Raw genomic sequence first — 57,671 nt, forward strand, 5'->3', positions numbered from 1 at the left:
ATGGTTTCTGCACGTTCCGACACAGAAACAGGAAGCTCCCACCTCAACAAGTGAGGGCTGGGTAAGCCCGAACGCGGTACGTGGGAGTAGTTCACGAGATGGCCTATAGGAGAAACGTGGGAGAATACGCCACTGGCGGAATAAAAGACAGCAAAACTAACAAAATTGTACAAAATATCCAAATAGGAAAAATATAATAAATAATATCATGTGGTCATTATCTGAATTGCAGGCGCTAAAACCCCGTCGTTTACGGCGGGGATACAGCGCCGTCATCGTCTTGCTTGCACGTGAGACTGCTATCTCGCAGGCCCATGGAATCGATATACTTTAGCCCCTACAACGTCTATACATTGTATGGAACGGTTCGAAATCAATGGCCACGAAGTCGTGGACGGCGATGTGCGTCCGACCGGTAACGGCGCTCACGTCTACGTCCCCCGGCGGTGGCTCGGCGCGGACGTGAAAATCGTTCGTGTTTCTGAACCAGATTCCGATTCCGACGAATAGACCATGCGATACAACTACCGATACAGGCTCACCCCATCCGACACTCTCCGAGAGACGTTGGACACTCACCGCGACCTGTATCGGCAAGTGTACAACCATTTCCTCCACCGACTCAACCGAGAAGACGAGACGACGAAATACGGCGAAATCAACCAGCTTCCGTCGATTAAGAAGTGGTGGAACGACCTCACTGACCTGTATTCTCGCACACTTCAGAATGTCGTTGAGAGATTGTACACCAACCTCTCACGGCTGAAAGACGCGAAAGATGCAGGTCGGAAGGTCGGTCTGCTCAAGTGGAAAGCACCTGCCGAATACCGGTCGTTCACCTATCGACAGTCTGGCTTCGAACTCAAGAACACGAGTGGCCAGCCTGTTCTCCGGCTCTCAAAAATCGGTGAAATACCCGTTCGAATGCACCGGGACATTCTGGATGGTGCAAAACTCAAGCAAGTCACGGTGAAGAAAGAACCAACCGGCGAATGGTTTGCCGTCTTCGGTATTGAGACTCCTGACGACCCACCCGAGAAGCCCGACGAACTCACGGACGTTGTGGGAATCGACGTGGGCATTCTCAAGTACGCTCACGACACCGACGGTACGGCCGTTGAATCGCTCGACCTCTCGAACGAACGTGAACGACTGGAACGCGCACAACGTGACCTTTCGCGCAAACAACACGGGTCGGCGAACTACTGCAAGCAACAGCGTGTCGTTGCACGCCGTCACGCCGAGTTGAAACAGAAGCGTCGTGACTTCTTGCACAAGTTGTCGAACTACTACGCCCGAGAATACGACCTCGTGGCGGTCGAAGACTTGAACGTCGCGGGAATGATGCAGTTCGATTCAAATTCACGCAACCGAGCATCCGCCGCGTGGGGTACTTTTATCCGGATGCTCGAATACAAGTGTGAACGCGAGGGCACGTACTTCGTTGCTGTAGACCCACGGAACACGACGAAGGAATGTGCGTCTTGCGGCGTGAAGACGGACAAACCGCTGTGGGTTCGGGAACATTCGTGCCCGTCGTGTGGGTTCGAAGCGGATAGAGACGCGAACGCGGCGTGGAACATTCTTTCTCGCGGTATCAAGAAAGTAGGGACGGGCTGTCCCGAATCAACGCCTGCGGAGACTGCGCTCCCTACGGACACCGATTCGGTGTCTGCAAAGCGCGTCGTTGAAACAGGAAGCCCCGCCCTTTAGGGCGGGGAGGAGTCACCGTAGCTAATCAAGTACGGCACAAGCGGATACCGCGTCCATCTCGGACGCACGAATACGCCTGATCTTCGTTTCTGGGGCCGACATGTAGTGCACGAACCCGATACACATCCCTCCGCGGATGGGGAAGTTGCCTTTGCGGGCTGACGGAACGACCCGACACCTCACGAAGGAATCCTCGCGCTTTATCATGGAGAGACTGCCAATTAGCAGATTTTTGGTATTTATAACGGATCAAACGGTGAAACCGGTGTTCTTTACTTTCACCACGGATAAGGATTGATATTTTATATGAGACACGCATAGGACGAATATGGATACCCATGATATCGACACCCAAATGGTGAAGTGGCGCTACACGTGTCCCAACGGCCATACCAGCTGGGAACCGACTAATAGCCACTTTTGGTGTCATCAGTGCAGTCGACTTTCCAATATCGATGCGGCATTTTGGAATCTCCGCGATAGAAAGACTGGAAACGAAATTAGTCGCGAAAAGGTGGTTCTTGATAAGTGAATTTCCCACCTCAACGCATAGAGGTGTCAAGTGAGTGGTTAATCATGTTCGTTCACCAAACTGTATTCCCGTAATCTCGAATCGTGCGCCACCCCTTGTTCCTTCCATAACTGCAATATCCCAGCCATGCGCTTCCACAATTTGCTGGGCAATTGAGAGCCCAAGACCAGTTCCGTTGTTTGTCGTATACCCGCTTTCGAAGACTGTGTCATGATATTCCGATGGTATTCCGGGACCATCATCTTCAACGCATACTCCATCAGGAAGTCGTTCGACTCGAACGGTTACATTTTCACCGCCATGCTCAACAGCGTTTCGAAAGAGATTTTCGAATACCTGACTCAACCGGTCAACGTCCGCTGAAATCTCGATATCGACATTCTCCAGCACCAATGTCGCTTCAGGTGGAGCAATTCGTGACCACGCACTTTCAATAATATCGTGAAACCCTGTTCGTTCCTTATCGTCAATTGCTTCAGATCTCCGTGCAAGGTCAAGCATCTCGTTTATCATGCGTTCCATCCGGTTGTGTGCTTCCCGTACCTCGTCGAAGGCATCGTCTGCGTCTTCAAACTCTGCGAGTTGAAGATATCCTTGCGCGATTCCTAGTGGATTTCGAAGTTCATGTGCGAGCATACTTGCGAACTCATCCAATCGCTCGTTTTGGTGTTTGAGTTCTTGCTTTCTATGTTTGTGCTCGGTCATATCTCGAAAAATCCCAATTATTTCTGGGTTCTCAGTATTAAACTGCATTCGCGCCGTGTTGATCTCTGCATAGCGTGTCTCTCCGTCGGGTGCCATATACGTCACCGAGTACGGGGGTAGTTGGTCGTCTTCCTCCGGCTCGTGGATATCTGCGGTGAGCCGCTCCAGTGAGTCATTGGGGAACGCATGAATATCTTCGACATGTTCGCCGAGAACTGTAGAACGGTCAAGACCGGATACTTTACAAAATGCGTCGTTGACAGCCTGAATTCGTCCATCTGCGTTGAGAACGAATACCGGATCCGGTGCAGTTTGAAACAGTGTTTGAAACCGCTTTTCACTTTGTTTTTTCTCGCGTTCGATTTCGACTGAAAGTCGCCGACGTTCTAATAATCCATTGATACGTGCCCGTAACACTGCTTTCTCGATAGGAGTCGTAATGACTTCATCGACCCCTTGCCACACCTTCGGTGTTCGTGCAGGAGATGACGTGGACGTAACAAGCAAGTATGGGAGAAACGTAGGCAGCTCGGACTCTTTCCAAGCTCTCAGTTTGTCACGATATTGGCTGAACAACGTTTCGTCTGCAATGCAAAGGTCAAACGAAGCATCGATATCGTCCTCGGGGAGAACGATATTGTACTCTGACGCTAGCCAGTCTGCTAGCAATCGGCGATTTCGGCGGTGATCGATGAGCAAGAGAATTTTCTCTTTCGAAGTCTGCATGTATCCGTTCATCAGCTATCTTTAGCAATCATTGTTACACTTGGGAGTTATTTCATCTGGCTTCCATATGGTGCCTGATGGGTATCAGCTACTAATTACATCACTCTGCACAGGATACCAGTGAGTTTAGAGAGCGATTTACCAGCTACCCTACCGTGTTCTATGCCATGGACCTTTGGAGAGTTCGATTGAAGTCGCTCATTTGTTTCTTTAGAACCCAAATAGCCTTTTACATCTTCTTTGAACCCTGCATGTGATGGAAACGTGTTTTTCACAGAAAACACAGTGCGGATGCCCCGAGGCTTGACCTCGGGGAGGAAGCGCGTCGATACACGACGCAAACCACGCACATCGGCAGGCCCGCTCCCGCAACTATAAGTAACCGGGGCACCATATGTGAAAAATCGTGGAATACCGTCGTACCGCCGTAATCAAGCTCGACGTGTCTCAAGAGGACGATTCGTCCCTCCGTGAGACAGTCAAGCAATTCAAACACTGCGCGAACACTGCGAGCGAATGGTGTTGGCACGGTGACGACGGATACCACGTTACCTCGAAGGCCAAAGCAGAACGTGCCTTGTACGACAAACTACGCAGCGAAACCGACCTTACCGCGAACCTCGTTCAGAAAGGAGTTCGTCGGGCGGTCGAAGCCGTCAAGAGCGGTGTAGCGAGGCTGAAGCGCGATGAACGAACGTCACAACCCTACTTCTCCGCCGATAGTGCGGTTTACGATAAACGAAGCGCGACGTTCCACCGCGACTACGTGTCGCTTTCGACCGTCAACGGGCGCATTGAGTGCGACTACATCCTTCCTGATGACCCTGAGTGCCACCCACGGACGTACCTCGATGACGAGGACTACGAGTTCCGTATGGCGAACTTACAGCGTCGGGATGGCGAGTGGTTCCTTCATGCCTCGATGCGAAAGGTCGAAGCCGACGACCCTAAACTCAAAACCGAGCACAGAACAGTCCTCGGTGTCGATTTGGGGGTCAACAACATTGCAGTTTCGTCAACCGGCACGTTCTGGTCCGCCGATGAGTTCAACCACTGGCGTCGGGAATACGAGAAGCGTCGTGGCTCGCTCCAACAAACCGGAACAAGAGCGGCACACGAAGCCATCGAAGGCGTAGGTAACAAGGAGTACGGTCGCTTCGAAATATACCTGCATGGCGTAGCGAACGAACTCATTGAGGAAGCCGTCGAATACTGCTGTTCGCACATCGTCTTCGAGGACTTAACGCATATCCGCGAGAACATCCCGCAGGCGACGTGGCAACACGTCTGGGCGTTCCGCCGGTTGTTCCAATACGTCGAATACAAAGCGGCAGAACACGGCGTCGAAGCCGTACAAGTCCCGCCAAACCACACTTCCCAACGCTGTTCGATGTGTGGGTGTACGCACGAGGACAACCGCGACGGTGAGAACTTCGAGTGCTTGAAGTGCGGGTATCAGAACCATGCGGATTACAACGCGGCGAAGAACGTCGGCTTTCGGTATCTCCGGCGGCGGCAAAATGCAGCCGACGGAGGCGCACCTGTAGACGTGCGCTTGAATCGCGGGACGTTGAACGTGAGTGGGGAGTATGTCCCCCCTGCCTCGACGGCATAGAACGGGAGTCCACGCGAAAGCCTCGGGGCTTGACCCCGAGGCAGTTTACAGTGACTGCTCCCCGTACTTTTGGGCGGGGTTTTAGCACCTGCAATTCAGATAACGATTCTTGTTTCGTTTTCTTCTGCTTTTTGATGGTCTTGCGGGCTGATTTCGAGTATCGAAAAACTGAGTAGCTTCTGTCCAACCACAGCCAAAATAAAAATCTTGTCCTCAATGCGTGTTGCATTGAATAGTTCACTTCTGTTATTTCCATTAAAATAATTACCAAGAGTCCCTATCCCATTTTTATCAGATCACATGAAAACATATAGGGTCAAAAATTCTCAGTTTTTGAATTCAGAAGCGTCGTTTTGTTCCGATGACTGCACTAGTTTTGAATTAGCGGTGTTGCGATCTTGGAATTCAGCGCGCAAGTCATCATTGTCCAGCCCCTCCACGGTTTCTGAGAGGTCGTTTCGAAGCGATTCTAATCTTGCTTTGAGATCGGCGTATTCTGAGTGCCTGGTGAGTTCATCAGTTTTCTTTCGTTCCTCTAACGCTGCTTTCTTTGTAGACAACGCCAACATTTCCTGTAATTGTGTATCGTATGTTGAACGAGTTCTAAGCGAAGAGACAACGTTGTGTAGTTGTTCTGGATTAGAAACTGGTTTGCAAATATAATCGTCGAAGCCAAGTTCGAGAATATCGAAATCAGGCTCGACTGCAGTCACCATCGCGACGCGACAATCGATCTCTTGATCGCGGATTTCGTTAAGAACCTCTTGTCCAGAAAGATCGGGCATTCGCCGGTCGAGAAGCACGATATCTACTGATTTGTCTATCTGTTCCAGTGCCTCGGTTCCGTTATACGCCTTTTTTATGTTGTAAGAATTTTCGAGCCACCGAGCATGGAGGTTCGTAATCGCTCGTTCGTCGTCAACGATGAGAACGGTTGGAACGTTAGACATTGATTACATAGGACTCAAGTCGCTTTGCTATATCAATTGCGACGATATGATTCGTGTGTAGGCAGTTTGTTCGAATATTGACCATGAGCGAAGTGCCTCTTATTGCAACTAACGTGTGATTGGATTGTAATTTCATATAGGTTTTTCGATGTTAGATCCGTAAAAATTGACAAAAAACGATTTAATCTGCTATTTTTGAAGATGATGACCAGGGCACACCAATCTCATTGATAGAGACCGATAGCGCATACCTCCGGCTTCAGGCGGAGGTCGAGCGATAGGCATAGCCCGTCCATTCTCCGGTACCGTACACGGCTGGATTTCCAATCGGTAATACTAAGTATATCTAATGTATGTCCATTGTATGGTAAATCGGTTTGAAATAGAGGGTGAGGAAGTCCTCGATGGCGAAGTCAAACCCTTCGGCAATAGCGCCCACGTAACCGTTCCAAAGCGATGGCGTGGAGCGGCTGTGAAAGTGGTACGCACTTCAGAACCAACAGAACAGGACGACTAATATGACCGAGCTCACAGAGACATTGGAACTCAAACTTGTGAACCCGAATACTCACAAGCATCGGAAACTCTGTGAGACGAAACACGCCTACCAACAAGCACTCGAAGCCGCATTCAACGCTGACTGTACGACACAGACGGCGGCGAACGACGTAGTGGTTAACTACGACCTGAGCGGGTACGCGAAGAACGCGCTCAAGCAGTATGTCCCGCAACTCTGTGGGGGAAGCTACGACGCCAAGGAGTTGAAGGACGACCACCCCGTTCGGTTCACGAACGAAGGCCCGAAACTCGACCACAAGCCACAGAACGCCATCGAGTGGTATGTCAAAATCCCGCACCACGACGACTACCACCTCTGGATACCTGCCCAAATCAATCCCGAACAGCGGGAGTGGCTTGAAGCATTGTATGTGGGCGACGCGAAGATGGGCGAGTGTCGGTTGTTCGACCGAGACGGCGAGTGGTACTTTCACATCGTCGCCACGCGAGACGTAGAAGAGCGAGAAACCAGTCCGGCGGAGACGCCGATTGGGGTAGATATCGGGGAAGCCTCTTTGGTAACGGTGTGTCACCGTAACGAGCGCGGCACCCCGACTACACCCAACCTCTGGAACGACGAAGGCAAGCGAGTACGGCAACTCCGTGAGACGTACTTCACAGCTACTCGACGCCTTCAGAAACGTGGTAGTGAACGTATCGCTGAGTCCTACGGTGACGAGTTGTGGCGACAGATCGACCATCTCCTTCACACGGTCACGTCGGAGGTCGTCGCTTACGCCGACCAATTCGAGAATCCCGTGTTGGTTCTGGAAGACTTAACGCACATTCGTGAGAACATGGACTACGGCGCGTTCATGAACCGCCGTCTTCACGGATGGGGCTTTGCGAAGATGCACGCCCAGATTCGCTACAAAGCGGCTGAGAAAGGGATTCGTGTGGAAACGGTGAATCCAGCGTACACCTCGAAGACGTGCCACTGTTGTGGAGAGACGGGCTACCGTCCGAAGCAGGCGACGTTTAAGTGTTCCAATTCGGCGTGTTGGGTATCGAAGTACCAAGCAGACGTTAACGCCGCGCTCAATATTGCAGACCGCTACCTCGGCAGAGAGAGCCATTCAAGAGAACACACGAGTGGCGATGACTCGGCTGAGGAAGGGGGACGTTTGACCGTCCCACAAGACACCCAAGCCGATGCTGAATCCCAGCAATTGACGCTTGGGGCGTATGCGTCTTGAAACCTGAGGGCCACGCTCGGCCTGAAATCCCATGGTGGGATTCCCGCGACTTGAGGCGCGGGAGGAGGTCAAGCGGCTGTACCGATCACAATACTCTACGCATTTGGCAATACAAAGAGAGCTCAAACAAGAGTGTCGCTGTTGAATGCTCTTAGAGCGAGTATTTCAGCCGTTTACGAGAAACCAAATTTAGGCGTCTATATGAGAATTCGCCATGCAAATGAGCCATTCATTTAATATCTGTTATAAAATATTATACTTAAACACGGCGTGTGGAGTTATAAACAACCACTTGCATTTGCAAGGAGATGTTTTTTGATAGGGGAATGGCTAATAAGCAATGTTAATGTCCACGCATCGTCTTTATAATCTGTTGTCACACGGCTCACAACAAACGCGAGTTGTCAGTTACGACTTAGGGCAAGTATGAACAACGAGACGCAGGTTGATGTTTTTGAAGCCGATGCTTGTACAGCTTCACGCTTTTTCAGTAACACTAAATCTAAAATTTACTACTCGTCAAAAATATCTGGAATAAAAAAGAGATTCAAGTTAAAACAGTTGAAGCGAATTTTCGCCACTCAGTTAAATTACTACGAACGGGTAATACCATTAGGGAATAACAAAAAGGAAACAATACATTGATATTCATGAATCTTAAAACGACAATAACCAAGAACCGATGTATTAATGTATTTGAAGTATTAAAAATTATATAAATGAATGTTGGTAAGTTAAAAGATAATCTTCACGATGCGTCAAACGTCCTCGTACTTGCACCTCTGACGCCAGACGGAAACCAGAGGTATATGGAGCTTTTAGCTCTTCCGCCGGAAAAAAATACAGCTATCGCTGCAGTCACATACACACAGTCACCGGATCAGTGGCTCACTGAGTGGCAACGAAATATTGGATCGCTTTCACCGGTAACTCAATTTATTCATGCAAGCGGCATGACTCAGTCTGAAACCTTCGACGAACAAGTATCGGATGACGTGGCTATAGCGATAGCTGATCCAACAGATCCAATGGAGATTATCGTTCCGTTGAGCAAACACTTAAAGAGATGGACGGAAGAAGACAAACAACCGATTGTTTCATTGCAAACGCTGACCGTTCTCCTCGAATACGTGGATTTCGACACTGCTTTCCGATATCTTCACATCCTCACGCACAGAATTCAGGCTGCGCAGGCAGTCGGTTATTTCCAGATAGATCCGGATATTCACGACCCAGAAACTATCAATACGTTGAAAACATTGTTCGATACTGTGATCGAAATTTCTCAAAGTGGTGTCGAGTTGACGACAGCACCCGCTTACACACCGGTTGAAACGACAACTGATCAGTCAGCCAAAGATGACTCAAATTCAAAAATATCGACTGGTGGTGCGCTATCGTCCATACGAGCGATGTTATCTGGCTTGTTCAATCAGAAAACGGACGATGCAACCGTTGAGCAAGAAGTCGAACCGGAAACAAACGTCACGAGTGAAACGACAAGAGTAGAGTCACAAAAACCAGTTAAAGAGTTAGCGGACGAAGAAATGCTGACTGACGAAGAACGAATTCGTTCTCTTCTTATCAAATATGGTGGACGAATGAAACAAGCAGATATTACGTCGGAAACCTCATGGTCAAAATCAACCGTGAGTCGGAAGCTTTCAAAAATGGAAGAAAATAACGAAATAAAACGCGTCCAAATCGGCCGCGGAAATGTTGTTTTCTTGAATGGCTCTGAACCGGAAGCGTCGAAGTCACCTTTTGAGGTCTAAGCTATAGATTAAGCTCGCTGTATTTGTAATCCATCAAAGCACGAGGGGAGTAGAAGTCATGAGCGCTATCTACCCTCGCGGCCGGATTTTCCAACATTGCCTCCGTGCTAGGCATACGTATCGACGTGCGCACTTGTGATTATTATAGGGATGTTAACGTCTTGTGCATTCCGTAGGCTACTACATCCTAAGTCAACAAGCGAAAACATAATTTGTATAGCTTTTAACCCATTATTTAAAAATATAAAAATTAATAATTTATATTAAATAGTATAATTTCTGAGTATTGTGCTATCGAAATGGTGGGGAAAGTCGTGCTAATATTCTTCTCAATAGTCACATCAACTACTTGGAGGAATAAGTACTATGGCCGGTAGAGAGATAAAGGTATCTTCCCTGATCAATTTCTAATACGTCAGTATTGGTAGCGTGACATCCTCCCGCGCCTGAAGACGCGGGCCTTTCACACCCACCAACGAGCGGTTTGTTGGGATGTTTACGGTTCGCACCCCGACGTGGTGCTGTCACTGCCACAGTGTCGGTGCTCCTATTGCATCCGGAAAACGGACAAGACTCGGAGTCTGGGGTATTTTGTGTTGGTCTGTGTGTCCGAGGGCTTACGTATTGGATAAGGCAAAACATCAAGTCAACTGCTAGTTTTCGGACTGTCGGTAACCGAAGGGTGCTACCATTTGGTTCACGCCGAGTGAGACGCAGAAAGAAAACCTAAGGCTTTACCGTACTGCGAAAGTGAACAAAGACGGCGATTCATCCACGCATGCAATTCTATAAACTGCCTCTTATACAGTTCCTAAGCACCTCCGCAACCATTTGCAACAGTCTGAAACAAAATGGGAAAGTTTTATTGGTTTATTAGCCTTTATATCAATAATTAGTTCGTCATGAGTGCTACAGATGCTTCAACAGAAACTACGGAGAAAGACAGTGTTGATGACGCGAATATCACCACTGAATTATCGAGGGATAAAATATTCCACATTCTGCAAACACCACGCCGGCGCTACATCCTCCGATACTTGCAAGATCAAGAAGGTTCTATCCAGATGCGCGACGTTGCTGAACAGGTCGCTGCGTGGGAAAACGATACGACAGTACAAGCTCTCTCGTCGAAAAAGCGCCAGCGTGTCTATATTCCATTATACCAGACGCACCTGCCAAAGCTCGATGAAGAAGGTATCATCAATTATGATCAGAGCCGTGGAACAGTCGAGCGAACCGAGGTAGCAAACCAATTTGATCAATACCTCACTACTGACGATCCAGATACTACAGATGATAATGAGATTGATGATCAAATTCCCTGGGAGTCGTATTATTTTGGAGTTTCACTACTTAGTACACTTCTCCTCGTCGCTTCATTTGTTGGCGTACCCTTGTTTTCTACTCTTCCTTCTGTCGTCATCGGTGGAAGCATCATCACTATGTTTGCGCTCGTAACATTTTCACAATATGTCGTTGAGTGGAGTAAGAAGTAACTCAGTTTTATCTCGTACAGTGATTATCCTATATTAACTATCTTATCTTAGCCATCACTCAACATTTGTTGCAAGTTCTGTCATCTGGTTTGGTATCTTTCCCGTAATTCCATTTGAAAGTAGGAAAACAGCATCCCTGTGAGCGGTTTTTGACCGATGTATGGATGTTGGATAAACCCCCTTGTCTTCGTAGTCTGAAAGAGTGACTCTTTCGCCGGTCCAATCTTCATACTGGTCTCTTACCTCTAGGAGTAACCCATGAAGGTGAATCAGCTCTTGTTTCTTCATATCATAGATGGATAGGTGGTTCAGCCTTAATATCTCCTTAGGCCGATAGCAGACATATTTCGGGGGTATTTCAGAAGAACCAAGAAGATTGATGTACCATGTTTAGAGCCGAGTATTATCAACCATTACACATTATCAAACCTAGTTTATAGTCGAAATAGCCGCATTATCATGTTATTAACTAATATCGTGTAGACATAACACGGTGATGACTATGTACGACTTGACTGGCTTCCAACGAGACCTGTTGTATGTCATCAACGGTCTGTCTGAACCACACGGACTAGCAATTAAAGAAGAACTGGAAGATTACTATGAGAAAGATATTCATCATGGTCGACTCTATCCAAACCTGGATACTCTCGTCGATAAAGGACTAGTCGAGAAAGGTCAGGTTGATCGTCGGACAAACTACTATACTTTGACCCGGCGGGGCCAACGAGAGATTGAAGCACGCAGTGAATGGGAAGCACAATACATTGGCGACGAAGAAGCGGTTGAAGCAGCGGACTGACGCCACCCTTAGTGTGAAGGGGTTTATCGCCATATTTTGCATACTGATAAAAATTAAAATTCTCATTTATTAATATATAATTTTCCACATGAAGTAGAAGTCAAATACTCTTTGTTACTCTCCCCGGCTTCTCAATCCCTATACAGCCTCTTTTCCTTGCTGGTCGCGGATGGCTTTTTGAAGCAATCCGCTTGGAGAGAGATGTGGGAACAGCACAAACCGATGTTAGCGAGAGTGTTCTGGGGCGGCGGTTTCTGGGTACACTCGTTCTATGCGGGGATGACCGGGGAAATGTGCAGTCGGACTGTGGCGCGGTGCGTGACCTCCTCCACGCCGTAAACGGCGTGGCATCCCACCATGGGATATCGGCCAGCTGCCTTCAAGGTTCTAACCCGCACTCTCACAGGAACCGGCGGCACACCGGGGGAACCTCTCGGTTTAACTCCCGTGATAGGGCTATGACCCGGTCACACAGGCCCCATCTCCGACCGAGTCATCGGCATACGTGTATTTTCTGGCATGACTCTCTCCACCGGAGTAGAAGGTTAAAACAAGAGATACAGACCCTTAAACGCATTGGAAACGGATATCCGTCCATCGACGGTAGTGTGTCGTCCCGGCCTACCGTTCGACCCGCGCCTGAAGACGCGCGTATGCACTAAAAACTACTATCAAGCTTATGCGATTCACCCTCGGGGTCAAGCCCCGAGGCATTCTCGCTGTATTTTCTGTAGAACCTGTCAAATAGCCATCTCCAGGCGGCCGAACACCTTGCAGAGTGTCGAGGGTACAAGGATCGAATTGAGATCGAGGGCGCCACAGACGTAGGGCATCTCGATGAGTTCGTCAACGAGATTTGGGTACGTGGCAGTCTTCTTGATCTTCAGACGGGGCAAGACGAATGTACGCAGAGCGTGAACCCCTTCCGCGAATAGCGAGTCGAAAACCATGCCACAGCACGGCGAGCCAGCACCATAACACATTCAGTGAACTGGAGAGGTTGTGACTTCGGGAGCGTTCCATCTCCCCTCGCGCTACTCATGCGTCGTGTTTCTCAGCAAGGGTTTCAATAACGCAAAAATTTCCACTCCAACGTGCCAGGTGCGTCAGGTGGCTAGTTCACCAGAATTTGCCGTATGGTATATATAAAAGATTCTATATTATCTATAAACGACTGCAGTCATCGACTTTTCCCATGATTACACTATTATTTTGTATGTGTGTTACTCACAAAGGCTCATCCGGGGGTTTAAATGTTTGCTGTGATAATAGAATAACGATGAAACGGTCCACTCGCCAACGGGAGCGCGCCGCGCAGCAAACCGAAACCGAGGAGGAGGGGGTTAAAAGCTGTCCCGAATGCGGGTCGGAGAGTCTTGTCAACAGCCCTGATCAGTCCGAAATAGTCTGTGATGACTGTGGGCTGGTCGTTGAAGAAGACCACGTCGACCGCGGGCCAGAATGGCGCGCGTTCAACCACAGCGAGCGACAGAGTAAATCTCGCGTGGGTGCACCGACCACGCAGACGATGCATGATAAAGGATTGACCACAACTATCGACTGGAAAAATCAAGACGCATATGGTCGGTCGTTGTCGTCAGAAAAGCGCAGTCAGATGCATCGTCTGCGAAAATGGCAAGAGCGTATTCGGACGAAAGACGCAGGCGAGCGTAACCTTCAGTTTGCACTTTCCGAGATAGACCGAATGGCTTCCGCGCTTGGTGTACCCCGATCGGTACGTGAAGTCGCCTCAGTTATTTACCGGCGAGCACTCTCCGAAGATCTCATCCGCGGACGTTCTATTGAGGGCGTTGCAACGAGTACGCTATATGCTGCTTGTCGGCAGGAAGGGATCCCACGAAGTCTCGAGGAGGTCGCAGAAGTGTCTCGAGTAGATCAGAAAGAAATTGGGCGAACATACCGCTACATTTCACAGGAACTTGGACTAGAGATGAGGCCAGTTGATCCCAAGCAGTATGTTCCCCGGTTCTGCTCGGATCTCGGTGTCTCTGAAGAAGTTCAGTCAAAGGCAAACGAAATCATCGATACAACTGCAGAGCAAGGACTGCTCTCGGGTAAATCACCGACTGGATACGCTGCCGCTGCCATCTATGCCGCTTCGCTGCTATGTAACGAGAAGAAAACGCAGCGCGAGGTTGCTGACGTTGCGCAGGTGACCGAGGTAACCATCCGAAATCGGTATCAAGAGCAGATCGAGGCACTTGGTATTCACTGAAAATTCTAGCGATTTCTATATGGACTCCACGCATTGTGGGTGGAGCCTCCTGTCTCCACGATGCGTGGTATGAATCGGTAACATCTGCACTAGACTCTTTCTCTCATCATCTACTGCTTAGTTATATATGACTAGCAAAACAGTCCGCTAATTCCAGGATGTTACTAAAATTACAATCAGAAGCGATCCTTTCACCATCATCCGGGACTAGATGATGATGGATATATAATATTCTCAACAAAGGGCCTAAATATTGTCCTGAGTAGGAAGTTTTATATCCTTTGTCAATTAATATCATGATGAGATACCATGTCAGAGGCAAAAACAGTCCCGGACACGTCAACGGTTCGCAGTCTCACAGCATTTCAACAGAACGTTCTGCTAGTTCTGGCTGAGGAGTCCCGATACGGTCTTGCAATCAAGCGTGAACTAGAAAGCTTCTACAACGAGGAAGTAAATCACGGTCGTTTGTACCCCAACCTTGACACGCTTATCGAGCTCGGATTAGCTGAAAAGAGTGAACTCGACAAGCGAACAAACGAGTATTCTATTACCGAAGATGGACATGCCGCCCTGCTTGACTTGTTTGAGTGGCGGTTCCAGAAATTCATAACGAATGACGAGCGCGCAGAGCAAATTCGCGAACTGCTTGAAACACAGCAGTAACCTTTCCTCAAGCTGAACACAGACTACTTTTCGTTCCTAAATTCAAAGGTAAATAGTTGCCATTATGGCGAGAATTAGTTTCCCAAATATTCAACTACAAGTGTGAGCACAAGCTCACGCAGTTCGTTGCTGCCCTAAAGTCGCATCCGAGCTGTCTTAACTTCTTGATAGTTGAGTTGCTACTCTATTTCAAAGAGAAGGTCTCTGATTTCCTCCCCATCCATTCCGTCAAGTGCGTCGAGTCCAGCTTGTACGACTAGTGGGTAAAAGTGTCTATTCTTCTCCAGCTCGTCTCCAAACGAGCGTTCATACGCTAAATTGAGCTCTTTATATCGAAAGTCTAGTTCTGATCGCTGATTCTCTGGGAGATACATATACGTCCCAACCTGCGTATCTTTTACGCTCATTGGTTTTGACGGTTTGGACGAATTTGATCGTTCGTCTGATTCGCCCGTTTCGGACGATTCAACATGTTTGTCAGAGGTAGATGATTCTGTTACTGTATCCGATGCTGATTGTTGTCCTCTGTCAGCGCGGTTCGGCGGTTCGGATTGTTGGTCACGTTGTTTGCGACGTCGTCGACGAAGACGGTCTGCTCTGCTTTCGTCGCTCATGCCGTCACCTCAACAAGGCCGAGACGCCGTTCTAAGTCTTCGGCGATAGCAAGGAATTCTGCGGTCATGTCGCATTCTTCTTCGAATTCAAAAACTGAACAGCCAGCAGAAAACGCTCGCTGGAGCGTGACGCGCTTTCGAATTTTCCACACTGGAATGTCGGAAAACGCCTCCTCAAACCACGCGAGCATCGATTTTGCCTCATTAGTTGTTTCGATGCGGTTAGCTACGACGCCGAGGTCACGAACGTGCGTGTCATACTCTGCTTCGAGTACCTCCATTTGGTCGAACAGGATTTCAAGCGCACGTTTGCTTGTTGATTCGGCCAAGGCGGGAATAAGAACGTTTCCAGCTGTCAATAGTGCGTTGTCAGTAAGATTACCGAGATAGGGTGGGCAATCAATAATGATGACGTCGTACTCGGTGTTGAGGCTATCAATAACCTGTCCTAAACGTTCCCGGCCCCGCATAGCCATTGTGAGCTCGGGCTCGATACTAGTCATATCGATATTACTTGGGAGAACGTCCATTTCTGGGTGGGACGAAATGAGTGCGTCGATATCTTCCCGCGCCTTATGATCGGTTAAGGCGTCAAATAGGGTCGGTGGTTGCGCTTCGTATTCCTCTTCCAATCCTAATCCTTCAGTGGCGTTTCCCTGGGGATCGAGGTCAATGAAGAGAACGTCATGTCCCTGTTGGTTCAACGCCCCCGCGACATTGATCGCGACCGTAGTTTTGCCAACCCCACCCTTCTGGTTCGAGATGGCGATTTTTTCTGTGTCGGACATACGAATCGTCAAAACCGTCCAAATTATATAAAACCGCGTCAGACACTCGGAAAGAACTCTGATGTGATGCCACAGATGCTAATGAGCTAGTGTACGAATAGAATACACTTGGATTATGTATCAAAGCCAAATTTGATACCGTAAGGTTTTGATGAAAAAACTAGCACAAACAGTTTTGCTAGCCAAGATATGATATAGTAGATTGAACACAGGTGCTCCGGCCTCCTCCGCAAAGAGCGAGTGAACAACCCCTCCCTACTCGCGCCCTCCGGGCCCTGTTTAAGTGTGGCATTTCCTACTTCTACGACGCACTTTGTAGGAACCACTATGGCTCCTGTCGGGAGCCCAGTCTCCACAGGTGTTCGCAGTGAACTATTCCCACGTTTAAAGCTCACGAAAAAAGTTGTTCCACGCCGCATCCCGATCCACTTCGAAGTCGCACGCGGGACAAGAATGTTCGCGTATCCACAATGGTTTGGCCGTCTCAACGCTACACGTAGCACATTCCTTGATCGTCCCTCAGGTTCGACCGCCATGAAGCGCGTGCCTTTGCGTTCTCACCTGTAGTCGAGCATCCATCGGACGGTGTGTCATGCCGCAGTCGCCATGCTGCGACTGTTTGGCGGTGATTCGAGCATCCCTCACGTCGAAATCTTCGACCGCTACGAGGTTGTACTCTCGGGCATAGTACGCCGAAAGCCGATGGGGAAAGTCACGTCGCTTACGCTTGATGCGCTGATGGCATTTCGCAATACGACCACATTTTTCTCCCCGTTGTTCGAGCCGTGTTCTTTCCGCGAGAGTTTTCAGTGCTCGAATTCCTGACACTCCTGTTCATCCGAGAGTCGAGCGACCCGACGGCGACCCCGTCTGTGTCGCGAGCTTACTTCAGAATCCCTACGTCGATAACTACCACGTCCGTGGGTCCGGTAGGTTTCCCTAGTGATTCGTGGTCTACTTCGACGCCGAAGGTAGCGAACCACTCGCCAGTTGATTTTTTGAACGTGATTTCTTTGATCGTCGCCTCGTCGGGGAGTGGGTGGAGTCGGTGGGAATGTCTGCGAGTTTCGACTGGGCAACAGGGTCTGACCACTCTTTTTATCGAGTTCGAAGCCAGAACGTGAAACTGTGGAACTCCGTGGTGATTTCCACCGAAGCCCACCGACTTTGTAGCTCTGCTCTTTGAAGGTTTTACTAGGGGTATCCCCGGATTTTTTGGATAAAGAACTGATCTTTTACTAAATAATTTTATTTATAGTCCTTTCTATGAGGTTCTCATTCTGTTGTATATCGAAATTTTAACGATTTATAATCATAGTTTTATAAATTAATTTATTTATTGTAATATAAGTGCTAATAGATACCCTGCGGGTAAAATGACTATTCGTGTGCCAATGAGACTCAAAGTAATACTATAGGGCTCGAGTCAGTAGTTGACTTCGCGATGAAAAAACAAGAGCTCATTCACCTGCACGGACTGCTTTCAGAAGTACGTGACCGATTTGAAAGACAAACCGATTCCCCACTCGACTTCTCAAATTACACCAATCAAACTACACGACCCACTTCTATTCACCACTCGAAAAACGATCACCGTGAGGCAGTGCTCACCTTAGCCAATGGTCTTACTACCGAAATGGAAGACACAGAGTCAGAGACCGTCGTTCCCCACGCTGATTGAATCTTTGAACAAAGTCTCCCAGAAGTCCAGCATTGATGAGCGTTAACTATAATTAGATAGAAATCAGTCATTTGCCACAATAAGAACGTTACCTATCTCCACATTTGAGATTACTCATCTGACTTGCAAACAGTGAACCACCCCGCCCTACGCGCTTCGCGCGTTGAAGACGGGAACTTAGTGCCCGTATCCAGTTGATAGCGATTGACTGCCGAGGGGGCATGTCCGATCGAAACATAACAAGAAACTTGTGGTAACCGATGCGCGTGTCTTTTCAGTAAAGAAGGGGCTCATGCGGAGAGCATCAGAAGACTCCAGCTCCAACAATATTTTGAGTATTCAGTTTAGCAAGGGAATTTGAAAGAGCAAAGTCTGGCGAGACCTCTTATATTCCGCTCAAGAGCAGGTGCTTGTTGATAACGTCTTGATGGATCGTGAGTTCGATAGCCAGCATATCTTGGAGGATATTGACCAGCGGGAACTCCGATACGTTGTGCCAAAACGGATGCGGACAAGCGAGCAAGCCCAAGCACAGCGGTTACTGAGGTGGGATCAAGACCGGTACGTGACTGATCGGAACCACCTGTTGAATGAGGATGAGCGGCACGAAACAACGCTTGTGTACCGACGTAGGGACAACTCCAAGCGCACCGATTATCGTCAGTATTCGGTCTTCATGACGAACGGGGGGGTCCGAGGCTGTTGCGTGAGTATGCGTATCGGTGGGAAATCGAGAGTGGGTACAAGAGCGTCAAACGGTTCATAGCCGCAACGACATCGAAGAATTTTGTGCTACGGTTCTTCTACGTCGCGTTCGCGTGTTTGCTGTACTCGATTTGGCGTGCTGTTGACCTACTGGTGCAGATCGACGTGACCGGGAAGTACGATCGATCACCGATTGTGACAGCAAACACTGTTCTCACGCTGCTGAAACGGACTGGAATCGGCTAGGAACCCTGTTTCAGAACGATGAACACCGGGTGAGCAGCGGCGGCTCTGGTTCGAATCGTCGTTGATTCGTCCAATGGTTAGAAGAGTGATTAGAGACGGCGTCTGTGGTTCAGTTTGAGACGCTTGTAGAGGGATGGATTATCACAAATCGTGCATTCTGGGGTTGCTAATGCCTGCGTAGTCTCATCTTCCGGGTAGCCTGATTTGATATAGCATTATGACATTTATGAAATGGGTTAATCCTCGTTTTCATGGCTTTGAGGCCCTGTATTCCCCAATTTTGTTTTCGATGGCAATTTTCTTTCCACTTCCCCATTTAGCTCTAAGCGGAAGTGGAATCAGGTGGGTCGCCTCCCTCGGGGAAGCACAAAACCTTGCTTACCACAACGAGATTGGTTCGGACGCCGGTTTCGACTGCTCGTAGTATCGGGGGGTAGACGAACGAGAGACAGTTCGTCAGACCAAGATCGTGATTGCGGGCTCGCAATGGTTGCTCACTGGTTAGTGCCTCATACTAACCAATGGTTTTAATACCTAAACCCGTGTACTTGTACATGTACAATGAGTTCGAAGAACATTACCCTCAAAGAAGAGGCCTATGAGTCGTTGAAGGCGCACAAGCGCGACGACGAGAGTTTTAGCGATGTTGTGCTTCGCCTTTCGGGAAAGAACAAAGACATCTGGAAAGGCTTCGGGATGTTGAGCGACGAGGAAGCAGATGCCGTACGCGGGCACGTCGAAGACGTTCGCGATCAGATTGACGAAGATTTCACGGAGCGACGAGATGAATTGTTTAGACAGTAGTTTTCTCATTGACTACCTGAACGGACGTTCGGCGGCACAAACGTTCCTTGACGACCACCCAACAGAAGCGTTCTATACGCCGTCGCTCGTCCTGTTCGAGCTATACGACGGACTAGTTGAACATACCGATCGTATGCTCGATGAGTTCGATGATTCCTTGGACTGGGTGACTCCGATGCCGTTCACGGCGGCAAGTTCCCGAGAAGCAATCAAAATCAAACAAGAATTGAAAGCGAATGGGACGCCAGTGAACCTCAAAGACGTGTTTATTGCGGGGACTGTTCGCGAAGTGGGGGGGACAATAGTCACCCGTGATGGTCATTTTGAGCATATTGAGGGGCTTCCCGTTGAGAACTACTGACGCCTTTGACCACCACGCTTACCGTGGAACACGATATACGAGCTGGTGCCTTGACACGATCATATTTAGCGTGCCAGCTGTCGTTGATTTCGACGATCGAATTCGGCTGTTCCGAGCAATCGAGGGGAAGTAGTCTATTTTCTGGGAACTCGACGCATTTCAAAATGCGCGATTAGTTCTATAGCCAAAGTAGAACGTGCGACGGTAGTGACGTAGATTTCCTGAAATCGGTGGTTTTGGGTAGTTGACTTCCTGTGGGCAGTATAAGTGGCAGTGGAATCAGGTGGGTCGCCGCCCTCGGGCAAGCATAATATCCAATATCACGAACGAGAAGTTCTATGGTTTGTAACGTCACTGTGAGATTAAACGCCAGCGTATCACCGATTGCTACTGAAACCATTGTTGGATAGCACAATTCGAAACACAAGTTGGTGCACGGCGATTTTGTTCGCGTAAGTAGCGCTGGAAGCTGTACATTCGTTGCAGAATGACGTACAACATTTGTATAGGAACTGGGCGATCACCGATGATTAGGAACGCCTCATACATTCACAACATACCGCCAGTCGACCAAGACGCTCAACGACCAACTCGGAGAGGAAGACCCCGAAGAATGGGAACCCCACGCAGCGGACGACTATCCCACCGAGAAGCGTGAGGACGAGAAATGAAATATGACCCAGGCGACGTCATCTTCGGTGACGATGAAGCTTGTACTGAAGGACACACTCTATTTCTCGTTAAAATATCCGCTCGCACAGGAAATGGGGCTTGTGCTGGGTCATAATCACTCTAACAATTCGTCCTGAAGACAACGAAGACACCACGAGCAAGAACCAATCGGACGGCACTATGGAGAATACCAGAGATGAACTGAGTGATCCAACTTCTATAACAGCGAATACCAGAGATGAAATGAGTGATCCAACTCCTATAACAGCGAATACCGATGAGAGTCTGGATAGAATCCAAGCTTAACACGATCGATAATGGGAGACTCACTCATGCTTAGAAATACCACTTCTGGATTACGCCAGTTCACGAACAACGCAAACTCAAAAACGGTTCTCGGGGTCTAAATAGCACTCCCTCAATGGTGGGGATGAGCACTGACGCCACCAGACTCCAGTTGACGTTGGAGTGGAATGGGGGGTCGTGCTCAGGAGATCCAAACTATGAGAAAAGTACTCAGCCTGTTCATGGTTGTTGCGCTCGTCGGCACGCTGTTCGCCGGTGGCGCCGCCGCAGCACCGTGGGATGACTATAAGAAAGACGACAAAAAACACGACGACGCAGTCAAACAAAGCATTGACCAGAAAGCGAACTCACAGGTCTGGCAGAGCCAGAAAGTGAACCAGCAGAACTTCAACAAGCAGAGTGGTGCAGCCGTCTCGTACGCAGACGACTACAGCAAGTCTGGTGACGCAACGGTCAAGCAGTCGAACTACCAGAGCAACACTAACGTCCAATACGCAGACTCCGAGGCAGAGAACGAAGCTTCGCAAGAAGCCTAAAGCAACATTCGCCGCTGGCGGTTACAATTTTTCACACTATACTGATTCTTGCGACACAGAAGAGCCTATGTGTCCTGTATTCAGATACCAACAAACTTAGCGCCTTATTTAGCTGAAATGCAGGCGGGTAAGCCCCCTTCCTCAAGGAGCGAGCAACGCGAGCGAGTAGGGAGGGGATACGCCCGCCGTCTTTGGTTACTTTTACTGTACGCCAGAGCCTTACTACCCTCGCGGTTGAATAGGGTAGTAAGACACTCACTGCAATGCGTCCGGTGTTCAAACGCGACAAGAAGCGTGCATCGGACGTGGTGGTTGAGTGTCCATCCGGTAGGAGTGGGACACTCCGAACCACCTGTAAAGGGAAGTCGCCTGCGGAGTCTGGAACCGTCCTCAGAACCAACGGTTCTGATGGGCCGCACGAGAACTCCGTTCTCGTGGACGCTGTGGAAATGGTTTCTGCACGTTCCGACACAGAAACAGGAAGCTCCCACCTCAACAAGTGAGGGCTGGGTAAGCCCGAACGCGGTACGTGGGAGTAGTTCACAATTAAAATTCTATGACTTGACTGGGTGATATGCTCACCCCAATGGTTAATGTTCTGAGTCTCGTATCGTTTCCGGGGGATCACCCCCCGAAGTGCAAACTTCATTGTTGGCCTCTCCAGGTGGGAGATCAACAACGATCAAGAGGTATTCTCACCTCTTGATCGCTCTCCAAGAGATAACACGCTAGCTTGATTTCACCGGATTTATGAACGTTAGATGAATGCATGCCGTTTTTCGCTGGATTTTCACTACTGATTTCGAACTTCTTCGGCATCCCATCTCGGACGTCGGTGACTGCCGTTGGCGCGAGAGTATCGTGTCGTGAGGTGTCTACTATACGTATTACCGACTCTGGTTCCACTCCGATGTTATATTGTTCGCTATTGAATGAACAAAATCCGTCGCTAAGTACGCCCAGACTACGAACGCGTAGCTTCGTCAACGGTGATCCACAGCTGAAGTAACGTAGCCTCAAAAAGATCGAAGAGAAGAGATGGATTGGTTAGCGGTCTTTCTTGATGGCTGCATCGGCGAGCCGTACTTTGGTGGCGAATGACCCCTTCCCGTGAGCGATTTGGGAACGGGGGATTACATATCGCGTCGACTCCGACTCGACGACGACGGCGGTTGAGCCATTATGGTTGGTGATCTTGACGGTCTTGCCTGCCCGATCGCCGGCCTTCGACCCAACAAACTTGACGTCAGCGCCGGTCAGATCCGTGATCTGCTCGGACTTGACTGGGTTGGTGAACAGGTAGGCCGCCCCCGCTTCGGTGGCTTCGTGGGCACTCCATGGCACGCCGATCAGAATGTCGCGCGTGCCGTCGCCCGTGAAGTCGCCACGCGCGACCCGCCAGCCTGGACGGTCGTCAATGAGCGTCTTGCAACGATCCGGGAGTGGCTGAACGGGCTTGCAGAAATCCGTTTGCTTATCGCCGACTCGGAGGAAGCCCCATTCGCCGCCTTCAAGCTTGAACTTCTCTCTTGTCTCTTGGTAGATGAAGTCGCCGGTGCTTTCGGCCAGACCGCCGGCGCCGCCCTTGGGCTCGACGACGTCATTCTTGGTGACGCTGGTCCGGTCGTCGACACCGACGTCTTTGGATGCCTCAACGTTCCTGAGACGGTCCCACTGGTGGGCCGCGAGGTGGAATACGAGTCCGTCGGCCTTGTCCGCGGTCTTGTGGACGTTCATCCTGATCGGATCGCCGAGCAGTGCCCGGGGAATCGGCGTCACGGGATCGCCGTGGATGTCCGAGTCGTATACGTTCCAGGGGTCGGGATCCTCGTCGAACCGCCTGGAGAACGGCTCCGACCGGTAGTTGACAGCCGGGAAGCCTTGATCTTCTGGATCCCCAAGCTGGTTGCATGGCGCATCGGGATCCTCGAGGTCGTCGCCCGGTGGGACGACGCAATTGTCCGGATCAAATTTGTTGATTATGTACTGTCCGTCGGCGAATGCCAGCGCGAAGCTACGGTAATCGGGGCCGTCGGGAACTTTCGCGATCACCGAATCGCTGCGGCCTTGTGGCGCGGGTTCGCCCGTCACTGGGTCGAGGTACGTGACGCCTTCCTCTCCAATTATGATCCGACCATAGGCGCCGTGGTGACGGTTGCTCCGGATATCCGCGTGGTCGTGGAGGACACCGGCACCGACGTCGCCGTTGTTGTACCATCGGTAAGTGATACTCTCGCCGGGTCCAATTGTCTGGTCCCAATTGAATCCGACGGTCGCTCCGTCCGACGCGAGTACGTTGTACTGAACCTGTTCAGGATGAATTGAAATACGCTTCGAGCGCTTCCATTCCTGATCTGGACCCTGCATTTCAGGGTGTGCGTGGTCCTCGTCGATTGCGTCGAAATCGATTTCGTTGGTCAGCGTAACCTCGATACAGTTACCGACGTTCGCACGCAGAGCCAACGGCGTCAGTGGCAAGTCGCCGTTCTTGATGGCGTCAACGTCGTCGTCCAATGCGTACGCGATGCCGAACGGGTCATGGTCACCGTACTCGTTGTATTCGATCTCCGTGTCAAACGCTGAGACATCGAATTGCTTGAGTGTGGCGTCGTCGGGACACGGATCGCCCGGCGTTGGCGCTATTGGCGGCGGGCTGCAGTTGATGGCATCGTTCTGGCGAGCATCTTTGTCCGATGGGAATTTCCTGGAGTCGTTCTTGCTGTAGAGGAGCCGGGCGAGCTGGCCGCGCTTACTCCAGTCGAAGTCGCTGTACGGCGCGGGATGACCCATTTTCTTCAATTCCCTCTGGGAGATCGATCCCTTAGGTGCCCCCCTGTCCGGCAGCGGTTCGAGGTGGTTCACCTCCTTCCCGATTTCGCGGAACAGGCCCCACATGCCGTCCCAGAGGTCGTCGACCACTTCCGACCCATACATGTAGTCCTTGATGGGGAGGCCGGACGGGTTCTCCTCTAACGCCTGGAACATATCGCCGTTGTCGGCGAACTCCTCCTCGGGATCAAGGTCCATCGTGAACGCCTCGGACGTACCGATTATCTGTGTGGTGGCGTCCTGCGGGTCGATCCCGACAGTCGGGAACTGCCGACCGTGGATATTGAAGTTGTGCTGTTCTTCATAGGTTGCCTGCCAGAGTCTAAACCGGACCGGGTCGTCCTCGTACGCTTCGAATACGGGTGTTGCAGGATCGCCATGGACGTATGAGGAGTGGACATAGGCGGGGTCGGCGTCGTCGCGGTGGTAGTACGGCTCATTACGATAGTTGAGTGCCATCACCCCCGCGTTCTCGTTGTGTTCTTGTTCTGGATTGACGAGTTCGCCGTCGCGGTCGATGAGTTGGGCGAAGTCCTGGTAGGCGACGCAGAACTCGCGGTAGTCAGTGCCGTTGGGGTCCTCGATGATGGCCTGGGTCCCGCTCCGGATAGGGTCGCCGCTGTAGGGGTCGAGCCACTTCGAGTTCGGCGGTTCGACGACGAGCGAACAGAACGAGCCGTGCATCACGTCGTCGATGCCGGTGATGTGGTCGTGGAAGAAGATGGTCCCCTCCTCGTCGGCGTACCACCGGTAGTGGCCCGTCTCGTCGGGCTGGGTATCCTGGCGGTAGTTGAACCCGGTCGCCAGCGAGTCCGACCCGAGCACGTCGTAAGAGACGAAGTGGATGTGGGTAGACTTTCCGCCCGCCTCGATAGGGACGTTCTCCGCGCCGATGTCTTCTCCCTCCGGATTCTCGGGGAACCGGTCGCCGGGGATGGCGGCGATGTTCTCCTCGGTGACCTCGTTCTTGAAGGTGATATCGATGCAGTCGCCGACGTTCGCGCGGATGACCAGCGGCTCGGGGTTCATCTTCCCCTCTTTCACCAGGTCGGCGTGCTCCTCGAGGACGTAGACGAGGCCATTGGGGTCGTGGTCGCCGGCGTCGTTGTAGACGATGTTCGCCGGAAGGGCGACAATGGTATACTCGCGTTTTTCGCCCTCGAACGCCGGCTCGTACTCGTCGATATCCGGGTCGCAGGGGTCAGTGTAGGGCGCGCCGGGCTTGATTTCGCCCTTCCGGGTGAGCGCCTTTTCCTCCCCCGGTTCCGGATCGCGGAAGTCGTCGAGTCCGGCGGCTCCGTACGGCGGGAACGGCGGTGCTTCGCCAAACTCGCCAGGGATGAACTCAGGGTAGCCTGGTATCTTGCTGTCCTTGGGGAGTGGCGGCTCGTTGTTCGGGAGTTTCTTGAGTCCCTTCCGCTCTTTGTCAAGGACGCGCATCATTCCCCACATCCCCTCGCCGTAGTGAGGGAAGAGGTGGCAGTGGAATAAGAAGTCGCCAGTGGACTCGTGTGCGCCGCCAGCACCGACCTCGAATGCCTCTTCGAACGTCATATTCGGGCGTATCGAGGTGAAGTCGTTGATAGCGGCGTCGGGCGTTCCGAACGCGGTGGTGAACGGGGATTCGTACGACGCGCCGAGACCGATGGTCTGGGAATCGATGGTGTCCGAATTGCCAAGGGCGGGCGTCTCCTTCCAGCGGTGACCGTGGAGGTGATGGACGTGATTCTCCTCAACCGAAGCACCGACTGGAATGGCCATCACGGGGTCGCCGACGTACATCGGGTAGACGTTGTCGCCGCCGCCGGGGTCGCCGTGGAGCCAGGAGTTGTAAAATGTCTCACGTAGCTCTTCGATGTCGGGGTCGTCGATGTCCAGCGTGGGGATGCGGTTCCCGGTCGGGTCGGCCCGGTAGTTAATGGCGTGAACCATCTGCGGTTCATCGCTGTCCGGGTAGGTGAGCTGGCCGCCGTCCGCGGTCTCGATCCCCTCCGGCGTGTGGTAGTGGATGAGGAACTGTCGGTAGCTCATATCGGCCGACAGACCGGCGTTCTTCGCCTCTTGGGAGATGGTTTTGGGATGGTGGATGTCAGCCTGAATCCGACCTTGCACTTCCTCGCCTGTATAGGGATCGGTCCACGTCGTTCCCTTCGGATGGACGACGACAGAGCCGAACAGGCCGCGAGCGAACAGGTTCACCTCCTGGGGGTCTTCCTCACTGCTGAAGTACGACTGGTTTGCCCCGTCGAGGAAGAAATGACCGCCGAACTCGCTTGCGTACCACCGGTAGGTGCTGCTTTCGCCGGGCGGCACGACCGTATCCTCGTTCTGGCCGACCTCCATTCCATCGCTTGTATCGACCTCGTACGGCAGGTCCGTCTGGTGCATCGACGCACAGCGATCGAGGTCATTATGGAACTCGATCTCAATAATGTCTCCCTTGTTCGCGCGGAGCGTGAGCGGTTGGATGAGCCGCGTGTCACACTCTGTGCGCTTCTCCTTTGGCACATCGTCGCAGAAGAACTCCTCGTCTTTGTCATCGAAGACGACATTGTTCTCGCAGGGGATCTTGCCTGAAACCTCACGGATTTCGTCGAGGTCTTCTTCCAAGGCGTACATTACACCGACGGGCTGGTGGAGGCCGTAACGATTGTAGACGATGTCTACGTCGATCGCGTGCACATCGAAATGTCGCACTTGACTGTCATCGTCAGGCTCATCCGGAACCTCGGTAGGCTTGTCTTCTTGTAGCTTCGCTTCGGTTAAGTCATTTCTACTGAATGCAGCACCCGTTGCGAGCGCGCTACCGCCTGCCATAAACGACCGGCGTGACATCGCGAGATCATCTGCCTGTTGTTTCCCATTCAATTGCTCATTTCTCGCTGTTGTATTTTTCTTCGACATCTACGGTCAAACTAATTTCGGCATACCCCATTGTTATGAATAATCTGAAACACGACAAGGAGAGCCTAATACACGGTGAACTCACCCAAAACAGTCATCAGATTTAACCTATTTATCAGATATGTGATGATACATTAAAAAACGAAATCCATGGAGTGAGATAAGTAAACCATAGTAATCATTACTTACTGAATTAATATTGATACAAGTAGTAGATCACTCGACACGAGATAGAAGATCAACGGCGACCCACATGACGCTCACTGAACAGTGAATCTCGCCAAAACGCAACGATCTACAGACGGGTGAGTATCGCTTTATAATTGCAGGCCAAATTGTGAGACATTCGGGCCGTATTGGTTATGAGAACCAAGCAAGCAAGAATGTAGACCAGACTGTCTATGGCTGGAAACACACAAGTGTAGTGTGCAAATGGTAATCTTAATTTTGTAGAAATAGTTATAATTTAGACACGCTCTCCGATAGCAATCCGAGCAGGCAAGTAATAACTATGTGTGATACTGGTGTACTGAAGATGCTCACCATTGGTGAGCCCTCATACGGAGATGAGATGTGGCGATGCAGCGAGACTAAGAGCCCTGGGTTCGGTTGGTTCCCGAGCATCGTTGTACCACGCTCTTCGCGAAAGACATGTTCTGCATCGCCACCCTCTCCGTTCACGGAGTGACTGACAACCCCATCCAGACAACGAATTATCTGAATTTTAGGTGCCAATACCATATCGCTTACAAAGAGAGACAGCACTGTCTGTGATTTACGTTTAGTGAACTACCCTACCCTACTCGCTCACGGCTGACGCCGTTCGCTCCTTGAGGGTAGGGCTTCCTGTTTCCACGATGCGCTTTGCAGATACAGGCGTATCCACAGGGAGCGCAGTCTCCACAGGCGTTGATTCGGAGTGTCCCACTCCTACATCTTCGAGGCCGCGAGAAAGAATGTTCCACGCCGCGTTCGCGTCTCTATCCGCCTCGAACCCGCAGGCGGGACAGGCGTGTTCACGGACCCACAACGGCTTCTCCGTCGAAACGCCACAGGACGCACACTCTTTGGTCGTCCCTCTCGGGTTGACCGCGATGAAGTGCGTCCCCTCCCGCTCGCACTTGTATTCGAGCAACGAGAGGAACGTCCCCCACGCCGCTGATGCGGTGTTGCGGCTGTTCGACGGTGACTCCATCATCCCCTTCACGTTCAGGTCTTCGACCGCCACGAGGTCGTACTCCCGAGCGTAGTACGCCGAGAGCTTGTGCAAGAAGTCGCGGCGCTTCCGTCGGAGGTCAGCGTGACACTCCGCGACTCGTCGCCGTTGCTTCTCGTAGTTGTTCGACCCGTGTTGTTTCCGCGAGAGCGTCCGTTGCTCGCGTTCCAAGCGTTCGCGCTCGTCAGACAGGTCGAGTGACCCGACTGCCGTGCCGTCGGTGTCGTGAGCGTACTTGAGAATCCCCACGTCGATACCGACGCACTTCTCGGGGTTCTCAGGTGGATCAGGAGGTTCACGGTCCATTTGGACGCCGAAGGTGGCGAACCACTCGCCCGTCGGTTCCTTCTTGACCGTGACCTGCTTGAACGTGGCGTCGTCGGGGATGGCGCGGTGGAGGCGAATCGGTATGTCCGCGAGTTTCGAGAGTGACAGCACAGCCTGACCGCCCTTCTTGTCGAGCTTGAAGCCAGACTGACTGTAGGTGAAACTGCGGAACTCCCGTGGTGGCTTCCAATTGAGTTGGCCGACGCCGTAGCCGTTTTGCTTGAGTTTGGAGAGTCCTTTGAGGTTGTCGAACAGGCGTTCTATGACGGTTTGGAGAACCTTCGAGTACACGTCGGAGAGTCCGTCCCACCACTTCTTGAGGTCGGGGAGTTCCGACCGTAGCGTGGTCATGGACGGCAGTTCACCGTGTTCGTCTTGGTACTCGTAGAGGCGGTAGCGCGTGTGGTTGTACAGTTGCCTACAAATGTCTCGATGGCGGTCCAACTCCTCGTAGTGGGCGTCGGACGGCTTGAGACGATATTTGTAGGCGTAGTACATTCTACTCGCGTTGGTCCTCGACGTACTGTTTCAGCACATCTAACGACACCTGCCCCGTCGAGATGAGGCAGTACGAGTCGTTCCAGAACGAGTCGCCCCACAGTTCGGTCTTCAGTTCATCTTCGTACTCGTTGCGGATACGGCGGGCGGTTGCGCCCTTGACCGTGTTGATGAACTTCACGAGGTCCGTGGTTGGTTTCGCTCGGAACAGGATGTGTACGTGGTCGTCCTCGCCGTCGAGGTTCGTCAGTTCGACACCGTAGTTGTCCGTGAACCCGCCGATGACCTCGTGAATGAATTGGGTTCGCTCCTCGGTTAGCACTCCGCGCTGATACTTCGTGGTGAGTATCAGGTGATAGTGCAGGGAATACGTCGAGTGCGCTCCTGAGTCGAGGTCGTATTCCATTGGGTTCGATCAATACTATGCTACCCTACTGCAAAAACGTTGTGACTGCGTGGGCCTGTGGGCCTGCCACCGAATCGTGTATGAGAACTATGCGGCGCTGTATCCCCTCCCTGCTCGCGCCCCGTCCGTTTTCCAGACGGGATTTGAAGATACTTGGAGGTTTAGTGTTGGTACCCAACCTCTTCCGATGGGGTATCAGTAGACTTCGGTTGAGAGGTCCGAGTCTGTTCAATTATTAAATTGCAAGCGTAGACAAATTGTCATCCTTGATTACTTTTACTGTACGGTAATACCTTAGATGTTCTTTCAGCGTCTCCCTCGATGTCAAACCGAATGGTATGTATTTACCCCATAAATCGCGGGGCAGCAAAGGTTTCTGCTAACAAACATACTTATCGCTTAACGACGTAATATCAGCGCCGACGTAGTCTGCCGATTTCTGAATCCACCGTTCACATGTTTATTTATAATTTTAACTTATTACAAATTTCATTATTTTAAAAAAATTGAAAATACTTTCGTAGGGGCAAATAGATACAATTTCTTAAATATAGTAATGCCCGGTTACGGTTCTTTCAATTACTTCAGACAGCATATAACAAAGTTGATTCCTATTATTTTCTCTTTAATGTCGAAAAATCAATTCAGCGGAAAAGAAGGAGCGATAGAAGAAAAAAGCGTAATCAAGAAAATTGCTGAAAATGTGCTCAGTAAATACTCATCAGCAAAGACCACATCTTCTGAAAACATTATCGCCAAGTCTTGTCCGGAATGTGGTGATGTAGCAGTGAAAATCAGCGAGCACTCTGATTGGAATACGACTGGTGAGACGGTTTGGGGTTGTGTTAGATGTATGAGGGTTTTGTCGACTGTCGATTCGTAGTCACTCTTTTCTATCATGATATTATAATTAGATTATTTATACTTACCGCATCAACGAACGGAACGTTGCACGTCACAGTTGACGTGTAGGAAAGAATTCTGCCAATATCTTCTGGGTTCATAGAACGGCGTACAGACACCAACGCGGGAGGGGCTCCTGTTCGACGACTTAGGCTCATAGGTACCACAGCAGGAAACCCGCGACTTGAGGCGCGGGAGGAATGTGTTCGCTATCTATACAACCGCTGTCTGTTGCTTGCGACGGTTTCGCCACATAATCGCAAGCCTTAGTAGTGTTGTTAACTATTGTCATAGTAGTGCATTGAGACCAAAATGGTCTTTTTGTACGGGTCGCCGTAGGCCGACCCCCGAACGCGGGACGGTGACGGTGTCCCTCCGAGATGGTTTCACCATCCGCGAAATACCCGAGAACACGCTGAATTAAAGCGGTGTGAACCGCCAGCGGTCCCCGGTGGATAAAATCCCCGCTGGGAGTAGCGGACATACGAACGGAATGGTTCGTTCTCCGTGAATCGGCGGTGTGTAACCCGCCACGTCGTTGCCAAGGGTGTGTCTGAAACCTCATTGTAGGGGAATGCCACGCCTTTTAGGGCGTGGTAGCTTACGGTGTCCGAACCAGACATCGGACACGAATACAGCAGGGTGAACAGAACCCACTATAAAACATGCAGCTCATTGTCATCTGTGACTTTACCATGGATGTGAACCAATTCTGGCGTAGAGTACGTGATTGTAGTTTGTATTTGAAGAGAGATGAGGTCCGTTCAGTATCCTCATAACAATAGTCTGTCTCTTTGCATCGTAAACTGGTAACGACCATGGTAAGCAACTCACGCCGGGATGTCCTCAAAGTCGTTGGAACAGGAACAGTAGCTAGCGTTGGTCTTGGTACACAGTCCGCCGGTGCAGATACGAAAGATTGCGCTGACGAAAAACAGACCGTGTTCAGTGCAGGGAAACTTAGTGGTGCTCAGGAAGTTCCGCCCGTTGAGACCAAAGGAGAAGGTGCAGCGGTCTTCAAATTCGCGGATCATGGAGACGGCCCACATATCCACTATGCGCTCCTCGTGGCTAATACCGAAAACGTCACTCAAGCCCATATTCACCTGGGTCAGAAGGGTGAAAACGGGGATGTAGTGACTTTCTTGTTCGGGCTGAAAAACGATGAGGGGGAGTTTGTCGGCGCGCTTGACCAGGGTGTCACCGAAAACGGTGTGCTGGCAACAGGATCCATTACTGCGGCGGACTTGGTTGGCCCGCTCGCTGGGAAGTCTCTGAGCGTGCTCGTCGAGGCGATGCGCGCCGGGAATACGTATGTGAACGTTCACACCGAACAGAATCCGCCGGGCGAAATTCGCGGCCAGATTCGGGCCGTGAATGCTGTTGAGGTCGAACTCGAAGAGGAAGTCGAAGTGGCAGCAAAAAAGAAACTCGATGTTGAAGAGTTAGTTCAGTTGCAGATCGACGAAGATTAACAGTCACTAATACGTTTTCCTCTGATTTTAAAAGATGTGAGTTTCGCACTGGGACATCAGTCAAGGATGAAGATAGAAAATATTCCGTGAGGGGGTTCAGGATCATACACAGCGAAGCGAATGCATCCAAAGTATAGACAAAGAGTGTACTTCGTGTGTAAACGACTTTGATTCACTTATGTTGTTAACTGCTACTGAGAAATACTACAGTAATCACTACTTACTATCTATCTTAGTTCTATCAGGCGCCCCATAACAATAGTATCCGCCAAATTATTCCGAGTCGTAATGCGAGAGATAATCAATCGCAACTCGGAAAACAAAGACGGAATCACACGCCGACAAGTGCTCAAAACTTCTGCGCTAGCCACAACCATCGGCGGAGTAGGCTCGGGCATCGCCCTGGCACAGGATGCTGGGAACGGCGTTACCTTGGAACTCGAGTGTGAAGCGGTCGCGCACATCCAGAACAACACGGACGAAACGGTCACGGTCACCGTGCGAAACCCCGACGGAACTATCGCACAGACCCCAGAAGACGGACCAGCGCAGACCGACATCGCGCCCGGTCAAGAGTTCGAAGGGTTCGAACTCGCACCGGGCGAGTACACCGTCGAGGCAGAGACGAGCGGTGGCGAGTCGGTGCCGATTACGGACATTCTGACAGGCGAATCAGTTTCCAGTGTCACACTCGATCCGTGTCCTTCGAACGCGCGCGTCGACAATGAAGACTGTGGAGCAGTCGAACTTCGCAACGACGACACAGAGTTCGCAATTGAGCTTCAATTCGATGGACCACAATCGCGAACGGTCACCCTTCAGCCGGACGAGCGGCGAGTGATCCGACTCGACCCCGGGACGTATACGGTAACTGGAACCAGCGACAACGAAGCCGGGACAACAGTCAATCGCGAAGCCGAGGCCACCGTTGTGGTCGAAGAATGTGACGAGGACGAAGAGCCACCCGTCGAGGAACCACCCGAAGAACCGGGAGACGGCGACGATGGTGATAACGGCGATGACGGTGGTAATGGTGATGATGGTGGCGACGACGGTGATGGGGATGACGGCAATGGCGGTGATGATGGTGGTGATGGAGACGATGGCGATAACGGCGACGACGGCGATAATGGCGACGACGGCGGTGACGATGGTGGCGATGGAGACGATACTGACGACGATGGACTTACAGACTGTGAAGAGGAGGAAATGGGTACAGATCCTTGCTGTGCAGATACTGATGGAGATGGCGTCTCTGACGGCGATGAGGTCGACAAGGGGACTGATCCGTTAACTCCCAATGACGATTGTTAGCAAAAATTCTACCTCTAGTAGGTAGAGAGCAGACATCAAAAAATCCGGGCTCCTATTTCACAGTCGCTGCGTTTTCAAATTATAACTAATTTAACATCTAATTTCAGCTTAGATATAATTATTGTTGGCAGGTAACTAATAAAAAACCCAATACATATCTATAGTATATTGTAATGCGACAAAGAAAATTCGACACCAGTAACAAGGTAAAGCGAAGAGGCATCTGAAAGGAATCGCGGTTGCTGGGTTTGGTGCAAGTGCCGTCACCACGTTTTCTGGCACATCGGCAGCGGCCGCGGATAACGCCATGAATGTGGGTGGGGAAAATGTCTACCTCATCTTCGGTGCCGACACCTCTTCAACCGATCTCCAATCGTGGCTCAAAAATCACAGGAAAGACGCTCAATCGAGTTCACAACAGTCTTCATCTCAGGTTATTCAGTACCAGGATGTCACGCAGCTGAACGTCAATCAGCAGAAAAACGCCGTTGCCATATCGGTTGATGGTGGGAAAGCAGACGCCATCCAGTGTACTTACCAGGATAACAAAAACACCCAGGAAGATAGTGCACAGTCAACAAATGAAAAAGAATAAAATAAAAAATAAGCATTCAAGAACGTCAAGAACCTATATGTTATCCTCGCAGGTGAAACTGATTCACGCGAATTCTCCGGCTGTCCTCACAATGCCTATATATCCTGAGAAAGCGGAGCAACCATTCTTTATGTCAATCGAAGAATTGCAGGAACGCCAAGACGCTGGCGACCAGGTCATCGCACACGGCAGCACCAATGAACCATTCGCCGAGATACCTACGTCACAGTTGGACTCCCTTCTCATGCGCAACAAACAGTGGTTGCTCGAGAATAAGTTTGAGGGCGCGAACTTCGTCGTATATCCCGGAAACAACTTCGACAAAGCCGCACTTGAGGTGATCAGCAAATATCACTACATGGGTGGAATGAATCAGTCAGGCAATGTCAACACGACAGGCGTGAATGGGTTTAACCCACTCGTCATTCCCCGAACGATCGGTCACGATCTCGAAATCTGCAAACGTGCAGTGAGGCTTGCCGCAGACCACTCTCAATGCACCGTCCTCAACTTCCACAACTTCGACTCTAAGAACACAATAAACGTCAAAAAGTATGGGACGCTTCTATCGTATATCGATCAGACAAGCGGTATCGAAGCAATTGATTTCACAGATCTTTGGGAGATGCGGCGCACAGAACCGTGAACCACTTCCGGAGCAAGCCCTATGTACTCGATCTGCTCTGCCTGTAGGGCGTTTACCACTGTTGGCATTACAGAATCCAATCTAAAGAAAATACAGCGAGAGTTCCACGGGTCAGGTGACCCGTGGGTGAATCGCGTACGCAATCGCCACAACCGGAAGAGTTAGGGCGTCTTCGCACGGTATTCCAATTGGAGGCCATCGTTAACAACTTCTCAAAATCCGACTGCAACAAACTCGGTGAGACAGGTGGTGTCGGGCGGTGAGTGAAGCCGCCGACCTTCACGGTTCGGCGAGGTCGTTGTTGGACGGGAGTGCCGATACGACCGAACACACCGAATCGGGTGTTGTCGCTTCCACGCGACCGAAAGGGAGCGCGAAGGGAATTAAATTCGCCTTCGGTAGTCGAGTCCATTTTGGACTGTCTCCCAAGATGGTGAAGCCACGGGTCACCCGACCCGTGGTACTTCACTCTCATCGAGTATCGAATTGACATCCTCCCCGCCCTGAGGGGCGAGGATTCCTCAAAGAGGATATTCATGTTGCGCTTCAGCCTGTTGGGTACCACCATCAGCGTTAGACGACCAATTGGCCCGGACGTGGCGGACTGGGGTTCGACTTTTTTCTCGGGAGAGTGAGACGGCGAAGCCGTCGAACGGTCGAAGACCGGAACTCGAAACCGGGGACCGTCGGTAGTATAGATACGGCGGGAGGACCGTTAATCTTACCGTTCGTTAAATATCCGGCCCTGCAATCGGCGGCGGTTGACGAATAGGGTATGGGATTAATTCCTGCCTTCAAGGGCGAGACTTTCTCCTCAAATCTACGTAAGGGGATACGGCGCCGTCGTCGTCTTTGATGCACTGTGAGACGGGAACCCCACAGCTCCACAGAAAATACACTAACTACTTAAGTTAAAGGGGAACCCCGGATCCACAATCAATGCTTTCGTTGAAAGTATGGGAAACAACAATTGGTATGCCATTCCAATCCCAGTGCTTTCGGCTCCGGTGGATCACAGGTAACGCTGCGTATCCCACAGTAGACTGTAGCTACTGTGGAACACAATTCGGAGTATGGTTTCCAAACATTTGGTTATACACTACCTGATCTGTTGCAAGCACTTCTTGCTAATAAAACAAATATTTAGGCTTTAACTTGTTGGTCGATCCGATCATTTTGGCGTTTCGGAAGGAGTTCACGCCCGAAGAGTGCATGTTCGAGTGAGAGTGCACCTGGACCGCTAAATACTAAGGAGATCGCAATCAGGGTGAGCGTCAAAGTATATTCATAACCCGTCGGCCCATTGTTAACGACTGCAAATCCATTCGGAAGATGAACGAGCAACGTCGCGACAGCCATGTCGACCGCGATCAGGACTGCGACGTACCGCGTGAATAAGCCTACTAAGAGTAGGATACCGCCCACCAATTCGACAAGCCCGACAACCCACGCAAAGAGTTCTGGCGCTGGCACACCGAGTTGCGCAAGAAATCCTGCAAATCCGGCAATGCTGCCGGTTGATTTCGGACCGATACCGAATTTGCCGGCTCCAGCGACAACAAATACGATTCCCATTGCCAGCCGTATGAAAATTGGACTCCAGACGGCCCACCTCCTGCTTTGTGCTTGTGATTCCATAATGATTCTCCACTTGCTATATCGTCATTCCAAATATTAAATGTTTGTATATTAATGTGTAGTTTGCCAAATATGAATTCTAGCCGTTATTACTAATTTTAAATTAGATAAATAAATTATTGGGAATTTTATGACAAATCTTCATTCTTACTACCATAGGACATTCGTAGATCGTTACTTTGTGCAGTTTAATAATCTACAAGAGATCCTTTGACATCCTTCTGGACCTATCGACGCGGGAATCCACGAAGTTGAGGTTGCGCGTTTTCTCGGTTCTCAGTCGGACTAATTTACTTAATAAAAACGATGGATTAATTGAGAGATACCGAACTAAGGTTGCAGCGTGTATCCCCGCCAAATAGAGCAAGGCTTTGCGTCTAATTAATCCGTTCCTTTATATAGATGTTTCTAATTAACCATTTAAACTGTTTATTACAGTTTTTGCTTTATCATTTTCCGTTCAAATTTGGAGTAGCCGTCATTAGCAGATGAATAGCAATAGTGGATCGCTTGATACGGACAATTGCATGTCCGAACTCAATCGACGAAGGTTTCTTCGAAAAAGTGCAGCAGTAATTGGTAGTAGTACAACAATAGCAACGATTGCGACAAATCAAACAACCGCCCAATCAACTCACGAAGAATATGAGGAATGCGTTGAACGACGGATCCATGAGCAGATTAATAATATTCGAACGGAGCGGGGATTACAATCACTCGGATATAACAACCAACTCGGAGAAGCAGCCGATTATCACAGTCAAGACATGATTGATAAGAGCTATTTTTCCCACACCGCTCCAGATGGAGAAACCGTGGGTGATCGTTATCGAAAATTCGAGATATCATGCCAAGCGTGGGGTGAGAATATTCTCTACAACTACGCAAGCGATGAATCAGCAGCAAGCGCAGCGCAAACGAGTGTTGAGCAGTGGATGCAAAGTGACGGGCACCGACAAAATATCTTATCCGAAACGTGGGCGACCGAAGGAATTGGCGCACAAGTTGCCTTTGACGGTCGTCTGTATGTGACACAAAACTTCGGAGCTGGGTGCCGATAGCAGAAATAACCGGCACCACTGGAAATTGCGTTTCATCGTCCTTCTAAGATAGTTAAATGTAATTCAAACGTAACCTTCTTTTGTTATCTCAATAATATGAATAACTAATTATAAATATTTATTATATAAAACAATAAAAAAGTGTCACACGAGTATGAAACGATTCGATGAGAATAACAAACCTACTATGAATTTATCAATCCAATACCTCAACAAGTCATTTGGAATCATAGGCAGATTCTTGTTTATTAACGGAATTCATGAAGCATTTTTCTCATCAAACCTCCTCTCGAGCTTTAGCTATTACCTCATTATTTTGTTTTTGATCGGATCTGTGATAAACTATATCCGACCTATAGAGACACCATCTGTAACCGATAAAATTCAGGTAATCCGTGAAGTCATTTATAGTACGAAAATTTCAATAATGAATCAAAGACTTTCAGGCGCTCTCGGCGGAGAAACAAGGTCCAAAGACGAATAGTGGTTTCACTATTCATCAGTTCTACCAGACATCTATGGAAAATAGAAACATTAGTGTCGACGGGCCACTCAACTCGTCCGAACGGGTTCCTGCAAAGCGCGTCGTGGAAGCAGGAAGCTCCGCGATAAAGCGCGGCGTAGTTCACCGAACCTCTGCGCGTACTTTGCTCTGTTTTCCTGATTCCGTAGAGTCATGAACATATACGGGGTCAACCGGCACTGAATCCAGTTCCGTCTGTATTTGTGCCTGACCAACCCACTCTTTGAAATCGTTGAACCGTAACTTATGTCGTGTTGGAAGCTTCTCGAACGGCTCCTGACCCGAAAAGAGGCGCTCATCCAAGTCGAATCGTTCATACATCTCGTCTCGATTGGGCCACGCCGGTTCAACCGGGCGACCAAGCGGAATCCGACGGTGAAGGAATTGATCGATATTGTTTACGAATGATGAATCGTATGGTTTATCGGGTGGACGATACCGAAGCAGATCCTCATCAAGCCGTTTGATAGCCTTTAATACGGTCTTCTGGTTGCGAACCGACGGTGGAGTCTGTAAGTGCCATGCCAACAGTTCGATGTCCGCGGCGACGAATGCTTCACAGTATGAATCCGCGAGGTGTGTCCGAAACGGGAGTGTCGGCTGGTTCTTGATTATAAAGAGATCCATTGCATTGTGGATCGAATTTGTCCGCTTCCAACAGGTCTTGAATTCCTTCTGAAGACTCTCTTTAAGCCATATTTCTGGAGCATCCACATACTCACACGGGAATAGCTCAATCATCTGTTTCATCACTTGGTGACGACTATTGGGATAGTAGCCGAGAGTATCGAGCACGAATTCGATAGGCTCAGGGTCAGATTCTAACCACGGAAGTGGCACGTTGACATCGAATAACTCAAACGACTTCTTTTTGAGAAAGTGGCCCTTGAAGAGCGTGTCGAAGAGGAGACCATGATACATCGTTTCAACGTTCATCTCCCCAACGTATCCGGCATGGTGGATATGAAGTGATTCCTTGATCCCTTGAGAATGTCGAACCTTATTTGCGTCGGCGAGCAGGTATCGCTCATCAGGGTCAAAGACGACATGGTCGGCGTCATATTGTTCCGCCAGTTGCTTCGCTACTACAACTTCATGACAACCAGACATACCGATGGTGTAGCACCGATCGATGTCGGGTACCTGTGAGAGAAGTACTCGCGCATCCGAACCGGCTGAGAGCAGTAATCCTTTTTCACCTGGATATTTGGATCGTCGTGCTATCGCTCGCTCCAGCCGTTTAGCGAGTTCATCGACATAATCGAATGACTGCGGATTGTACGTGAACCTGGAAAGCGTTTCGCAGGTTTCGGAGGTAAGATAGCCATCGAATGGAGCCCGGTGTAATTGCTCGAAACACGTTCGATTCCCAAAAACTGTTCCTATTTGGAAAAATTCGTTGAGGGACCGCTGATGAAGCCGTGGCTTCGAAATCGTTTGTGCAACAGATGCTGCGTCAGTTCCGAACACTCGCACACCAGCAGCGTCGGTATAGAAACATTCCCATGACCGAATCGGATCCGTAAGGACGATCGCTTTGCCACCGAATTCGACGACTGCTAGGTACGATCCATTGAGCTTCGAAAACGCTTCGAAGCCATGCGAGACGGAGTTTTCAAAAAGCCAGTGAGCTGTACTCTCGTAGTGGCTGTCTTGGGCAGATGCATAAACCTCACCCCAGATGACACAGAAGCCGCTATCGCACGTGTATGTTGCACTTCGTCCGTGATGCTCTAAATGTGGATCCCTAATACCCACGGTCACCCCATCTCCGCTGTGCACCTCATCAAATTCGTCTTCCGATCGAAGGTTAGCGAACTCCTCCCGCGATCCGAAGATGCCGAATAATTCTTTTTGCATCCGTCAACACCACCAAATACTACTGCGGAAAAGGAATTTGATCGTCGTACGCGTCGTTTTCCGAATAGCAGGTAGCGATTTCCGTGTCGTAATGTGATTATTACTCGGAATCGTGACTCCGTCTGTTTGTTCGTTAGCCATTCTCAGACAAATTTATGTGACAAATGAGTCTTTGTTATATACTTCCTGAATTTGCGTAATCAGGTGTTACTGGGAGCATGTAGTGAGATAAAATCGAGTTATTAGTTGATACGGTTATTTGACATCTTCCCTGCGGTAAACGGCGAGGATTCCTCAAAGAGGATATTCAGGTTGCGCGAAGTTTTCTCGGGAGCGAAGGGCGCTTTCGCGTCCTCCCTCGACGGTTCCCGTCAAATTATGACCAAAGACGTGGGTTTCAGCACGTATAGCCGTGTCAAAGCGGCCTTCTTACCGATGCGCAATCAGCGTTTCACCAGGAGTATCCCATACCTATCTACGAAAAGGTATTTATACCTTTATTTAACTATCTTAAACTAACTAAAATTACCATGGAATACGATATGGCGTGTACTTGGTATTCTTCAGCTTTGTTTCGCAAATCGTCATACAATGAATATTATGCCGCCCATACTTATTATCACTATCGTGTCTGTACATTTATGGCCAAATCGAGTTCGTTCAAGAACAGAGTTCAGAAGAACGCGTTCGGCAACGAGCAAATGTATGTCCATAAGTATCGATTCAAATATGACATCACGGGTGAAACAACACTTGAGCAATGCATCATCGACATCATTGCATTCGTCACTGATTATCCACGGGACGAAGCAAGATTACTAGTTCGTCGACGATGTCAGATCAATATTGACGACCACTTTTCGATGCTTGATCAGCTCGAAAAACCTAAACTCGTCTTCTGGATTGGTTGTCTAAACATTACAGTAAATTACGATGGGAGGATACTGGTTCGAAAAAGTAGAACACAGTGAGAGGGAACCCCACTAATAGATCCTTGAGAACCATTTGAGTATTTGTCGACAAATGTCTGATGTAGAACTCCATTCCATCGATATGATCCAGAGTGGTAGGAATATTTCGAACAGGAGCAAAAGCGAGTGATATTCTCCCGCGCCTACAGACGCAGCCTTACACAAGCCGGTCTTGCCGGGTTGGGATGTTTATGATTTATACCCCGACGAGGCGCTGGCCATGTCACGGTACCGGTACACCTCTCGTCCGGAGAATAAACGGGACTTGGAGGTATTTGATTGTTTTGTGTTGACCTGCCTGTCCGAGGGCTTACGTAATTGATGGGCTAACCACTGAATCACCGACCAGAATTCAGATTGTCGAGAATTGACGGTTCTCCGTCAATCTGACAAGGAGAGATACGCAGAGAGAACACCTACGAGGTTCGAATAGAACGGTTGACAAATAAAAACGGCGATGAAGCCACGTCCTCAAGGACGTGATTTCTCGCCTGAAATCTCTATTATGGGACGGAAAGGTTGTTGGTCTTTAATCGACTGTTGTCTAGCGATTTACTAGTATTAGATAATTAGAGTTATCTTATTGTATATTAGAGAGCGAAGGAGAGCTTCAGATGCTTCTACAGCGGCTATTGAGACTGTTCGGTAGTCACTGAACGTATGAATAGTACGACCGAATGTATCGGTGAGCGAGATATTGATAATCTAAATTCACTACCGGGTGCGTCACAAACGGAAGTACACAAATTCGGTACGCTTGCCAGACTTTCTTAGTTCTGCTTAGTGCAAAATGTGGGAGTATGAGTTACCGTGTCGCGGTGAGCAACTTCGATTGAATATCTGGTGTATAAGCAGAAGTGGAGTACATGGAATCACTGCCGATGGGTGCACATGAAATACATCCTCACTCAATTGGTGCAGGCGAATGGGCGTGCAGAATCAAGCGTCCCCTCAGATGACTCTCCGCCTAGAACCAGTGCTCGGGGAGCTCATCGCGATGCTCATCCATGAGCGTGAGGAGTGGCTGAATCTCATGAAACGCAGGTCCTCGCGTCACGACATCGGTATCGCGATCCCACTCGATGATGCGTGCATCGTCGAGCATCGGCAAGTGAATATGATACAGTCGCGTTTCGAAGCCAGTTACCTCCGCATCATCGGTAGCCATCTTCGCAGGGATGTCGGTTGCATCAAGTGGATTTGACGCAAGCAAGTTCATAAGAAGCCGCCGACGGGACGGGCTCGCGAACAGCTGCAACGACGTATCAAGTTCGACGCACGTTACTTCCATACACAACACCTAGAACCAGATTCCCAAGGCTGTTGGTCTCACTACTACCGGTGGATGATACCCCATGGTTCGCGTTCACATACCACTCCGAATGCCAGCAGATAGAATGCCCATGCTCACGCCGATCACAACCAGCTGCGTTCTCGTCCCGCGGTTCGCCCCGCATTAGTCGGTATCCGCAGTCTCTCGTTTCCGCTTTGCGGCGAGAAACTCCCCAACCAGCGTTTTGAGCGCTCGCCGCAGTCGCTGGGAGCAGGCATTCGAACTAATGCCAATTAAATCGGCTAACTCTCCGAGTGTGACATTCCGCGGAATATCCCAGTAGCCTCGTTGGTAGGCTGTCTCGATCACGTCGAACTGTTGGTCGGTGAGTGTGCCCCCCTTTTCGACTGGCATCACGGGATTGTAGAGCGCGTCCAACTGAATCTGGATATCGTTGTCCTGGCACATCTCCCGAAACTCCGCTAACTGTGGTCGGTCATCGAATTGCAGGCGGAACTCCCACTCATTAACATCGCCTTTCCCGCGCAACACTTCTGCCCGACTCTCGATCATCGGTTGGATGAGCGAATCGACCTCTGGTACCCATCGGATTTCGAAGAGATACCGGTCATCTGCTCGCGTGAGATACTCGGCGCTCTCGGTGAGCGAATCCTCCTGCAGTGTTGCTTTGATGTTCTCACGTTCGCCGCCTTCGACCCAGAACAGCGGGATGATACCTTCCCGGAGCGGAACGATGCGTTCGAGTTCAATCTCAAGACCGCTTCGACACCCCACAACACTTCGATCGATTCACCGCCCCAAAGTGGTGGCTCGTCTGCGAGGACTGCGGCGGTCGGATTGCCCGATATCGTCAGTCGAAGACGGTACGTAACCCCGAACAGTATTGTTGTAGCAAGTGCGGTGGGTCGATTCACGTCGAAGAGGGTGACGGTCGCTTACCAAATTCGGATTAAGTAGCTCTCACCAAGATTGTACGTTATGGGGGATTTGGTTGCTGGAGGCGTGTAAGGTCATCAGCATCCACCGCATCCCGCCAGAGTTGGAGGACAGCGAGAGTGACAAGTCGTACTGCTGTGACCTCAATACAGGATGGAACAGCATTGCCATGGGTTGCATCTGGTGGTTCGTGAAAGTGGTTTGTGGGGAGGTTTCGTCGAGGATGGTAGTCGTAGCGATAGTTGAAGTCGTCTCCTTCGGTGTAATGATAGCGGTAGTAGTGTTTGTCCGTCCACGTGATATCAAACCGTCCTTCATCGGTAGTAATCCCATCTTCGACGTAGAGATGAAGCGTCTCTGGATTCAGAGCGTTATCAAACTCTGAATCGGTAATGAGTGGCTCGTACTCTTCGGCAACTGTTCGTGCTCTCTTCATGAGATCCTGATCCGGAGCGCCAGTATCGACATACGTCCAATCGTCCGTCATGAATCAGGCTTCCGCGAGCCGATGGGCCTCGTCTACTTGCAGCGCAGCTTTTGCAAGAGCGAGATTTTGTCTCGTTGACCGCCATTTCCCAAGATCGCTCCACCCGTCATCACCGGGTTCCAGCTTGATTGCGAGGTCCTCTGGACTCCCGACGTCGTAGGTTTCTCTAAATTCCTGCAGTGTCTCGTTCATCTCTTGGATTCCTGCAATGAGATCTCGATGCGAGTGGGTCCTGCGGAGTTCTTTAATACGGTTGTCGATGCGATGGCCTTCATTACGCCTGTACAGCGTCGTACGCCCATCCTGGTGAGTGCTACCGATACCTTCGTCGACAAGTTCAGTCAGATATTTTCTGGTAGTTGGCTCACTCACTAGGGCCTGCTTCGCGATGTCACTAGCTTTTGTGTACTCCGTGGTTTCGGTGAGTATCTCTTTGACTCGCTCCCTGCCTGTTGTGGTGGCTTTCCATTCCTCTTTGACTCGCTCATCGATATCGGCCATACGTAGTACTGCGCACTGCTATGTAAAATAGTTTTCTCAAAGTCGTATTTCTTTCCACTGGTGTCGGATTTCCTGGATGCTTCTTGACTCTATTGCAGCCCTTGAATCTGACGAGATGGCACAGAACGCGCACAGCACGAATAGTTCGCCTTCGGCGCGGTTTCCCCAGACTCGTTATAGTCACCACCGAGAGCCACGAGAATCCCGCAGCCCACCAGTACACCGTATCCACCAATGACGGGACACTTCCTGTTCTGCCGTTCTTTGAGGAAATTTCCCATCGAGGGATGGTGTCTCATCCATTTACACCTCCTTCACTGTCCAAAAAGCGACCACTGTTCGTCGCATACTATTCTGAGAGTTCGATCGACCCTTCGAGCGTTCGAACCATTTCCAAGAGGTTGATGCCCACTGATGAAATGCAGAAATATACCTTGCAAGCATGTTCTCGTGTGACGGCGTGCTCTGATTGAGGAGAGTGACCAGATCACATCCTGCCCTTGCTATGGCGATTGGTTGATAAAGTCGCGGTAGTCGTTATAGCAATTTTCACAAACCACATGATCATCATCGATGATCTCATATCCCAAATTTACTCCCTGAATTGTCAACCAGGCATGCGGGTCATCGTCTGTAATCTGATTACCACACCGAGCACACGCTTGTTCTGTGGAGGGCATACTGAATCAGTGCATACACACAGCATGTGAATTGCCGTCAATCTTCGGGCGATAGAGATTTCAAGAAAATCTGCCCCATTCGTTCTCGTTTCGTATGTACCGATCAAACAAATCAATCGCTAGTTTCAGGGCAGTATGTGAAACCCGCTACTGCTCAGACGATTCAAACTGTTCAATCTTCTCCTGTAAATACTGGTAATTCAACTGCTGGGAATGCATGTACTCACCTTGAATATAGAGTGCCGCTTCAAGCAGCTCACGAGACCACACCGACAGCTGGTCGTGTTCGGGATGCTCGTCCACCCACCGATTGATACACTGAACAGTATCCATCAACTGAGTCGTTGCGGTTTCCATATCCGAGATTTCCGATGCCGTCATAATTTGTCGCTCGACATCATCTGCATCCCAATCAATTTCAGCCATAATCTTTGCTACAGAATAGTCTTCAATAGAGCTACGGATTCCTCGAAATACTGTCCTCTGTTTATATCGAAGATCTATTCAGATAAGAGAATAGAATACAATCCAGGAATTTTGCCAATATGTGTATTGACCTCAGCATACCATGTAGCTACTACGTAAGAGTGGAAACCGTGAGATCTACGCCCACCACTGATTTTCCCCGGCAGGTAAATCGTTGAGCCAGTGAGCGTAAGCTACTCAGTACCAAACCTCTGTGTGTCGAGCGTAAACAAGTTACTCACAAAAAAGATGCTGTCAGCTCGACAAGCGTGGAGGAATGAATTTCCTGCGGACTGCTGTCCACTCCACGTTTCAGAACAGGACTGCCAACACCCTCATGTGAGTAGGACTCAGAACTAGTATGCCGAATGCTAGCCAGTGGGTAGCGTTTGGCGAAGCGGAGGAAGAACCCGGAACTATGTAACAAGCCATATACTGACTTCCCTCTTCCTGCGTTTCGGATGGATACTAACATCAGCCCAATTTTGACTTCGGATTCCCGTTTCTAAACAGGAGATAGAATGTGCTCACTCCGAGCCTGGTAACTCTTCATACTCAGTAGACTCGGAGACAGTAATCCACCCATCACTCGCAACCTCGACGTGATACTGGTTATACCGGAAGGAAACACTCCCCTCGCTATCACGGGTCTGTCCGGCGGCCTTCGGCCCGAAGAAGCCGTCTTCAATCGCAGCGATATCCACACATTCGTATAGCGGCGGATCTTTGATCTCTGTCGGCACGACATCTGCGGCGTCCGCGATTGCGAAGATGATTTCGGTGGTGAGATCGCGGTGGCTCTCGCGTTCGTAGTGCGCCTGTGTTACAAACGTCATGTCGGGTTCGTCGGGTTTGTTTCCATCCGATGCAAGTTTGGTGCCATCCTCGGTGTGGTCATTACTTGAGGTCATCTGTCGTCCGCCGTGTGAACGTGTCTTAGGGTGGTATCATCCGCAAGGCAGTGATACCTCTTTGGGCAGCCATGGGTTACCGAGAGTCCTCGCGGTCAAACTCGCTGCGAGCGTGTGTTTCTTGCCGATTGTCGAGACTGCCGCCGGCACCCTCCAACGCCGCTAACACTTGCACTGCATGCGGCCCTGGAGTAATCGTCTCTGTGTCGCCATCAAACTCAATCACGTCCAAGTCGACGAGTTTCGGGACGTGGGAGTGATAGAGTGACGTATACATCTCGTGACGCGTGAGCGTCGCGATGTTCGCCTCTTTCGTATCAGTCTCCCACGCAGCGAGTTTGGTCGCAAGGTCATCGAGTGACCATTGGGTCTCTTCGGAGAGCGTGTAGACGAGATAGCGTCGTCGTGGATGCGCAACCGCCTCGAAGACGGGTTGTAACTCGAGGACAACTTCCGAAACATCAATATCGAGATCACGCTCGGCAGCACTCTCCCCGGCGGACTGACTGGAATGGTTCTCCCACTCGTCGGGAGGTGGCTCGTTTCCCGCCATAGTCAATGCTGTGGCGTCAAACGAAAAAAAAAATTCCGGTAGACACTGTTTTCCCGACCATATTCGGCAAATGCGCACTCGGTCTCCATATCTTATTATCTATATTGAATTCCATGTTCCAAGTGCGACTACTTGGAGTTACCTCGGAATGGCCAGCGGTGCTGTCCTTCTGTCGGTAGCAGATGGACCCACACCCGCTTAGTGCAACATGAGGCAGTGAGACAAACGAATCCTAATCTACTCTCCATTTACAGGTGGATCAAGCTTACTACCACCTGATTTCATACGCGGAAGAAACTACCCTCCGGGAGTGCTGCTGTAATCCGTTCGCGTGGCATGCAACAGAAGATGTTCCGCGAGGCGTTCCATGGAAAAGACTCATGAACCTATCCATTGTATACATTACTGTCGACCTCGCTGGTCGGCGTCGCGAAAACAAAATAATATGCGACATTTGGGCGAGTCAGCTTTGGAAGGCGACTCACTCGCCCAGTTTCCTTCGCGCCCACAAGACCCCGACAGCGATGAGTATCCAGCCAGCAGGTTGCTGGTTGGCGATGATCGTCGCTCCGGCGCCAATGAGCGCGACGGAAACACCATTCGGTGGTGTTTCTGTCGTCATTTTTCAGTCCGCGTTTTTAAGCGGACGCCGGGTGTTCTCACGCAGGAAGTATAAAATGGCGGCAGACGAGGATTACATGTTATACTAACTCTCATCAGTACTATTTTCCATATCTCAATGAAGGTTAGTTAGTATCTAATACTAACCCAAGATTCTGCGAAAGGTGAGATCGTGTAAATAGCTTACTTTCGTGTTTTATATAGAAACGTGCATCTCGATCTGAGGTGTATTCGCCAGTTCACAGCGGATGCGTGGGTTGACGTGCTCGGTGTGGTCACGGCGGGGTTCATGCTTATTCTGCCAGCTCCTGCCACCCCCAAGAGGGTGACAACACGACAGAGTGAAGATAGTGAGCGCCGGACGAGACCCAATAGATTGCAGCCTAGAATTTTGCTTACTCTTCATACGATTTCAAGAAGCTGGTGAGCCAGTTTCCGAGGCATCGACACCATTGGCCAGTGACCTGTGTCTAGTTCGCGGAGTTTCCACTCCCGCTGTTTACACAGTTGTCGAATCGTATCGAGAATGGAGTCGTCCATCCCGTTCTGGGTGCAGAGAATGTAGCTGGTGGTTAACGCAGCTGCTGCCGGGTTGTTGATGTTCACCCGCTGTTTGAACGTGTTCAGTGGATGTGGGACAGCTTTTTCCCGCATCCACCGTGTGTCATCGTCTGAGATATCCACCCACCCCGGATGGTTATCTGGGAGCGGCCAGCCGCTAGCATGGTCTTTTGCGGCCGCTTCCATCGTATCCCACTCGTCCGGAGGATAGAACTCAGATGCCGAAACCGGCTCGTCATCCATCGGAACCAGTGCGTCCAAATAAACAACGTGCGCGAGCCGCTCAGGAACTCGTTCTGCCACGCCCGTCACTACAAGCCCTGCATAGCTATGCCCGAGGAGAACAGCGTCCGTGAGATCGTTGTATTCGAGCACATTCACAATGTCTGTAATGTGTGTTTCTAGGCCAATCTCAGGCCGCATAAGGTGTTCTCGTTCACCTAATCCAGTGAGTGTCGGTGCATATACGTCATGTCCCTCATTGCGGAGCATCGGGGTGAGATACTTCCAGCACCAGCCGCCGAGCCATGCTCCGGGGACGAGAACGAATTGTTGCGCCATGTTTTTTAGGACGGTTGTGAGCGTGATATAGCTCCCTCTAGCAGAGCAAAAGTGAATCGGGAATTCAGCTGAGCAGTTATTCCTGTAGTGAAGCATTCTTCCGTTTATACGACAGAACAGGTGACGTTGATCGGTGTTGCGTGTTTATCCAAAAACGTGCAATTCAATCTACCTTCAACTCATGAGACACCCAAAATCACGCGATTCAATTTCTCGATAGCGCCGTCCCCCAACCACTATATTACCGTGAATAACCTCGTAAGTAGTAGTAGGTACCTTGCAGGTATTTTTGAGTTGATCACTGTGCAGTTCGTAGTATATATTAAAACGTCAACGCGGCGTGGAATATTCTTTCTCGCGGTCTTCAAGATGTAGGAGTGGGATACTCCGAATCAACGCCTGTAGAGACTGCGCTCCCTGTGGATACATCTGTATCTGCAAAGCGCGTCGTGGAAGCAGGAAGCCCTACCTGCAAGGAGCGAACGGCGTCAGCCGTGAGCGAGTAGGGTAGTTCACTTAGTTCTCCAGCATGGTACTATTCGGTATCTTTTAATCTTCTCTCAAAAACTCTCATTCCATAAATAGTATGCTGTATATACTTATTACTAAAGACAAAATAGAATATCTATGCTCGATTCAGTCGAATACAAAAGCAGGCTACCGAATGGCACGAGTGAATGCGATAAAATGTATGTCCATGAATATCGATTTGAATATGATGTTAATGGTAAGTCAACACTCAAACAATGTCTGATTGATATTGTTATTTTTATCTCAGGTCATTCACGAGACGAAGCAGCAGCAGCAGTAAATGAGCATTTTCGCTTTCATGCAACTGATCGCTTCTCTATGTTCGAAAAGCTTGGAAAATCAAAATTACGATTTCATATTGATGATTTAGATGTCACGGTAACTAACGATGGAGAGATTCTCGTTCGAACAGAAAAGACACTAGGAGAAAACTTCCAAAATGAATAATATGATTTCAAAATAATGGATATAACCCGTTCACTTCGGTTCTGTGCGCCGCATATCCCAAAGATCTGTAAAATCGATAGCTTCGATACCGTTCGTTCGATCAATATGCGCTAAGAGTTTCTCATACTCTCTAGTATTCATCGTGTTCTTGGAATCGAAGTGATGGAAATTGAGAATGGTGCACTGACGGTGATCCGCGGCAAGATTCACTGCTTGCTTGCAAATATCGAGATCATGGCCTATCGTTCGTGGAAGAACAAGTGGATCGAACCCATACACACCGGTTGTGTTCACGTTGCCTGACTGATTCATACCGCCCATGTAGTGATATTTGCTGATCACCTCAAGTGCGGCTTTGTCGAAATTGTTCCCCGGATAGACTACGAAATCTGCACCTTCAAATCCATTGTCGAGTAACCATTTCTTATTTCGCTTGAGGAGGGCATCCAGCTGCGACGTAGATATTTCGGCGAATGGTTCGTTGGTACTGCCATGTGCGACGACCTCGTCGCCTGCATCCTGTCGCTCCTGCAATTCCTCGATCGACATAAAAAATGAGTCGGCTGCTTTTTTAGGATATATTGGCATTGTGAGGACAGCTGGTAAATCATAGCGATCATGGACTGGTGCTGCTTGTTCGTAGTAACTCCTGTTTCCGTCATCCCAACTTAAAATAACATAGCCTGTGTCAGGTTTTGGATGGTAACGCATGTCGTCTACCCATGATATTACGTCGCCATCCGATGCATTGGTTATTTCAATTTTGATTTGTTCAATATTTGTAAGATCTGGGTCAGCATCACTGGTGGCAAACACACCAGGACACGTTCGAAACCAGCCAATATCTGGGGTACGATACGTTATCGCTCGGAGCTCGAGTACTGCCCAGTTATCATTAGAGTCATACAAATAGACAAGTAGTGCAATCTCGTCGGGATTTTTAGATCGAAATGACAACGACAGATCGCTATTGGAGAGATCTACCGGTGATGACAATGTCCGAACGGCTGCAGCATGTTGGCCCGACTTTCCAACTAGCTGTAGACTTTGTGAGCCAGTTACACACTGTTCGGTGTCCGCTGATATTGAACCCCGGACTTGTTTCCATTGAGACAAATCCTCGAAATTGTCGAACGCTGTCCCGGGTGACTTGAACTGCTCACGGCTGTTGTACTTAGTCTGTAACGCCTGTTTCGAAGTGGTTTCTCTAACCTCGGTGGTTTTGTCCACTGTTGTCGTCTTCGTCGTAGATTGGGTCTGAGTATCTGAAGTTGGTTGTGAGGAAGGCGTGTTCTCGGAACAACCGGCGAGCATTCCCGCAGCTACAGTCCCGGACAGATGAAGAAAGCGACGACGAGTAGTGTTGGTAGGTCGACTATCGGTCATAGTGCTGTTCACCTACCTGACTGGAACTGCCTAGTGGGTGGAAGACAAAACTGGTTGCGAGGAGACTACGTGCTCGACTGGTTAGCTGCGACTGCCATGGGGAGTCTTTTTCACTGGTGGCTTCAATTTCTTGTATTTTGTCACCGATATATGATTTTTCTTTCTCGTTCTTATTTTTCTCTTGAATCATCGCCAATAGGGTGAACCAGCGTTAAAGGATTAGTTATGGTCTGCCTGAATGAATGTAATCCAACGTAATATCCGGTTAATAGTGTAAGAACAATCCCCATATCGACATCATTACATTCAGAGGTGGTTCATATCTCTAAGAGAATCGCTGATCATTGTAGAACTTGACTCAGCTGATTTGTATTGACCAGCTCATACTATGAATCTCAACTTCTGTACTGCTAACGATCCCGTCGCTTCTAGAAGGAGACTGATATTTTAATAAAATTCACAAACAGTACAAACGCTATGCGAGCGTACTAAGGAAAGGGTTAATCGCGTGTTTTTACAGTGACTCTTATACTTGTGTTTTAACCTATTTATCGCGCTCTAGCATTCAACTTTCTTGCCGTTCTCACCCTTCTTTCCGTTTTTCTTGCCGTTTTTCTCACCGTTTTTCTTGCCGTTGCTGTGCTGACTGTCGGTGTTGATGGCAGTTGATTCGGCGGCTTGAATGTTCTCGTTGAGCTGATAGTTAAGCTGCTCTGCCGATGCGTTACCATCGTTTGTTGCGAACGCGATTGCACTGGTCTGCTCGCTCACGTTCAGCTGCTCAATGTATTGTGCTTGCTTAACGACAGCGAGTGCTTTCTGTTTGGTAACTTGTCCGCTTCCGTTATCATAGGACACTGCCCAGGAATTATCGCCTTTTGCGTCCGTACCATCCATCACCGCAAAGACCTTTTTAGTGCCTTCGTCGACATTCACCGCAGTTGCTGAAGCCACCTGTGCATTGAAGTTTGCTTGATAACTTGCTTGTGTAGCTGTCGCTTCGCTACCATCAAGCCCAATAGCGATGGCTGCATTCTGCATGCTAATGTTTTCCTGACTCACGTCCTGGAATTGCTCGATGTTCGCTTTTGCACCCTGTTTGTTCGATTGAGATGTACACTTTTTGGACCGCTTCACATGTGAGTCCGAGTAGTCGCCCTTCATGTTGGCGCTTGCAGTGAACTCTTTGACCGACTTCGGGTCGAAGTTTACTGCAGTCGCGCTTGCAACCTGTTCGTTCCGGTTGAACTGGCAACTAACTTGCCACGCTTTGGCTACACTATCTTTGCCGACAGCAACTGCAATGGCAACGCCTTGTTTGTTGACATTCAGCTGATTAACAATTTGTGCCTGTTTAACCGACGAACTTGCATTCTGCTTGTCTCCCTTACCGACGTTTGCCGCAAGCGCTTCGGCCGTCTGAGCGTTTTCATTTAGCTGGAAGCTTCGCTGATATGATCGAGAATAACTACCGTTCTCTGCAATTGAGATAGCAGTGCTCTGACTGCTATAGTTTACTTGGTCAACCTCTTGTTCTTGCTCAATATCAGCTTCGGCGGTCTGCTCACTTTGGTAAGCGTCATCACTCACGACCCAGCCTGAGAATTCGCGTGAATCAGTTTCGCCCGCGAGGACAACATACACATCATTGAGATTTTCGAATGCCTGTTCTTTAGTCTGTTCTTTGGCATTAATCGATTCTGCACTGCCGGCTTGCGTGTTTTCGTTATTCTGGTAGGTGCGTTGAATTGCGTCTGCTTTTCCACCATCAATTGAGATGGCAACAGCGTTTTTCTGTTGATTGACGTTCAACTGAGTGACATCCTGGTACTGAATGACCTGGGAGGAAGACTGTTGTGAACTCGAATTGAGTTTTTTCTTATGCTTTTTTAGCCATGGGTGAAGATCAGTTGCGGAAGTGTCAGCACCGAAAATGAGGTAGACATTATCCCCATCCGCGTCCATGGCGTTGTCTGTGGCTGCAGCCGATGTGCCAGAAAACGTAGAAACGGCACTTGCACCGATCCCTGCGGCCGCGATTCCTTTCAAATAGCCTCTTCGCTTTACCTTGTTGCTGCTGTCTGATTTTCTTTGTCGCATCGCATTATACTGCAAATGCATATTGGCATTTTGTTATGATTCTCCTGATATCGGTAATTATCGAGTAGGTGCTAGTTATAACCCTCTTCAGTTCAAAATCAGGAACTAGATAGGGCATAACAAAAAACGAATATCTGTGAAACGGAAGTTTGGATTTTCGGTTAGCTGCTCTGTCTCTATCCCTTCTGTGCCTGATTTTTGCGAAACGTTGAGGAGCGGAATGACCTCATGACCTCGTTCTTCATTCGCTTCGATACCCTGATCGCTAAGAATCTGAAGAGCGACCTTGTCACCGTGGTTCGCAACGACCTGTAGGCAGGCACCTTAAAAGTCCTGGCCTTCAAACTCGGAGACATCGAACATCGAGCAAGCGGCCATGCTTGACTATTGCGTTCGAGTAACGCCACTCTACGTCTCATCACGGACGTAGAACCCACCCAACAGAACTCGCTGATACCTAAAGATGGATTCGAGGGCTCTTACAGCAAGTCAAAATATCAAACGAGAATATTATACCCACTCTCTCCCCCCGTCATCGATGTGTAAACGGCTATCCAGGTGGGAGGGGTAGGGCGTGAATTAGCGATGAACAGGAAGATAGCAGCAAATACAATAGAGAAGTACTCAGGCTCCTGAATCATCGCTTGATCAAAGAGATTCTCTATAGGGGAAAGTTTTATGTGATGGCTACTCTAACAAAATCCGTAATGCAATTAGGCATGAGATTAGGCTAAGAGTATATTTTACTAATCGAACGTCGATTCCTTTCTGGTTAAGACCACTTTATTTGTTCATCCAACTAATATTAGTGTCCTCGAGGCTTCTTCTATCGGGTGAGGCTCTATTTCCGGTAGCTGCATCTTACCTCTCTCTACTGTTTACACTTCGATGGCGGGGGGAGGGGTCACAACATAGTTGAATGCTATTTATTAAATTCGTGTAAAAATCGACGAATAACGTTCTAAGCTCTTATCTCTTAGTCAGGTTGGTTGTCTTCGATTGACCACCAAGCGTCTCTTTATCGGAGCGGGAGATTGATTTACACATCGAACACGGGGGGTGGGTGACCCTAAAAATCCTCATGCCAAACTAAATTCACCCCTCACTTTTCATGGAATTTCTTAAGTTGGGAATTGATGACCGTTTGCAGGAGTTCTTCTTGATTGGCAATCGCTTCCAACCGTGTGTCATCGACGATTCGGTTCATCATCGCTGCGGGATCTCCCGTGAAGGTAAACTCCATGTACATTCCACCACCGCGCCCTCGACTCTTTCGAGAGGACGATATTAGACCATACGTGGAGAGTTCCTTAACATATTTAACATAGGTCTCCCGAGTCATCTGGTCAGCATCGAGTTTGTCAGTCACCCACTGGTACACTTTGAATCCGACTGGACTTGGGACAGAACTTCGTGATCGATTCGAGTAGCAGGCGACGGCGGCTGTTGCGTACAGTGAGATCTTTTTCTGCGTCGTTAATCCTTCCACGAGTTTCAACGAGCGGTCTTTGTCGATTTCCTCTTGTGATTCGCGAACGTGATCCTCGCGAACCTCTTCATCACCCTGCTCATCTGCCAAGTCACCAGCGCCACGGAACAGGTCGATAGCTTTCCGCGCGTCACCATGACTTTGGGCTGCAAACGCCGCTACAAGCGGAATCACGTCTTCTTCAAGTGCGTCTCGACGGAACGCGTCACGACGATTATTGAGAATTTCGCGTAACTGGGTGGCATCGTAGTCGGGAAAGTAAACATCTCGAGGATTGAACGAACTATCGGTACGACCGTCGATGTTTTCCATAAACTTCGGGTCGTTTGTTAGTGCTGCGACAGATACCTGTCCTTCTATTTCATTTATATTGTTCGCTCGCGACAGCTGATAAAGCAGCTTCGAATAGGCGGGTTCGTCGTTTGCTCGTCGGCCCACTAGAAGGTCGATCTCGTCAAGGATGAAAATGACTGAATCATAGTGTTCGTTAATCAGTTCATACAGGCGTCGATACTTGCGTTTCGTCGATACGCCTGTCTCAGGAACAGCGATCTCTGCTTTCACATCTTTCGCGACGGTCTGAACTAGTTCGTAGACCGCTTGATCAAGAGTATTTATGGGTTGACAGTTGATGTCAACCACGCCGAATCGTTCGCCCCTCGATTGACAGAGCTCGATGATTTGCTGTGTAACTGCGCCAATAATAAGCGATTTTCCTGTCCCAGCTGGACCATACAGCAGCATATTCGGAGGACGGTTTCCTTGGAGAGTTGGCTTCAGAAATGAAACGACGGATTCAAGCTGATCATCGCGGCCGACGATACGCTCCTCATCGATGATTGTATCTGGCTCGACAAGATCTCTATTGACGAAGACCGATGTCTCCCCCTCATCATCGAGCATATCTCGGATTGACCGCTGTGTACCATCCTCTGTAGTTCCCAGAGCCCGATCCGAGATCGAACCTCCAGCGGTCTCTTTATAGGTAGTCTCGATTTGTTCTTCGTCAGTACTGGGATGAGTGTTCTTATTTAGAGTAGATTGATCCGTTTCCTCCTGGTTGCTGCCGGTCATATGTTTGCTGTAACCCGTAGCGTTAAAAAGATTGACCTCCATCGATGTTTATCCGACCGATACAACGGAGCTATTTCTTGTATTCCATTGATTCACCAACCTTGCTGTAGGACCGTCAACGATGTATATTCTATAAAAGGTCTCTGACATCGATGTGTAATGGATCTGGCTTGGAGTCGGCGAAACTATGTGAATCACATTCGGTAGCTTTGCTGGCACTCCCCCCGCCATCGATGTGTAAGCTACACATCTGACACCCCGTCATCGAAGTGTAACATTCGAATTGACTCCCCCCGTCATCGATGTGAAAAGTGCCAAATTTTGCCATTCTTGTAGTGTAATTCCTCACTTTGACTTCGTGCGCGGAGAGCCAATCAAAGAGCCAATATGAACATGAGAATCGAGTAATTCGATAGCTGGATTCCTGGAGTACTAACAATTTTCACTCGTGCCGATCTATTGGAGAAGTCGTGATTCCGCTATGCTCTCTTAGAGAACGGGACTAACACCGTTCTCACCAGTGATTGGCTAAGTTCTATAATTGATTCCCGACTAATTGCTTTCAACGTCGTGGCTGCGCGCGCAGCGCAGCAAGCACGGGGCGGCGAGGCCTGGGTCGATTCGACACACAAGGAAAAAGAACCCTACACTCGCCGGTTACTCCCACCACCGATCGCGCTCGGGTACATGAATACTATTCCGCCCACGTCGTGGAAGCAGGAAGTCCCCGTTCTCAGCAAGGCCATCAGGTCGAGAGGGCGGGGGTAGTTCACTTCACTCTCTCTCGCAATTGTTCAAAAATTCAGTAATAAGCAGATCTTCGCCCTCTTCGTAGACTAATGTCACTGTTTCTACGGTTCGATTTCCTGGCAAATCGACTCGCCCAACGCCGTTTTCGTCAACGGTTGTTTTAACTTCTATCTGGCTTTCATCCGCAAACATCACAAACACGAGCACGGTCTTGCCCGGTAAAAGCGGCCCTCCAGTGAAATTATGGGTGAAGAAAGTGATGTGTTCACAAGTAATCTTAATTTGGTTGCTAGTGGAATCGCCATTTTGGGTCTGGGATGTTGTGGCGTCACCACCAAACCCAGTCATCACTGCGCCATGCATCATAGATCCTTTGAGGCAATCTTGTCGATTGATGTCGCTTTTATCATCTATTTTTATTCTCTGCATACAAAGCAATCATAACAAGACTACCCTATTGTTATGCGGTGTCTGACCATATTAATTACTGCCTGCAAACGATGAAAGATCCGATTGTGGATCATCTTGAATTCTGAACCACAAGCAAAAACATTTCATTACTGACTGCGAGACGCCTATCGCTTGTATAGAACCCAAGATACGAAGTACTGCCATCATCAGTTGTCTATGAAACATTCTCAAAACATGGCCTGCCCCTGTTTCCAGAGTATGACGTAATTACAGCGTTTTAGCTTACTACGCTCGAGCATCGTAGGGGAAATGGCAACGAAGAAACCCTACGATACTCGCAATTTATCCAATGGCCTTATTGTATATTGTTATGAGGATCCTTCTGTAGGCTCATATACTAAAAATACACTCCAACTAATTAAGTAATAACAATTTACTAATAAAATTTGCGGTGCTTAGATAATATCCTGGCCTTCGAAGACAAGATAACTAACGACTTCTGATGTATGGCCGGTCTCGGTATCGACGCTCTGCTCTTCTTCGACGCGGATATCGACAGCTGATCCACCGAGGTTTTGATAGCGAAGGGCAGCTGGATCACTTCCATCATATGTTTGTAGATTCGCGATGAACACAGGCTCTTCATACACACGCTGGAATGCAATTGAGGCCCAATTGTGGGTGACAGTATCGGAAGTGAGTCCTGCCTCGAACGGAACACCGTTAAGCGTGCTTATGCCCGGTTCTATCGCGATGTAGCCGATTGTTTCAGAAGCATGGTTACCGCCGGACGTTTCTTCTTGAAGACGGACATCAAAACCTGTACTTGAGACGTTCCGATTACGAGTGACGACTGGGTCGGCTTCGTTGACGGTTTGGGCCTGGGAGATCACAATTGGAATTGTGGTAAATGTCTGGAAGAAATTTTCCCGTGTAAACGTTTGATCTGTTTGGAGACTCCCGACTTCCGCCCGTAATCCAGCAGGTGTTGTGTAGGCACCCTCATTCATGAATAGGTAATGGGCAGTTTCAGTGGTATGACTGCCATCCAAATAGGCCCATTC

At 49.6% G+C, this 57,671-nt stretch carries 47 protein-coding genes and 3 pseudogenes (1 of these 50 running past the window's edge); 24 read left to right on the forward strand and 26 right to left on the reverse strand.

From position 1 onward, the window contains the following. Nucleotides 1–357: 357 nt before the first annotated feature. Together BW974_RS24790 and BW974_RS16390 are read left to right on the forward strand one after the other, a co-directional pair. Entirely contained in the window at nucleotides 358–510 is a 153-nt protein-coding gene (locus BW974_RS24790) for a DUF2080 family transposase-associated protein (RefSeq protein ID WP_139328907.1), read from the forward strand. A 3-nt stretch (nucleotides 511–513) separates the two neighbouring features. Continuing rightward, a complete protein-coding gene (locus BW974_RS16390; RefSeq protein ID WP_076431337.1) occupies nucleotides 514–1,713 on the forward strand; it encodes an RNA-guided endonuclease InsQ/TnpB family protein in 1,200 nt (399 codons plus the stop codon). A 574-nt stretch (nucleotides 1,714–2,287) separates the two neighbouring features. Here BW974_RS16390 and BW974_RS16400 read toward each other — a convergent pair. Beyond that, nucleotides 2,288–3,688, reverse strand: a complete 1,401-nt coding sequence (locus BW974_RS16400; RefSeq protein ID WP_076431339.1) for a sensor histidine kinase — start codon at nucleotides 3,686–3,688, stop codon at nucleotides 2,288–2,290. A gap of 394 nt (nucleotides 3,689–4,082) precedes the next feature. Here BW974_RS16400 and BW974_RS16405 point away from each other — a divergent pair, with 394 nt between their 5' ends. After that, nucleotides 4,083–5,291, forward strand: coding sequence for an RNA-guided endonuclease InsQ/TnpB family protein (locus BW974_RS16405; RefSeq protein WP_076431340.1), 1,209 nt, complete (start codon nucleotides 4,083–4,085; stop codon nucleotides 5,289–5,291). A 326-nt stretch (nucleotides 5,292–5,617) separates the two neighbouring features. Here the strand turns inward: BW974_RS16405 and BW974_RS16410 are convergent, their stop codons facing one another. Continuing rightward, nucleotides 5,618–6,241 (reverse strand): response regulator transcription factor, encoded by a 624-nt coding sequence (locus BW974_RS16410; protein WP_076431341.1) that lies wholly within the window; start codon nucleotides 6,239–6,241, stop codon nucleotides 5,618–5,620. 364 nt (nucleotides 6,242–6,605) lie between these two features. Here BW974_RS16410 and BW974_RS16415 point away from each other — a divergent pair, with 364 nt between their 5' ends. The 4 genes from BW974_RS16415 (at nucleotide 6,606) to BW974_RS16430 (ending at nucleotide 11,266) form a co-directional block, all read left to right on the forward strand. Next, a complete protein-coding gene (locus tag BW974_RS16415; RefSeq protein ID WP_076431342.1) occupies nucleotides 6,606–6,758 on the forward strand; it encodes a DUF2080 family transposase-associated protein in 153 nt (50 codons plus the stop codon). Nucleotide 6,759: 1 nt separating this feature from the next. After that, nucleotides 6,760–7,995: an RNA-guided endonuclease InsQ/TnpB family protein gene (locus BW974_RS16420; RefSeq protein WP_076431343.1), complete on the forward strand. Its 1,236-nt coding sequence runs from the start codon at nucleotides 6,760–6,762 to the stop codon at nucleotides 7,993–7,995. A gap of 719 nt (nucleotides 7,996–8,714) precedes the next feature. Further along, nucleotides 8,715–9,770, forward strand: a complete 1,056-nt coding sequence (locus BW974_RS16425) for a helix-turn-helix transcriptional regulator (protein WP_245800164.1) — start codon at nucleotides 8,715–8,717, stop codon at nucleotides 9,768–9,770. Between the two features lie 902 nt (nucleotides 9,771–10,672). Beyond that, nucleotides 10,673–11,266: a DUF7344 domain-containing protein gene (locus BW974_RS16430; protein WP_076431344.1), complete on the forward strand. Its 594-nt coding sequence runs from the start codon at nucleotides 10,673–10,675 to the stop codon at nucleotides 11,264–11,266. A gap of 54 nt (nucleotides 11,267–11,320) precedes the next feature. Here the strand turns inward: BW974_RS16430 and BW974_RS16435 are convergent, their stop codons facing one another. Then, complete coding sequence (locus BW974_RS16435) at nucleotides 11,321–11,554, reverse strand: UPF0058 family protein (protein WP_076431345.1); 234 nt, start codon at nucleotides 11,552–11,554, stop codon at nucleotides 11,321–11,323. Nucleotides 11,555–11,768: 214 nt separating this feature from the next. Between BW974_RS16435 and BW974_RS16440 the strand changes: the two genes are divergently transcribed. After that, nucleotides 11,769–12,068 carry a PadR family transcriptional regulator gene (locus BW974_RS16440; RefSeq protein WP_076431614.1) on the forward strand — a complete coding sequence of 100 codons (300 nt, stop codon included), beginning with the start codon at nucleotides 11,769–11,771 and terminating at the stop codon, nucleotides 12,066–12,068. Between the two features lie 740 nt (nucleotides 12,069–12,808). Here BW974_RS16440 and BW974_RS16445 read toward each other — a convergent pair. Beyond that, nucleotides 12,809–13,018: a hypothetical protein gene (locus tag BW974_RS16445; RefSeq protein ID WP_076431346.1), complete on the reverse strand. Its 210-nt coding sequence runs from the start codon at nucleotides 13,016–13,018 to the stop codon at nucleotides 12,809–12,811. 329 nt (nucleotides 13,019–13,347) lie between these two features. Between BW974_RS16445 and BW974_RS16450 the strand changes: the two genes are divergently transcribed. Together BW974_RS16450 and BW974_RS16455 are read left to right on the forward strand one after the other, a co-directional pair. Continuing rightward, nucleotides 13,348–14,304, forward strand: a complete 957-nt coding sequence (locus tag BW974_RS16450) for a transcription initiation factor IIB (protein WP_076431347.1) — start codon at nucleotides 13,348–13,350, stop codon at nucleotides 14,302–14,304. A gap of 309 nt (nucleotides 14,305–14,613) precedes the next feature. After that, nucleotides 14,614–14,970 carry a PadR family transcriptional regulator gene (locus BW974_RS16455; RefSeq protein ID WP_076431348.1) on the forward strand — a complete coding sequence of 119 codons (357 nt, stop codon included), beginning with the start codon at nucleotides 14,614–14,616 and terminating at the stop codon, nucleotides 14,968–14,970. A gap of 179 nt (nucleotides 14,971–15,149) precedes the next feature. Here the strand turns inward: BW974_RS16455 and BW974_RS16460 are convergent, their stop codons facing one another. From BW974_RS16460 to BW974_RS27220, 3 genes and pseudogenes are all read right to left on the reverse strand, one after another. Beyond that, complete coding sequence (locus BW974_RS16460; RefSeq protein WP_076431349.1) at nucleotides 15,150–15,584, reverse strand: DUF8160 family protein; 435 nt, start codon at nucleotides 15,582–15,584, stop codon at nucleotides 15,150–15,152. Continuing rightward, entirely contained in the window at nucleotides 15,581–16,372 is a 792-nt protein-coding gene (locus tag BW974_RS16465) for a ParA family protein (RefSeq protein ID WP_076431350.1), read from the reverse strand. Before BW974_RS16465 ends, BW974_RS16460 begins: the two co-directional genes overlap by 4 nt. Before the next feature lie 251 nt (nucleotides 16,373–16,623). Continuing rightward, a pseudogene (locus tag BW974_RS27220) lies at nucleotides 16,624–17,556 on the reverse strand (RNA-guided endonuclease InsQ/TnpB family protein); the annotation flags it as partial. Nucleotides 17,557–17,816: 260 nt separating this feature from the next. On the opposite strand from BW974_RS27220, the gene BW974_RS16475 reads away from it, so the two are divergent. The 5 genes and pseudogenes from BW974_RS16475 (at nucleotide 17,817) to BW974_RS16495 (ending at nucleotide 21,683) form a co-directional block, all read left to right on the forward strand. Further along, complete coding sequence (locus BW974_RS16475) at nucleotides 17,817–18,053, forward strand: UPF0058 family protein (protein WP_076431352.1); 237 nt, start codon at nucleotides 17,817–17,819, stop codon at nucleotides 18,051–18,053. Nucleotides 18,054–18,429: 376 nt separating this feature from the next. Continuing rightward, nucleotides 18,430–19,004 (forward strand): annotated as a pseudogene (locus tag BW974_RS26605) (transposase); the annotation flags it as partial. Between the two features lie 561 nt (nucleotides 19,005–19,565). Continuing rightward, on the forward strand, nucleotides 19,566–19,808 hold the full coding sequence (locus BW974_RS16485) for an antitoxin VapB family protein (protein ID WP_076431353.1): 243 nt from the start codon (nucleotides 19,566–19,568) through the stop codon (nucleotides 19,806–19,808). Next, nucleotides 19,789–20,169 (forward strand): type II toxin-antitoxin system VapC family toxin, encoded by a 381-nt coding sequence (locus tag BW974_RS16490; protein WP_076431354.1) that lies wholly within the window; start codon nucleotides 19,789–19,791, stop codon nucleotides 20,167–20,169. The genes BW974_RS16485 and BW974_RS16490 overlap by 20 nt, the downstream gene beginning before the upstream one ends. 1,175 nt (nucleotides 20,170–21,344) lie before the next feature. After that, the gene (locus BW974_RS16495) at nucleotides 21,345–21,683 is read left to right on the forward strand and encodes a hypothetical protein (RefSeq protein WP_139328908.1); all 339 of its coding nucleotides are present in this window, start codon (nucleotides 21,345–21,347) and stop codon (nucleotides 21,681–21,683) included. 1,047 nt (nucleotides 21,684–22,730) lie between these two features. On the opposite strand, the gene BW974_RS16505 is transcribed toward BW974_RS16495, so the two are convergent. From BW974_RS16505 to tnpA, 3 genes are all read right to left on the reverse strand, one after another. Continuing rightward, nucleotides 22,731–27,329 carry a multicopper oxidase domain-containing protein gene (locus BW974_RS16505; protein WP_076431357.1) on the reverse strand — a complete coding sequence of 1,533 codons (4,599 nt, stop codon included), beginning with the start codon at nucleotides 27,327–27,329 and terminating at the stop codon, nucleotides 22,731–22,733. An 886-nt stretch (nucleotides 27,330–28,215) separates the two neighbouring features. Further along, complete coding sequence (locus tag BW974_RS16510; protein ID WP_076431358.1) at nucleotides 28,216–29,457, reverse strand: RNA-guided endonuclease InsQ/TnpB family protein; 1,242 nt, start codon at nucleotides 29,455–29,457, stop codon at nucleotides 28,216–28,218. A 1-nt stretch (nucleotide 29,458) separates the two neighbouring features. Continuing rightward, nucleotides 29,459–29,863, reverse strand: a complete 405-nt coding sequence (tnpA, locus tag BW974_RS16515) for an IS200/IS605 family transposase (RefSeq protein ID WP_076431359.1) — start codon at nucleotides 29,861–29,863, stop codon at nucleotides 29,459–29,461. 556 nt (nucleotides 29,864–30,419) lie between these two features. On the opposite strand from tnpA, the gene BW974_RS24800 reads away from it, so the two are divergent. The 5 genes from BW974_RS24800 to BW974_RS16535 all read left to right on the forward strand — a co-directional run bounded on the left by BW974_RS24800 (nucleotide 30,420) and on the right by BW974_RS16535 (nucleotide 34,796). Continuing rightward, nucleotides 30,420–30,746 carry a hypothetical protein gene (locus BW974_RS24800; protein ID WP_139328910.1) on the forward strand — a complete coding sequence of 109 codons (327 nt, stop codon included), beginning with the start codon at nucleotides 30,420–30,422 and terminating at the stop codon, nucleotides 30,744–30,746. An 838-nt stretch (nucleotides 30,747–31,584) separates the two neighbouring features. Further along, the gene (locus tag BW974_RS16520; RefSeq protein ID WP_076431360.1) at nucleotides 31,585–32,241 is read left to right on the forward strand and encodes a CHRD domain-containing protein; all 657 of its coding nucleotides are present in this window, start codon (nucleotides 31,585–31,587) and stop codon (nucleotides 32,239–32,241) included. 288 nt (nucleotides 32,242–32,529) lie between these two features. Further along, complete coding sequence (locus tag BW974_RS26610; protein ID WP_076431361.1) at nucleotides 32,530–33,555, forward strand: hypothetical protein; 1,026 nt, start codon at nucleotides 32,530–32,532, stop codon at nucleotides 33,553–33,555. A 307-nt stretch (nucleotides 33,556–33,862) separates the two neighbouring features. Then, nucleotides 33,863–34,150, forward strand: coding sequence for a hypothetical protein (locus BW974_RS16530; protein WP_076431362.1), 288 nt, complete (start codon nucleotides 33,863–33,865; stop codon nucleotides 34,148–34,150). Between the two features lie 130 nt (nucleotides 34,151–34,280). Continuing rightward, entirely contained in the window at nucleotides 34,281–34,796 is a 516-nt protein-coding gene (locus tag BW974_RS16535) for a polysaccharide deacetylase family protein (RefSeq protein WP_139328911.1), read from the forward strand. A gap of 1,143 nt (nucleotides 34,797–35,939) precedes the next feature. Here BW974_RS16535 and BW974_RS16540 read toward each other — a convergent pair. After that, nucleotides 35,940–36,434 (reverse strand): DoxX family protein, encoded by a 495-nt coding sequence (locus tag BW974_RS16540; RefSeq protein WP_076431364.1) that lies wholly within the window; start codon nucleotides 36,432–36,434, stop codon nucleotides 35,940–35,942. 527 nt (nucleotides 36,435–36,961) lie between these two features. Here BW974_RS16540 and BW974_RS16545 point away from each other — a divergent pair. Next, nucleotides 36,962–37,495 (forward strand): CAP domain-containing protein, encoded by a 534-nt coding sequence (locus BW974_RS16545; RefSeq protein WP_076431615.1) that lies wholly within the window; start codon nucleotides 36,962–36,964, stop codon nucleotides 37,493–37,495. Between the two features lie 154 nt (nucleotides 37,496–37,649). Further along, complete coding sequence (locus BW974_RS16550) at nucleotides 37,650–37,979, forward strand: hypothetical protein (RefSeq protein ID WP_076431365.1); 330 nt, start codon at nucleotides 37,650–37,652, stop codon at nucleotides 37,977–37,979. Between the two features lie 141 nt (nucleotides 37,980–38,120). Here BW974_RS16550 and BW974_RS16555 read toward each other — a convergent pair whose 3' ends face one another. From BW974_RS16555 to BW974_RS16610, 10 genes are all read right to left on the reverse strand, one after another. Beyond that, the gene (locus tag BW974_RS16555; protein WP_076431366.1) at nucleotides 38,121–39,878 is read right to left on the reverse strand and encodes a hypothetical protein; all 1,758 of its coding nucleotides are present in this window, start codon (nucleotides 39,876–39,878) and stop codon (nucleotides 38,121–38,123) included. Between the two features lie 1,938 nt (nucleotides 39,879–41,816). Further along, a complete protein-coding gene (locus BW974_RS16565; protein WP_076431368.1) occupies nucleotides 41,817–42,140 on the reverse strand; it encodes a DUF7344 domain-containing protein in 324 nt (107 codons plus the stop codon). A 165-nt stretch (nucleotides 42,141–42,305) separates the two neighbouring features. After that, nucleotides 42,306–42,917 (reverse strand): helix-turn-helix domain-containing protein, encoded by a 612-nt coding sequence (locus BW974_RS16570; RefSeq protein WP_076431369.1) that lies wholly within the window; start codon nucleotides 42,915–42,917, stop codon nucleotides 42,306–42,308. 202 nt (nucleotides 42,918–43,119) lie between these two features. Further along, nucleotides 43,120–43,515: a toxin-antitoxin system TumE family protein gene (locus BW974_RS24810; protein ID WP_139328912.1), complete on the reverse strand. Its 396-nt coding sequence runs from the start codon at nucleotides 43,513–43,515 to the stop codon at nucleotides 43,120–43,122. Nucleotides 43,516–43,569: 54 nt separating this feature from the next. Next, nucleotides 43,570–44,067, reverse strand: a complete 498-nt coding sequence (locus tag BW974_RS16585) for a winged helix-turn-helix domain-containing protein (RefSeq protein WP_076431371.1) — start codon at nucleotides 44,065–44,067, stop codon at nucleotides 43,570–43,572. Between the two features lie 827 nt (nucleotides 44,068–44,894). Beyond that, nucleotides 44,895–45,173, reverse strand: coding sequence for a hypothetical protein (locus BW974_RS16590; RefSeq protein ID WP_076431372.1), 279 nt, complete (start codon nucleotides 45,171–45,173; stop codon nucleotides 44,895–44,897). A gap of 566 nt (nucleotides 45,174–45,739) precedes the next feature. Next, the gene (locus BW974_RS16595) at nucleotides 45,740–46,123 is read right to left on the reverse strand and encodes a HalOD1 output domain-containing protein (RefSeq protein WP_084186344.1); all 384 of its coding nucleotides are present in this window, start codon (nucleotides 46,121–46,123) and stop codon (nucleotides 45,740–45,742) included. 76 nt (nucleotides 46,124–46,199) lie between these two features. After that, on the reverse strand, nucleotides 46,200–46,676 hold the full coding sequence (locus tag BW974_RS16600) for a DUF7344 domain-containing protein (RefSeq protein WP_076431373.1): 477 nt from the start codon (nucleotides 46,674–46,676) through the stop codon (nucleotides 46,200–46,202). A gap of 481 nt (nucleotides 46,677–47,157) precedes the next feature. Then, on the reverse strand, nucleotides 47,158–47,298 hold the full coding sequence (locus BW974_RS25810) for a hypothetical protein (RefSeq protein ID WP_175609725.1): 141 nt from the start codon (nucleotides 47,296–47,298) through the stop codon (nucleotides 47,158–47,160). A gap of 401 nt (nucleotides 47,299–47,699) precedes the next feature. After that, nucleotides 47,700–48,419, reverse strand: a complete 720-nt coding sequence (locus tag BW974_RS16610) for an alpha/beta fold hydrolase (RefSeq protein WP_076431375.1) — start codon at nucleotides 48,417–48,419, stop codon at nucleotides 47,700–47,702. 326 nt (nucleotides 48,420–48,745) lie between these two features. Between BW974_RS16610 and BW974_RS16615 the strand changes: the two are divergent. Next, nucleotides 48,746–48,925 (forward strand): annotated as a pseudogene (locus BW974_RS16615) (RNA-guided endonuclease TnpB family protein); the annotation flags it as partial. Between the two features lie 121 nt (nucleotides 48,926–49,046). Beyond that, complete coding sequence (locus BW974_RS16620) at nucleotides 49,047–49,397, forward strand: hypothetical protein (RefSeq protein ID WP_076431376.1); 351 nt, start codon at nucleotides 49,047–49,049, stop codon at nucleotides 49,395–49,397. Nucleotides 49,398–49,427: 30 nt separating this feature from the next. Here the strand turns inward: BW974_RS16620 and BW974_RS16625 are convergent, their stop codons facing one another. The 5 genes from BW974_RS16625 to BW974_RS16645 all read right to left on the reverse strand — a co-directional run. Next, entirely contained in the window at nucleotides 49,428–50,783 is a 1,356-nt protein-coding gene (locus BW974_RS16625) for a polysaccharide deacetylase family protein (protein WP_076431377.1), read from the reverse strand. A gap of 558 nt (nucleotides 50,784–51,341) precedes the next feature. Beyond that, nucleotides 51,342–52,883 carry a hypothetical protein gene (locus BW974_RS16630; protein ID WP_076431617.1) on the reverse strand — a complete coding sequence of 514 codons (1,542 nt, stop codon included), beginning with the start codon at nucleotides 52,881–52,883 and terminating at the stop codon, nucleotides 51,342–51,344. Between the two features lie 1,102 nt (nucleotides 52,884–53,985). Beyond that, complete coding sequence (locus BW974_RS16635; protein ID WP_394329571.1) at nucleotides 53,986–55,446, reverse strand: orc1/cdc6 family replication initiation protein; 1,461 nt, start codon at nucleotides 55,444–55,446, stop codon at nucleotides 53,986–53,988. Between the two features lie 774 nt (nucleotides 55,447–56,220). Next, entirely contained in the window at nucleotides 56,221–56,625 is a 405-nt protein-coding gene (locus BW974_RS16640) for a hypothetical protein (protein ID WP_076431379.1), read from the reverse strand. Nucleotides 56,626–57,062: 437 nt separating this feature from the next. Beyond that, nucleotides 57,063–57,671, reverse strand: the final stretch of a protein-coding gene (locus BW974_RS16645) for a S8 family peptidase (RefSeq protein ID WP_084186345.1). Its footprint extends 1,365 nt past the window's final position; only the last 609 of its 1,974 coding nucleotides appear in the window; the start codon falls outside the window, past its right edge; the stop codon is at nucleotides 57,063–57,065.

The organism is Haladaptatus litoreus (assembly GCF_900156425.1).
Taxonomy (GTDB): Archaea; Halobacteriota; Halobacteria; order Halobacteriales; family Haladaptataceae; genus Haladaptatus; species Haladaptatus litoreus.

Bases quoted from the DNA above. Each gene is read 5' to 3' on its own strand.
- BW974_RS16600 (WP_076431373.1), bottom strand. From the start codon at position 46,676: ATGGCGGGAAACGAGCCACCTCCCGACGAGTGGGAGAACCATTCCAGT.
- BW974_RS16415 (WP_076431342.1), top strand. From the start codon at position 6,606: ATGGTAAATCGGTTTGAAATAGAGGGTGAGGAAGTCCTCGATGGCGAA.
- BW974_RS16410 (WP_076431341.1), bottom strand. From the start codon at position 6,241: ATGTCTAACGTTCCAACCGTTCTCATCGTTGACGACGAACGAGCGATT.
- BW974_RS16520 (WP_076431360.1), top strand. From the start codon at position 31,585: ATGGTAAGCAACTCACGCCGGGATGTCCTCAAAGTCGTTGGAACAGGA.
- BW974_RS16420 (WP_076431343.1), top strand. From the start codon at position 6,760: ATGACCGAGCTCACAGAGACATTGGAACTCAAACTTGTGAACCCGAAT.
- BW974_RS16430 (WP_076431344.1), top strand. From the start codon at position 10,673: ATGAGTGCTACAGATGCTTCAACAGAAACTACGGAGAAAGACAGTGTT.
- BW974_RS26610 (WP_076431361.1), top strand. From the start codon at position 32,530: ATGCGAGAGATAATCAATCGCAACTCGGAAAACAAAGACGGAATCACA.
- BW974_RS16455 (WP_076431348.1), top strand. From the start codon at position 14,614: ATGTCAGAGGCAAAAACAGTCCCGGACACGTCAACGGTTCGCAGTCTC.
- BW974_RS16545 (WP_076431615.1), top strand. From the start codon at position 36,962: ATGTCCGAACTCAATCGACGAAGGTTTCTTCGAAAAAGTGCAGCAGTA.
- BW974_RS16490 (WP_076431354.1), top strand. From the start codon at position 19,789: ATGAATTGTTTAGACAGTAGTTTTCTCATTGACTACCTGAACGGACGT.
- BW974_RS16440 (WP_076431614.1), top strand. From the start codon at position 11,769: ATGTACGACTTGACTGGCTTCCAACGAGACCTGTTGTATGTCATCAAC.
- BW974_RS16535 (WP_139328911.1), top strand. From the start codon at position 34,281: ATGTCAATCGAAGAATTGCAGGAACGCCAAGACGCTGGCGACCAGGTC.
- BW974_RS16550 (WP_076431365.1), top strand. From the start codon at position 37,650: ATGAAACGATTCGATGAGAATAACAAACCTACTATGAATTTATCAATC.
- BW974_RS16610 (WP_076431375.1), bottom strand. From the start codon at position 48,419: ATGGCGCAACAATTCGTTCTCGTCCCCGGAGCATGGCTCGGCGGCTGG.
- BW974_RS16450 (WP_076431347.1), top strand. From the start codon at position 13,348: ATGAAACGGTCCACTCGCCAACGGGAGCGCGCCGCGCAGCAAACCGAA.
- BW974_RS16625 (WP_076431377.1), bottom strand. From the start codon at position 50,783: ATGACCGATAGTCGACCTACCAACACTACTCGTCGTCGCTTTCTTCAT.
- BW974_RS16460 (WP_076431349.1), bottom strand. From the start codon at position 15,584: ATGAGCGACGAAAGCAGAGCAGACCGTCTTCGTCGACGACGTCGCAAA.
- BW974_RS16590 (WP_076431372.1), bottom strand. From the start codon at position 45,173: ATGGCTGAAATTGATTGGGATGCAGATGATGTCGAGCGACAAATTATG.
- BW974_RS16425 (WP_245800164.1), top strand. From the start codon at position 8,715: ATGAATGTTGGTAAGTTAAAAGATAATCTTCACGATGCGTCAAACGTC.
- BW974_RS16510 (WP_076431358.1), bottom strand. From the start codon at position 29,457: ATGTACTACGCCTACAAATATCGTCTCAAGCCGTCCGACGCCCACTAC.
- BW974_RS25810 (WP_175609725.1), bottom strand. From the start codon at position 47,298: ATGACGACAGAAACACCACCGAATGGTGTTTCCGTCGCGCTCATTGGC.
- BW974_RS24790 (WP_139328907.1), top strand. From the start codon at position 358: ATGGAACGGTTCGAAATCAATGGCCACGAAGTCGTGGACGGCGATGTG.
- BW974_RS16620 (WP_076431376.1), top strand. From the start codon at position 49,047: ATGCTCGATTCAGTCGAATACAAAAGCAGGCTACCGAATGGCACGAGT.
- BW974_RS16400 (WP_076431339.1), bottom strand. From the start codon at position 3,688: ATGAACGGATACATGCAGACTTCGAAAGAGAAAATTCTCTTGCTCATC.
- BW974_RS16640 (WP_076431379.1), bottom strand. From the start codon at position 56,625: ATGCAGAGAATAAAAATAGATGATAAAAGCGACATCAATCGACAAGAT.
- BW974_RS16595 (WP_084186344.1), bottom strand. From the start codon at position 46,123: ATGACCTCAAGTAATGACCACACCGAGGATGGCACCAAACTTGCATCG.
- BW974_RS16485 (WP_076431353.1), top strand. From the start codon at position 19,566: ATGAGTTCGAAGAACATTACCCTCAAAGAAGAGGCCTATGAGTCGTTG.
- BW974_RS16555 (WP_076431366.1), bottom strand. From the start codon at position 39,878: ATGCAAAAAGAATTATTCGGCATCTTCGGATCGCGGGAGGAGTTCGCT.
- BW974_RS16630 (WP_076431617.1), bottom strand. From the start codon at position 52,883: ATGCGACAAAGAAAATCAGACAGCAGCAACAAGGTAAAGCGAAGAGGC.
- BW974_RS16445 (WP_076431346.1), bottom strand. From the start codon at position 13,018: ATGGTTTTCGACTCGCTATTCGCGGAAGGGGTTCACGCTCTGCGTACA.
- BW974_RS16585 (WP_076431371.1), bottom strand. From the start codon at position 44,067: ATGGCCGATATCGATGAGCGAGTCAAAGAGGAATGGAAAGCCACCACA.
- tnpA (WP_076431359.1), bottom strand. From the start codon at position 29,863: ATGGAATACGACCTCGACTCAGGAGCGCACTCGACGTATTCCCTGCAC.
- BW974_RS16505 (WP_076431357.1), bottom strand. From the start codon at position 27,329: ATGGCAGGCGGTAGCGCGCTCGCAACGGGTGCTGCATTCAGTAGAAAT.
- BW974_RS16465 (WP_076431350.1), bottom strand. From the start codon at position 16,372: ATGTCCGACACAGAAAAAATCGCCATCTCGAACCAGAAGGGTGGGGTT.
- BW974_RS16495 (WP_139328908.1), top strand. From the start codon at position 21,345: ATGAGAAAAGTACTCAGCCTGTTCATGGTTGTTGCGCTCGTCGGCACG.
- BW974_RS16540 (WP_076431364.1), bottom strand. From the start codon at position 36,434: ATGGAATCACAAGCACAAAGCAGGAGGTGGGCCGTCTGGAGTCCAATT.
- BW974_RS16530 (WP_076431362.1), top strand. From the start codon at position 33,863: ATGAATGTGGGTGGGGAAAATGTCTACCTCATCTTCGGTGCCGACACC.
- BW974_RS16435 (WP_076431345.1), bottom strand. From the start codon at position 11,554: ATGAAGAAACAAGAGCTGATTCACCTTCATGGGTTACTCCTAGAGGTA.
- BW974_RS16565 (WP_076431368.1), bottom strand. From the start codon at position 42,140: ATGGAAGTAACGTGCGTCGAACTTGATACGTCGTTGCAGCTGTTCGCG.
- BW974_RS16390 (WP_076431337.1), top strand. From the start codon at position 514: ATGCGATACAACTACCGATACAGGCTCACCCCATCCGACACTCTCCGA.
- BW974_RS24810 (WP_139328912.1), bottom strand. From the start codon at position 43,515: ATGAAGAGAGCACGAACAGTTGCCGAAGAGTACGAGCCACTCATTACC.
- BW974_RS24800 (WP_139328910.1), top strand. From the start codon at position 30,420: ATGCCCGGTTACGGTTCTTTCAATTACTTCAGACAGCATATAACAAAG.
- BW974_RS16475 (WP_076431352.1), top strand. From the start codon at position 17,817: ATGAAAAAACAAGAGCTCATTCACCTGCACGGACTGCTTTCAGAAGTA.
- BW974_RS16635 (WP_394329571.1), bottom strand. From the start codon at position 55,446: ATGACCGGCAGCAACCAGGAGGAAACGGATCAATCTACTCTAAATAAG.